Source organism: Novosphingobium mangrovi, assembly GCF_022818885.1.
In the GTDB taxonomy this organism is placed as follows: domain Bacteria; phylum Pseudomonadota; class Alphaproteobacteria; order Sphingomonadales; family Sphingomonadaceae; genus Novosphingobium; species Novosphingobium mangrovi.
Window position 1 is genome coordinate 1 of the sequence record NZ_JALHAT010000040.1, and the last position, 57,388, is coordinate 57,388.

General features: G+C 66.7%; 50 protein-coding genes (1 of these 50 cut by a window edge). 30 read left to right on the forward strand and 20 right to left on the reverse strand.

The window, feature by feature from the left end; all coding sequences use genetic code 11:
* Positions 1–1,108: HD-GYP domain-containing protein (locus MTR65_RS16965; RefSeq protein ID WP_243802307.1), on the forward strand; the 1,108-nt coding region annotated here is incomplete at its 5' end.
* Here MTR65_RS16965 and MTR65_RS16970 read toward each other — a convergent pair.
* Positions 1,027–2,808 (reverse strand): SLC13 family permease, encoded by a 1,782-nt coding sequence (locus MTR65_RS16970; protein WP_226638291.1) that lies wholly within the window; start codon positions 2,806–2,808, stop codon positions 1,027–1,029. The genes MTR65_RS16965 and MTR65_RS16970 overlap by 82 nt on opposite strands.
* A 15-nt stretch (positions 2,809–2,823) precedes the next feature.
* Positions 2,824–4,389 (reverse strand): carbon-nitrogen hydrolase family protein, encoded by a 1,566-nt coding sequence (locus tag MTR65_RS16975; protein ID WP_226638292.1) that lies wholly within the window; start codon positions 4,387–4,389, stop codon positions 2,824–2,826.
* 266 nt (positions 4,390–4,655) lie between these two features.
* Here MTR65_RS16975 and MTR65_RS16980 point away from each other — a divergent pair, with 266 nt between their 5' ends.
* Entirely contained in the window at positions 4,656–4,928 is a 273-nt protein-coding gene (locus tag MTR65_RS16980; protein ID WP_226638293.1) for a hypothetical protein, read from the forward strand.
* Between the two features lie 511 nt (positions 4,929–5,439).
* Here MTR65_RS16980 and queF read toward each other — a convergent pair.
* Positions 5,440–5,913: a preQ(1) synthase gene (queF, locus tag MTR65_RS16985; protein ID WP_226638294.1), complete on the reverse strand. Its 474-nt coding sequence runs from the start codon at positions 5,911–5,913 to the stop codon at positions 5,440–5,442.
* Between the two features lie 130 nt (positions 5,914–6,043).
* Between queF and MTR65_RS16990 the strand changes: the two genes are divergently transcribed.
* From MTR65_RS16990 to MTR65_RS17000, 3 genes are read left to right on the forward strand one after another with little or no spacing between them, the layout of a single operon-like run.
* Positions 6,044–7,381, forward strand: a complete 1,338-nt coding sequence (locus tag MTR65_RS16990; protein WP_243802309.1) for a hypothetical protein — start codon at positions 6,044–6,046, stop codon at positions 7,379–7,381.
* Between the two features lie 50 nt (positions 7,382–7,431).
* Complete coding sequence (gene metC / locus MTR65_RS16995) at positions 7,432–8,658, forward strand: cystathionine beta-lyase (RefSeq protein ID WP_243802311.1); 1,227 nt, start codon at positions 7,432–7,434, stop codon at positions 8,656–8,658.
* A gap of 44 nt (positions 8,659–8,702) precedes the next feature.
* On the forward strand, positions 8,703–9,749 hold the full coding sequence (locus tag MTR65_RS17000) for a mechanosensitive ion channel family protein (protein ID WP_419145057.1): 1,047 nt from the start codon (positions 8,703–8,705) through the stop codon (positions 9,747–9,749).
* Between the two features lie 47 nt (positions 9,750–9,796).
* On the opposite strand, the gene MTR65_RS17005 is transcribed toward MTR65_RS17000, so the two are convergent.
* Both MTR65_RS17005 and MTR65_RS17010 read right to left on the reverse strand, forming a co-directional pair.
* Entirely contained in the window at positions 9,797–10,750 is a 954-nt protein-coding gene (locus MTR65_RS17005) for a GGDEF domain-containing protein (protein ID WP_243802313.1), read from the reverse strand.
* A gap of 17 nt (positions 10,751–10,767) precedes the next feature.
* Positions 10,768–11,451 (reverse strand): helix-turn-helix domain-containing protein, encoded by a 684-nt coding sequence (locus tag MTR65_RS17010; protein ID WP_226638298.1) that lies wholly within the window; start codon positions 11,449–11,451, stop codon positions 10,768–10,770.
* A 226-nt stretch (positions 11,452–11,677) separates the two neighbouring features.
* On the opposite strand from MTR65_RS17010, the gene MTR65_RS17015 reads away from it, so the two are divergent.
* The 6 genes from MTR65_RS17015 (at position 11,678) to MTR65_RS17040 (ending at position 18,653) form a co-directional block, all read left to right on the forward strand.
* Entirely contained in the window at positions 11,678–14,521 is a 2,844-nt protein-coding gene (locus MTR65_RS17015) for a bifunctional diguanylate cyclase/phosphodiesterase (protein WP_243802315.1), read from the forward strand.
* Between the two features lie 136 nt (positions 14,522–14,657).
* Complete coding sequence (cobA, locus tag MTR65_RS17020) at positions 14,658–15,458, forward strand: uroporphyrinogen-III C-methyltransferase (protein WP_243802317.1); 801 nt, start codon at positions 14,658–14,660, stop codon at positions 15,456–15,458.
* A complete protein-coding gene (locus tag MTR65_RS17025; RefSeq protein ID WP_243802319.1) occupies positions 15,455–15,751 on the forward strand; it encodes a DUF2849 domain-containing protein in 297 nt (98 codons plus the stop codon). The genes cobA and MTR65_RS17025 overlap by 4 nt, the downstream gene beginning before the upstream one ends.
* Positions 15,751–17,385 carry a nitrite/sulfite reductase gene (locus MTR65_RS17030; protein ID WP_243802321.1) on the forward strand — a complete coding sequence of 545 codons (1,635 nt, stop codon included), beginning with the start codon at positions 15,751–15,753 and terminating at the stop codon, positions 17,383–17,385. The genes MTR65_RS17025 and MTR65_RS17030 overlap by 1 nt, the downstream gene beginning before the upstream one ends.
* Positions 17,378–17,812 (forward strand): DUF934 domain-containing protein, encoded by a 435-nt coding sequence (locus MTR65_RS17035; protein WP_226638303.1) that lies wholly within the window; start codon positions 17,378–17,380, stop codon positions 17,810–17,812. The genes MTR65_RS17030 and MTR65_RS17035 overlap by 8 nt, the downstream gene beginning before the upstream one ends.
* Before the next feature lie 28 nt (positions 17,813–17,840).
* Entirely contained in the window at positions 17,841–18,653 is an 813-nt protein-coding gene (locus MTR65_RS17040) for a phosphoadenylyl-sulfate reductase (protein ID WP_243802323.1), read from the forward strand.
* Between the two features lie 94 nt (positions 18,654–18,747).
* Here the strand turns inward: MTR65_RS17040 and MTR65_RS17045 are convergent, their stop codons facing one another.
* Positions 18,748–19,041, reverse strand: a complete 294-nt coding sequence (locus MTR65_RS17045) for a hypothetical protein (RefSeq protein ID WP_226638305.1) — start codon at positions 19,039–19,041, stop codon at positions 18,748–18,750.
* Positions 19,042–19,384: 343 nt separating this feature from the next.
* On the opposite strand from MTR65_RS17045, the gene MTR65_RS17050 reads away from it, so the two are divergent.
* Positions 19,385–20,593: an MFS transporter gene (locus MTR65_RS17050; protein WP_226638306.1), complete on the forward strand. Its 1,209-nt coding sequence runs from the start codon at positions 19,385–19,387 to the stop codon at positions 20,591–20,593.
* Between the two features lie 83 nt (positions 20,594–20,676).
* On the opposite strand, the gene putA is transcribed toward MTR65_RS17050, so the two are convergent.
* Complete coding sequence (putA, locus tag MTR65_RS17055) at positions 20,677–24,315, reverse strand: bifunctional proline dehydrogenase/L-glutamate gamma-semialdehyde dehydrogenase PutA (RefSeq protein WP_243802325.1); 3,639 nt, start codon at positions 24,313–24,315, stop codon at positions 20,677–20,679.
* A gap of 98 nt (positions 24,316–24,413) precedes the next feature.
* Between putA and MTR65_RS17060 the strand changes: the two genes are divergently transcribed.
* The 6 genes from MTR65_RS17060 to asnB all read left to right on the forward strand — a co-directional run bounded on the left by MTR65_RS17060 (position 24,414) and on the right by asnB (position 30,545).
* Complete coding sequence (locus MTR65_RS17060; RefSeq protein ID WP_243802327.1) at positions 24,414–24,884, forward strand: Lrp/AsnC family transcriptional regulator; 471 nt, start codon at positions 24,414–24,416, stop codon at positions 24,882–24,884.
* Between the two features lie 410 nt (positions 24,885–25,294).
* Positions 25,295–25,888, forward strand: a complete 594-nt coding sequence (locus tag MTR65_RS17065) for a hypothetical protein (protein ID WP_243802329.1) — start codon at positions 25,295–25,297, stop codon at positions 25,886–25,888.
* The gene (locus tag MTR65_RS17070) at positions 25,878–27,302 is read left to right on the forward strand and encodes a sodium:solute symporter family protein (RefSeq protein ID WP_243802331.1); all 1,425 of its coding nucleotides are present in this window, start codon (positions 25,878–25,880) and stop codon (positions 27,300–27,302) included. The genes MTR65_RS17065 and MTR65_RS17070 overlap by 11 nt, the downstream gene beginning before the upstream one ends.
* Complete coding sequence (locus MTR65_RS20205) at positions 27,302–27,424, forward strand: hypothetical protein (RefSeq protein ID WP_268739514.1); 123 nt, start codon at positions 27,302–27,304, stop codon at positions 27,422–27,424. Before MTR65_RS17070 ends, MTR65_RS20205 begins: the two co-directional genes overlap by 1 nt.
* On the forward strand, positions 27,421–28,542 hold the full coding sequence (locus MTR65_RS17075) for an aspartate/ornithine carbamoyltransferase family protein (protein WP_243802333.1): 1,122 nt from the start codon (positions 27,421–27,423) through the stop codon (positions 28,540–28,542). Before MTR65_RS20205 ends, MTR65_RS17075 begins: the two co-directional genes overlap by 4 nt.
* Before the next feature lie 59 nt (positions 28,543–28,601).
* On the forward strand, positions 28,602–30,545 hold the full coding sequence (gene asnB / locus MTR65_RS17080) for an asparagine synthase (glutamine-hydrolyzing) (RefSeq protein WP_243802335.1): 1,944 nt from the start codon (positions 28,602–28,604) through the stop codon (positions 30,543–30,545).
* A gap of 6 nt (positions 30,546–30,551) precedes the next feature.
* On the opposite strand, the gene MTR65_RS17085 is transcribed toward asnB, so the two are convergent.
* The 10 genes from MTR65_RS17085 to fdhD form a co-directional block, all read right to left on the reverse strand.
* Positions 30,552–31,781 (reverse strand): MFS transporter, encoded by a 1,230-nt coding sequence (locus tag MTR65_RS17085; protein ID WP_243802337.1) that lies wholly within the window; start codon positions 31,779–31,781, stop codon positions 30,552–30,554.
* 111 nt (positions 31,782–31,892) lie between these two features.
* On the reverse strand, positions 31,893–33,176 hold the full coding sequence (locus MTR65_RS17090; protein WP_243802340.1) for a Zn-dependent hydrolase: 1,284 nt from the start codon (positions 33,174–33,176) through the stop codon (positions 31,893–31,895).
* A 130-nt stretch (positions 33,177–33,306) separates the two neighbouring features.
* Positions 33,307–33,714, reverse strand: a complete 408-nt coding sequence (locus MTR65_RS17095) for a TadE/TadG family type IV pilus assembly protein (RefSeq protein WP_226638315.1) — start codon at positions 33,712–33,714, stop codon at positions 33,307–33,309.
* Positions 33,711–34,199 (reverse strand): TadE/TadG family type IV pilus assembly protein, encoded by a 489-nt coding sequence (locus MTR65_RS17100; RefSeq protein ID WP_243802342.1) that lies wholly within the window; start codon positions 34,197–34,199, stop codon positions 33,711–33,713. Before MTR65_RS17100 ends, MTR65_RS17095 begins: the two co-directional genes overlap by 4 nt.
* Positions 34,196–35,455 (reverse strand): pilus assembly protein TadG-related protein, encoded by a 1,260-nt coding sequence (locus MTR65_RS17105; protein ID WP_243802344.1) that lies wholly within the window; start codon positions 35,453–35,455, stop codon positions 34,196–34,198. Before MTR65_RS17105 ends, MTR65_RS17100 begins: the two co-directional genes overlap by 4 nt.
* A gap of 230 nt (positions 35,456–35,685) precedes the next feature.
* Positions 35,686–37,356: a flotillin family protein gene (locus tag MTR65_RS17110; RefSeq protein ID WP_419145058.1), complete on the reverse strand. Its 1,671-nt coding sequence runs from the start codon at positions 37,354–37,356 to the stop codon at positions 35,686–35,688.
* Between the two features lie 436 nt (positions 37,357–37,792).
* Positions 37,793–38,407 (reverse strand): YqiJ family protein, encoded by a 615-nt coding sequence (locus MTR65_RS17115; RefSeq protein ID WP_243802349.1) that lies wholly within the window; start codon positions 38,405–38,407, stop codon positions 37,793–37,795.
* Entirely contained in the window at positions 38,407–39,117 is a 711-nt protein-coding gene (locus tag MTR65_RS17120) for a hypothetical protein (protein ID WP_243802351.1), read from the reverse strand. The genes MTR65_RS17115 and MTR65_RS17120 overlap by 1 nt, the downstream gene beginning before the upstream one ends.
* A 57-nt stretch (positions 39,118–39,174) precedes the next feature.
* On the reverse strand, positions 39,175–40,395 hold the full coding sequence (locus MTR65_RS17125) for a toxic anion resistance protein (protein WP_243802353.1): 1,221 nt from the start codon (positions 40,393–40,395) through the stop codon (positions 39,175–39,177).
* 95 nt (positions 40,396–40,490) lie between these two features.
* Positions 40,491–41,330, reverse strand: a complete 840-nt coding sequence (gene fdhD / locus MTR65_RS17130; protein ID WP_243802355.1) for a formate dehydrogenase accessory sulfurtransferase FdhD — start codon at positions 41,328–41,330, stop codon at positions 40,491–40,493.
* A gap of 276 nt (positions 41,331–41,606) precedes the next feature.
* Here fdhD and accD point away from each other — a divergent pair, with 276 nt between their 5' ends.
* Genes accD through MTR65_RS17150 form a run of 4 tightly spaced genes read left to right on the forward strand, consistent with a single transcriptional unit; the run spans position 41,607 to position 45,251 of the window.
* Positions 41,607–42,455 (forward strand): acetyl-CoA carboxylase, carboxyltransferase subunit beta, encoded by an 849-nt coding sequence (gene accD / locus MTR65_RS17135; protein WP_243802357.1) that lies wholly within the window; start codon positions 41,607–41,609, stop codon positions 42,453–42,455.
* Positions 42,452–42,916 (forward strand): acetyl-CoA carboxylase biotin carboxyl carrier protein, encoded by a 465-nt coding sequence (gene accB / locus MTR65_RS17140; protein WP_226638323.1) that lies wholly within the window; start codon positions 42,452–42,454, stop codon positions 42,914–42,916. The genes accD and accB overlap by 4 nt, the downstream gene beginning before the upstream one ends.
* A gap of 14 nt (positions 42,917–42,930) precedes the next feature.
* Entirely contained in the window at positions 42,931–44,280 is a 1,350-nt protein-coding gene (accC, locus tag MTR65_RS17145; protein ID WP_243802359.1) for an acetyl-CoA carboxylase biotin carboxylase subunit, read from the forward strand.
* A 20-nt stretch (positions 44,281–44,300) separates the two neighbouring features.
* The gene (locus tag MTR65_RS17150; RefSeq protein ID WP_226638325.1) at positions 44,301–45,251 is read left to right on the forward strand and encodes an acetyl-CoA carboxylase carboxyltransferase subunit alpha; all 951 of its coding nucleotides are present in this window, start codon (positions 44,301–44,303) and stop codon (positions 45,249–45,251) included.
* Between the two features lie 81 nt (positions 45,252–45,332).
* On the opposite strand, the gene MTR65_RS17155 is transcribed toward MTR65_RS17150, so the two are convergent.
* Positions 45,333–46,238 carry an ROK family protein gene (locus MTR65_RS17155; RefSeq protein WP_243802361.1) on the reverse strand — a complete coding sequence of 302 codons (906 nt, stop codon included), beginning with the start codon at positions 46,236–46,238 and terminating at the stop codon, positions 45,333–45,335.
* Positions 46,239–46,457: 219 nt separating this feature from the next.
* Here MTR65_RS17155 and MTR65_RS17160 point away from each other — a divergent pair, with 219 nt between their 5' ends.
* The 5 genes from MTR65_RS17160 to msrA all read left to right on the forward strand — a co-directional run bounded on the left by MTR65_RS17160 (position 46,458) and on the right by msrA (position 53,461).
* Positions 46,458–47,801, forward strand: coding sequence for an MFS transporter (locus MTR65_RS17160; protein WP_243802364.1), 1,344 nt, complete (start codon positions 46,458–46,460; stop codon positions 47,799–47,801).
* Between the two features lie 60 nt (positions 47,802–47,861).
* The gene (locus MTR65_RS17165) at positions 47,862–48,917 is read left to right on the forward strand and encodes a LacI family DNA-binding transcriptional regulator (protein ID WP_243802366.1); all 1,056 of its coding nucleotides are present in this window, start codon (positions 47,862–47,864) and stop codon (positions 48,915–48,917) included.
* Positions 48,918–49,137: 220 nt separating this feature from the next.
* Entirely contained in the window at positions 49,138–50,850 is a 1,713-nt protein-coding gene (locus tag MTR65_RS17170) for an Hsp70 family protein (protein WP_243802368.1), read from the forward strand.
* Positions 50,847–52,631 (forward strand): hypothetical protein, encoded by a 1,785-nt coding sequence (locus tag MTR65_RS17175; RefSeq protein ID WP_243802370.1) that lies wholly within the window; start codon positions 50,847–50,849, stop codon positions 52,629–52,631. The genes MTR65_RS17170 and MTR65_RS17175 overlap by 4 nt, the downstream gene beginning before the upstream one ends.
* Before the next feature lie 182 nt (positions 52,632–52,813).
* On the forward strand, positions 52,814–53,461 hold the full coding sequence (gene msrA, locus MTR65_RS17180; RefSeq protein ID WP_039394926.1) for a peptide-methionine (S)-S-oxide reductase MsrA: 648 nt from the start codon (positions 52,814–52,816) through the stop codon (positions 53,459–53,461).
* A 6-nt stretch (positions 53,462–53,467) separates the two neighbouring features.
* Here the strand turns inward: msrA and MTR65_RS17185 are convergent, their stop codons facing one another.
* Entirely contained in the window at positions 53,468–54,643 is a 1,176-nt protein-coding gene (locus MTR65_RS17185) for a BaiN/RdsA family NAD(P)/FAD-dependent oxidoreductase (RefSeq protein ID WP_243802372.1), read from the reverse strand.
* Positions 54,640–56,280: an NAD(P)/FAD-dependent oxidoreductase gene (locus MTR65_RS17190; protein WP_243802374.1), complete on the reverse strand. Its 1,641-nt coding sequence runs from the start codon at positions 56,278–56,280 to the stop codon at positions 54,640–54,642. Before MTR65_RS17190 ends, MTR65_RS17185 begins: the two co-directional genes overlap by 4 nt.
* 175 nt (positions 56,281–56,455) lie before the next feature.
* Here MTR65_RS17190 and hmuQ point away from each other — a divergent pair, with 175 nt between their 5' ends.
* From hmuQ to MTR65_RS17205, 3 genes are all read left to right on the forward strand, one after another.
* Entirely contained in the window at positions 56,456–56,785 is a 330-nt protein-coding gene (gene hmuQ, locus MTR65_RS17195; protein WP_243802376.1) for a heme-degrading protein HmuQ, read from the forward strand.
* Complete coding sequence (locus tag MTR65_RS17200; protein WP_243802378.1) at positions 56,782–57,195, forward strand: group II truncated hemoglobin; 414 nt, start codon at positions 56,782–56,784, stop codon at positions 57,193–57,195. Before hmuQ ends, MTR65_RS17200 begins: the two co-directional genes overlap by 4 nt.
* A 90-nt stretch (positions 57,196–57,285) precedes the next feature.
* Positions 57,286–57,388, forward strand: the 5' end (the start) of a protein-coding gene (locus MTR65_RS17205; protein ID WP_243802381.1) for a TetR/AcrR family transcriptional regulator. 1,115 nt of this gene lie beyond the right edge of the window; 103 of the gene's 1,218 nt are visible here — the first part of the coding sequence; it begins with the start codon at positions 57,286–57,288; its stop codon lies beyond the right edge, outside the window.

A 57,388-nucleotide genomic window follows, 5' to 3' on the forward strand; every position in this document is an offset into this window, starting at 1 on the left:
CGCCGCCTCGCCCGCTGCGCCCCCCCGGCCGACCGCGCGCACGGCCTCGGGGCCTGTCCCTCTCACCCGCGAATTCGGCTCGGCCCGGCGGCTTGCGGGCAAGGCGAACAAGATCATCTCACGCGTCTTTCTGGAGGCGCGGCTGGGCAAGGTACCGCGCGTGGCCGATGTCGCGCCGGTGGTGGAGGACATCTTCGCCTCGATCCAACGCAACCCCTATGCATTCTCGGGCCTGATGCGCTGCAAGGCCGAGAGCGAGGCGACCTACCACCACATGCTGTCCGTCAGCGCGCTGATGGTCTCGCTCGCCCGGCAGATGCGCCTGCCACCGGGGGAAATGCGCCTCGCGGGCCTTGCCGGGCTGCTCCTCGACGTCGGCCTCGCGCGGGTCGAGGCGGATCTGCCCGAGGTTGCGCAGGCGGTCCTTTCGCCTGCGCGAGGGGAGGAGCGCGAACTGCTGGGCCGCCATTGCCTGATCGGGCGCGAGATGCTCGTCTCGGCCGGCGACGTGCCCGAAGAAGTGCTGCAGGCGGTCATGCGCCATCACGAAAGGCTCGATGGCGAAGGCTACCCCCAGGCGCTCGACACCCGCGACCTCGACGTCTTCTCGCGCATGGCCGCGATCTGCGACAGCTATGACCTGATCGTCTCGGGCGCGGTCAGCGGGCGCGCGCTCGACCCCTCCGAAGCCATGGAAACGCTGATGGGCCTGTCGGGTTCGCTCGACACCGAGATCCTCGCCCGCTTCAAGGAAGCGCTCGGGGTCTATCCGGTAGGCTCGTTCGTGCAGCTGCGTTCAGGCCGCATCGCGCTCGTCGTCGACCAGTGCCCCGGCGATCCCGAGCTCCCCACGGTCACCGCGTTCTACTCACTGGAGACGAACAAGCACGTGCGGGCCAAAACCATCGCGCTGGCCGAGTGCTATGGCGAGGATGCCATCGTGGGCGTGGCGGACCTCGACGCGCTCGACCTGCCCAGCCCGGAGGACCTGCGTGAAGCGCTCCTCTCGGGCCGCAGCCGGACCGATCAGATCCCGTACCAGAAGACCAGTGTGGTCGAGAGCGCAGCCACCATGATGAGCACGAGCGGCACGCCTGAACGCAGGTAATCCTTGAAGGTATAATCGCCTTCGGTGAGGATCATCATGTTGGTCTGGTAGGCAACCGGCGTCGCGTAGCACAAGTTGCAGCCGAACAGCACGGCCAGCACCAGCGGCTCCTCGGGCATGCCCAACTGCTTGGCGATGTTGAACGCAATCGGGGTGCCGACAGCGGCCGCGGCCGTGTTCGAGGCGAAGTTGGTCATCAGGGTCACGAACACCATGATCGCGGCGAGCACGCCTGCGGGCGGCAGGTACTGCAAGCCGCTCGACAGGATCTGGCCGAGCCATTCCGCCGCGCCCGACACCAGGATGAAGCGCCCCAGCGCGATGGAACCGGCGACCAGAACGATGATCTTGGCCGAAAGCGCCCGGCCCACGCGCTCGAAGCGCACGCAGCCCGTCGCGAACATGAGGATCGCGCCCGCCAGCGCCGAAATCGCAATCGGCACGAGGCCGAAGCTGGCAAGCCCCACCGAGCCGAGCATGATCGCGACCGCGAGCAGCGCCTTGCCCGAACGGGTGATTTCTTCACCGCCCTCGATCTGGAGCAGGCCCTCGGTCTCGGCGAAGTGGCGCAGGTCCTCGGGCATGCCCATCATCAGGAGTACATCGCCCTCAGCCATCTCGGTATCGGGGGTGTGCGCGCGGGTGTCGCGCAGCGGCTGGTGGACGTGGTGGATGCCCAGCATCGCCACGCCCTCGAACCCTGCGGTACTGGGCGTGAGGCCGATCAGGCGGCAATCGGGCGCGAGGATCATCTCGGCCACCATCAGGTCCTCGCGCGAGCGGGTGGAATCGGCCTTGATCCGCTCGGTCAGCCAGCGCGGGGCGAGCGTCGCCGACAGCGTGCGCGCGGCCTCCTGCAGGCCCTGGTAGGTACCTTCGGCCAGAAGGCGACGCCCGACGTGGCTGCGGTTGCCCGGCGGCAGCCAGGCGCGCACGTCCTCGGGCAGGTTCCCGCGCGCTTCCTCGATGGTCTTGCCGCGCATCGGCGCATCGTCGGAGAGGCGTAGTTTGGCAAGGAAGCGCCGGCTTTCCACCGAGACCTGCTTGGTGTTGTCGGGCAGCAGGCGCGGCATGACCAGCCACAGATACGGCAGCGCCACCAGCACCGAGATCAGCACGATCGGGGTAAAGTGGAAGACCGAGAGCGTGCGCATGCCCAGGTCCTGGGCAATCGAGACGACGAGCAGGTTGGTCGAGGTGCCGATGGTCGTCGACATGCCGCCAATGAGGATCGCGGCGTTGACCGGCATCAGCGTCTTGGAGGCAGGCATGCCCCCGCGCGTCGCCATTTGCGCCAGGATCGGGATCATCAGCACGAGCACGGGCGTGTCGTTGATGAGCATCGACATGAACAGGCACACGACGAGCGTGAAGAGCAGGCCCAGGCTCTTGTTGAACTTCCACACCCGCGCCAGCGCGCGCGCCGCCGGATCGAGCGCGCCGGTCACCACCAGCCCCCGGCCCATGATCATCAGCGCGCAGATGGTGACCAGCGCGTAGTGCCCGAAGCCCTGAAACGCCAGTTCAAGCCCGGCGTACTTGGTCTCGCCGGGCATCGGCATGACGTAGAGCAGAAGGGCAATGGCCGCGATGGTCAGCAGCGAGACGATCTCGACCCGCAGCTTTCCATTGAAGAAGCCATAGAACATGGCCAGCGCGATGAACATCGCACTCGCTGCGTGAAAGCCGGGAAGGATCATGGACTTGGCCTTGCCTTACCCTTGCGCCTGTGTCCACTCCACACGGTAAAGGTCAAAGCGACGGTCGCGCAGGTTTCGCACCGCGCCCGACTGGCGCGCGGTCAGCAGCGAATCGAGCGAAAGGTCGGCAATCGCGATGGTCTCGGTGTTGGGCGCGGTGTCGGCCGCCACGCCATCGCGCGAAAACGGGAAGTCCGAGGGCGTCAGGATCGCGCTTTCGGCGTAGTGGACGTCCATGTTCTCCACGTTGGGCAGATTGCCCACGACGCCCGAGGTGACGACGTAGCACTGGTTCTCGACCGCGCGGGCCTGGCAGCAGTAACGCACGCGCAGGTACCCGCGCCGCTCGTCGGTGCAGAACGGCACGAAGAGCATCAGCGCGCCCTGGTTGACGAGGTGGCGGGCCAGTTCGGGGAACTCGCTGTCGTAGCAGACCATGACCCCGATCGGGCCGCAGTCGGTGGGGATCACGTTGGCGCCGTAGCCGCCCTTGATGTTCCACCACTTGGCCTCGGACGGGGTGGGGTGGAGCTTTTGCGATTCGTGCACCGAGCCATCGCGCAGGAAGGTATAGGCAATGTTGCGGATCTCGCTCTTGCCGTCCTCGGTCTCGACGCGGGTGGGGTGCGAACCGCCGATGATGTTGATGTTGTAGCTCACCGCCATGTTCTGCATGAACGTGACGAAGCGCTTGGTGTAGGTGGAGATCTTCTCGATCGCCTCGACCGGCTGGAGCTTCTTCTCCTCGACCGAGAGCAGCGCGAGGGTGAAGAGCTCGGGGAAGACCACGAAGTCGCTTTCGTAATCGGCGGCAACGTCGACCCAGTACTCCACCTGCTCCTCGAAATCGTCGCGCGAGGAGATCTTGCGCATCATGAACTGGACAGTGGCGACGCGCACCTGCGAGGGCACGCGCTCCTTGAGGCCGGGCACGGCCTTGCCGGTGTCGCGCGGGGCTAGCGGGTTGGTCCAGTACATCAGAACCGCGTTACCGCCGCTTTCCTTGTCCTTGGGCAGGTAGTCGCGCAGGATCCCGCGCGGCTCGTACCCGCCGTTCATCTGGAAATTGATAACCTGGTCCTTGGCCTGCTTGTCGATCACGGCCTGGAGGTAGTCGGACGGGTTGGGGAAGGTGCGCTTGCGGCGGTAGTAGCCGGGCATGCGGCCGGCAAAGGCGATGCCCTTCAGCTCGAAATTCTGGCACAGTTCCTTGCGCTTGCGGTACAGGCGCTGGCCGATGCGCAGGCGGCGATAGTCGGGGTCGACGCAGACCTCGAAGCCATAGAGCACGTCGCCGTCCGGGTCCGGGATGCGGCCGTATCCGCCGTTGGTGATCTCTTCCCAGGTGTGCGGCTTGAAGGCGAGCGCGGTGGTGATGATCATCGTGGCGCAGTGGCCGACGATCACGCCCTCGTACTCGGCCACGAACTGGCCCTCGGGAAAGTTGATGATCTGCCCGCGCAGTTCGGCCCGGGTGAAGGCGTCGGCCTTGCCGTAGACCTTGACGGACAGCGCCGCGATCGCGGGGGCGTCCCCGACCGTGGCCTCGCGGATGATGAGTTTGGCTTTGGTATGGTCCATGCGGGCCTTAATACGCGCCAAAGCCCCCCAGGTTCCAGTGTAGAGTTCACCATTCCCGAGAGATTGCACGCACTTGAGGGAAGCCCTGCACATCCATGTCACACGCTTCCGGCAAAACGGCTCGTCGCACACATGAGTCGGCTCACCGACCGAGAAAAAGCAGCGCGAATTCATCCCCTTGGCAAAAGTTCCCGAATTTTTCGCAGAATTCCGGGATACTTTTGGCGGGCGCCCCCGTTGTCTTGGGGAAGGAAGGAGACACACCGATGAGCGCCACCCTGATCGCCCTTGCCCTGTTTGGATGCAGTGACGATGGCACCGCGTGCCGCCGCCTCGAGGCGCAGGCCCCGGTCGCCACCTTCCAGACCCGGGCCGAATGCGACCGCCAACTCGAAGACGCGCTGGAGACCGACGCAGCTCTGCGCGCCGATGCGCCCACCGTCTACGCCCAGTGCCTCCCTTCCGCCCAGCTTGCCGCGCTGGGTACCGGAGAGGTCGACCTCACCCGTGTCGGCAAGGTGCAGTTCGCGCAGAATTGATTATGTGTGGACGCATTGATCGACAGATGCAGTGTCTGGAATGGTTGGGAAGCTGCCCCTCCGTTACACTCTGCCCTGCTTATTCCGAGCTATAACTTCGGGATCGTAAGGACCGACTTTCTTCCGCCGATTTCGCACATTGACTATTAAGAGGCCGATACCGGCAGGGACAATAACAAGCTGCGGGTTCTGCAAAATGCCCTCGCTTGGGACATAATAGGCCCACCAGAGGCAAGCCCCAATCACCAATCCAATGGCGCCCCCGACATTCATGTTCCATGGCTTCATTCGAGCAGCATTCCGCATCTGCTCTATGTCTGCAAGGAGGCGGAACCGGACATCAAAGATTATTTCTCACTCCGTACGAAACACCTTTGACCGCTGCGAGCGTCTCGCCTCCCGAGAGAAAGTGCGTACAAGCGCGATCTTTCAAAGGTTCTGGGAGCCCGAGGGCAATGGCCCTCGGAACTTCATCTTCTACTTTACAAGAACCAGGCACCCGAAGGCCGGATCACCCCCGCCCGCGATAGCCCTGCACGCCCTGGTCGGGGACCCAGAGGCCCTCGGGCGCCGCGCCGGACTGCCAGAACACGTCAATGGGGATGCCCCCGCGCGGGTACCAGTAGCCGCCAATGCGCAGCCAGTGGGGCTTCATCTCGTCGAACAGGCGCTGGCCGATCCCCACCGTCACGTCCTCGTGGAAGCCGTTGTGGTTGCGGAACGAGCCGAGGAAGAGCTTGAGGCTCTTCGATTCGACGATGGTCTCACCCGGCGCGTAGTCTATGACGAGATGCGCGAAGTCGGGCTGGCCGGTCACCGGGCACAGCGAGGTGAACTCGGGCGCGGCAAAACGGACAAGATAGAGGGACTTGGCCCGCGGATTGGGCACATAGTCGAGAACCGCCTCCTCAGGGGAAGCGGGAAGCGCGCTCTGCTGGCCCAGATGCACGGGCGCCAGCGACGGGGAAGAGGATGTATCGCTCATGCTCCTGCGCATGGACCGGGAGGCCGTGCGAGGCAAGAGGTCTCGCAAACGCAACCGTCCAGCGCGCCGCCCCCGGCCAAGGCGCAGGCATTAAGACACGGTTCACCGCGCGCGGCGTTGGGAGAGAGGCATGAGGGGAATCAATCAGGTCACCACCGCCAGCGCCTTTGCGCTGCTTACGCTGTCGCTCGCACCGTCCGCATCCGCGCAGGAGCGCGCGCCCTGGAGCCTGCCCGCTGGCCCGGCCAGCCAGAGCGCGCCCGACGTGGCCGGCCCGGTCGATCCGGAAGACCCGACCACGCTGCCAGGCGGCGTGCAACCGCTGCCGCCGCTGCCCATCCCGACGCAGTCGCCCGCGCCCGCCCCATCGCCATCCCCCACACCGACGCCTGCGGCAGATCCTTCGGCCACGCCCACACCCGACGCACGTCCGACAGCCCGGCAAGCCCCCTCCCCCACTCCCTCCGAGCGGGCTCGCCCCGAGCCGAGCCGCCCAGCGCAGGAGAGTGCGCCGACCCCCGCCATGCCCCGCGCGACACCGACACCGACACCGGAGGACGCCGAGGCCCGCGAAACCGCCAGCCCGGTCGCTCCATCCCCCGCGCCGGAGCCTGCATCGGCTACGCCCGCGCGCCCGGAAGACACAACCGAGGCATGGCCCTTATGGTGGTGGGCCCTTCCCGCGGGCCTGCTAGCGCTGCTTCTTCTTGGCGGCTTCGCGCTGGCGCGGCGCAAGAGCGAGGGCCGCAAGGTTGCGCCCCAGCCCGCTCCGCGTCCCACGCCCCGGCCGACGCCGCGTCCCGCAGCCGCTCCGACGCCATCCCCCGACGTGGCCCCGCCTGCTCCGACTCCGGCTCCTACTCCGACTCCGGTACCCGCCCCGCCCCCGGCTTCCAACCGCCCGCAGGCGCACGGCGAGATTGCCTTCGAGGCCGTCTCGCTGCGCCTCTCGCTCGTCTATGCCTCGCTGCGCTTCCGCCTCTCGCTGCGCGCGCTGACAGAGATCCCGCCTGCCAACCTCCACGCCGACCTCACCTCCGCGCATGGCTCGGCCAGCCGCGAGGAGCAGCTCGCGCCCGCACTCGAAAGCCTGCCCGTGATCGCCTCCCTCCCGGGTCTGCGCGAAGGCGAGGACATCGTGCGTGAGGGCGAACTGCAGCTTCCGCTGAGCGCGATCCGCGCGGTCAATGAAGGCAGTGCGCGCTTCTTCGTGCCGCTCGTGCGCCTCGCACTCGTGGCCGACATGGCCCACCCCGAAGCGAGCGCGGCCCAGCCCGAACTCGGGTTGGGGCTCGTCTTCACGGTCGGCCAGCCGGGCCGCGCGGGCGCCGATTCCCCGACATCCGCCCTCGCGCCCATCCGCATCGACACCGGCCCACGCGACATGGCCGTGCTCGACGTGCGCGAAATCGCGGCCGGGCGGCGCAAGCATCTCTTGCCTCTCGATTTCGCGGGCGCGCCCGGTTAGGCTGCGCGCTCATCCCCCTCACACGAAGCCTCCCCAAGCGAGGCGCGGAGTTGAACTTGAGCGACAGCACGGATCTGAAGACCACGCGCACGGCCACCCGGGTCGTGGGTGCGGGACGGCGCAAGGAATGGACAGGCGCCGTCGTCAACCCGCCAGTCTGGCGCGCCTCGACCCATCTTTACGAGGACACCGCCGCGCTCGCACGTGGCAGCCAGTACAACGAGGACGGGCGCTTCTTCTACGGCCGTCGCGGCAGCCCGACGCAGTGGGCCTTGTGCGAGGCGCTGACCCAGCTCGAACCGGGGGCTGCGGGCACGGTCATCTACCCCTCGGGCGTCGCGGCGATCTCGGGCGTGCTGCTCACGCTGCTGAAACCCGGCGATGTTCTGCTCATCAGCGACAACGCCTACGATCCCTCCCGCTCGATGGGCACCGGGCTCCTCGCCGATTTCGGGGTGGAGACGCGCTTTTTCGATCCGCTCGACATCGAGGCCTACACCGCAGCCTTCTGCGCGAAGACCCGCGCCGTCCTGCTGGAAGCGCCGGGCAGCCTCTCCATGGAGATGTGCGACCTGCCGCAACTGGCCCGCATCGCGCGCGAAAAGGGCGCGATCTCGGTGCTCGACAACACCTGGGCGAGCCCGCTCGGCTTTGCGGCGCTGGAGAAGGGCATCGACATCTCGCTGATGGCGCTCACCAAGCACGTGGGCGGGCACTCGGACCTGATGATGGGCTCTGCAAGCGCGGGCCCCGAACTCTACGAAGCGCTGCGCAAGCGCGCGCAGCAGCTGGGCAATGTCGTCTCGCCCGACGACGCCGCGCTGGCCCTGCGCGGCCTTCGCACGCTCAGCCTGCGCCTGCGCCAGGAAGCGGCCAGCGCCTTGAAGATCGCGCAGTTCCTGCAAGAGCGCGCGGAAGTGGCGCAGGTCCTGTGCCCGATGCTGCCCGGCGCGCCCGGCCACGATGTCTGGGCCCGCGATTTCACCGGCGGCTGCGGCCTCTTCAGCTTCGTCTTCCGGGGCGGCTCGATGGAGGACCGCAACCGCTTCGTCGATGCGCTCCAGCTGTTCGGGATCGGCTTTTCCTGGGGCGGCTACGAAAGCCTGGCGCTCCCGATCCAGCCCAAGAGTGCGCGCTCGGTCATGCCCTGGCCGCCGGTCAGTGCCAACGACGCGGCCACCGACCGGCACGGCGTGCGCCTGGCCATCGGCCTGGAGGATCCCGACGATCTCATCGCCGACATCGAACAGGCGCTTGGCGCCTGGAAGGGCGCATGAACTTCACCGCCGCGCTGGCGGCCGCCGCGATGATGGCGAACGAGATGGCCGCGGGCGAGAGCCCCGATCCCGAGGCCACTGGCGACGTTCTCACCGCGCCCTCCCCGACACCCACCGTCACCCAATACGTCGAGCAGCCGCTGGCGGGCGCGGACGGCCTGCGCGATGCGGTGGCCTCGCACTCCAACACCATCGGCGGCTTCATCAACACGCTCGATGCCATCGCGATCGAGGTCGGCTCCACGCGCCTCTCGCTCTGGGATCTGGCCGTGGTGGCCATCGTCATGGCGCTGGTCATCTCGATTGCCTGGATGACGAGCAAGCTCTCGCACCGGGTGCTGAGCAGCGCGACGCGGCTCGACATGACGCAGCGCCTCCTGATCGAGAAGGGGCTGAGCCTGCTCATCTGGGGCATCGCCATCCTCGTCGGGATCGATGTCCTGGGGATCGACCTCACCGCGCTGACCGTGTTCTCGGGCGCGTTCGGCCTTGCCATCGGCTTTGGCCTCCAGAAGACCTTCGGCAACCTGATCGCGGGCATCATCCTGCTCATGGACAAGTCGATCAAGCCGGGCGATGTCATCGCAATCACCGACCAGGCGGGCAACTCCACCTTCGGGCAGATCCGCCGGATCGGCATCCGCGCAGTCTCGCTGACCACGCGCGACCAGAAGGAATACCTGATCCCGAACGAGAACCTGATGATCAATCAGGTCGAGAACTGGTCCTATTCCAGCCGCAACGTGCGCATCCAGGTGCCGGTCGGGATTTCCTACAATTCCGACATCGACCGCGCCGAGGCGCTGATGCTGGAAGCGGCCCGCTCGGTGAAGCGCGTCCTTGATGCCCCGCCGCCGACCGCGTGGCTGGAATCCTACGGCGACAGCTCGGTGAACTTCATCATCCACTGCTGGATCACCGACCCCGAGGAAGGCATCGGCAACGTGCGTTCCGAGGTCCTCAAGACGCTGTGGCACAAGTTCCAGGAGGAAGGCATCGAGATCCCCTTCCCCCAGCGCGACATCAACCTGCGCACCAACGAGGCGCTACGCGATCTGGTCGAGGCCCTGCGCGGCCGCGAGGGGCGCTGAGCCTCACGCCGCCGTCCTCGGGCCGTTGCGCTTCGCGCGCGGCCGGTTCAGTCGTCGTGGCGGCGGTTGTGCATCTGCCCGGTGGCGGACGGCGCGGCGACGAAACGCGGCCGATCGCGGCGCTCCATCTCCAGCCGGTTGCGGCCCTTGGCCTTGGCGGTGAAGAGCGCCATCTCGGCGCGCTCCATCGTCGAATCGAGGTCCTCGGAGATTTGCGCGACGCCCGCGCTGGCGGTGATCGCGAATTCGCATTCGCCCACCTTCTGGCGGCGTTCGGCCAGCGTCGTCACCACGCGCGAGCAGATCGCTTCGGCCTGTTCGGCGGTGGTGCGCGGGAGAAGCACGGCAAAGCGCTCCGAGCCGATCCGCGAGATGATGTCATCGCCGCGCAGCATCTCGCGCAGCAGGTCGGCGAAGACACGCAGCACCGCATCGCCGGTATGCTGGCCGTACTTCATGTTGATCGAGCGGAAGAAGTCGAGGCTGAAAAGGCCAAGGCACCCCTTCATCTCGCTGCCCAGCATGTGTTCCAGCATCGAGACGAACGCGGAGCGGTTGGTCAGGCGCGTCAGTGTATCGGTGTAGGTCGCGGCGAAGAGCTGGTCACGCAGTTCGCGCTGCTCGTCGATGCTGCGCATCAGGCTGATCGCGCCGTAGACCTCGCCGCTTTCGTCGCGCAGCGCCCGTGCCCGGAAGCGGTACCAGCTTTCGCGCTGGTCGGGGGTGTGCGCGGAAACCTCGATCCAGGCCCCGTCCTCACCACCTGCAACCGCGTTGCCGTGGGCGTGGGCGACCTGCGGCTTGCCCTCCTCGCCGACGAGATCGAGCAGGTGTACGCCGACATGGGCATTGGCGCCGACATCGAAGCCGAGCTGCGCGATCGCGGGGGAGGCATCGACGATGTACCCCTTGAGGTCGGTCTTGACGACGATGTCCCCGCTGCCATCGGCCAGAAGCCGGTAGAGCGCGACACCTTCCTGCAGATTGAGCTTCTCGATCACCGTCTGCGCCCGGTCGCCTAGAGTTCGATCATGATCCGCACCTTTTCAGGGGCGGTCTCGACAGCGCTGGCGATCTGCTCGCGGCAGCGCGCGATGAGTTCGGCAAGCCCCGGTGTGAAACGGTCGGGGCGCAGATCATCGACGGGAACGCCAAGGGCATCGGCAATCCCGCTCATGCGCTCCTCGATGGGACGCGCCCGGCCCTGCTCCCAGGCCCACACGGTGGGCTTGCTGACGCCCAGCTGGCTGGCGAGTTCACCCTGGGTGAGGCCACGCAGCTTGCGCAGGCGGTGGATCCGCTCGCCCAGACTCTCCCCGCCGACCGTGGTGTCGGGCGCGGGATGGGCCGGCAGAACGCCGGTCTGGAGCTGGACCGCACTACGCAGTTCCACCGCGCTGAGCGCGCTTTCGGGCACCGGTGCCAGAAAGGCGCAGCCGTAAAGTCGGCCGCTCGACCAGATCACGCGCGCGGGCAGCGCGCCCACTTCGGGCAGGGCAATCTCCAGCGTCTCGCCGATCTCGAGGTTCTCCTCGGTCTCGAGCAGCGCGCCGGTCTCGCTGAAATTGTGGATGGCGACCTGCGCCTCGCTTCCGGACGGCAGCTTACCACGGGTTTCCAGGAACAGGCGCCGACGCTGCGCGCGCGCCAGCCCCGATGGGTCCTCCACGGTATCGAAATGAGCGGCAATGGCCAAGGTCACGGTACTCCACTAAGGGGTGAAGCACTGGCGCATCGGGGTAAAGATTCCGTTAGCGCAGCCCTATAATTGAATGCCGGGCAGCTAACCTAGTGAACCCGCAAAGCGCATAAAGACATGCACCCTTGCGGCAAACGCGGAACGGAACCGTTATCTGCGCATTCAACGTTTACAATCCTGTAACCAGCACGCCCCTAGGTACGCTGAAAACGATTGGGGCGCATCTCACGTGTTAGCGATTCTTTCCTGCATCCAGGACCAGCATGAAGTGCGCTTCGTGATCGTGGCCGGATTGATCTGTATTCTCTCGGCTGCGACCACGGTCCTCGTGCTGCGTCACGCCCGCGCGGCGACGCGGCGCGAACGCCTCAACTGGATTGCCCTTGCCGGGGTTTCCTCGGGCTTCGGGATCTGGGCCACGCACTTCATTGCCATGCTCGGCTACGCGCCGGGGGTAATCATGGGCTACGACACGCTCCTGACGCTGCTCTCGCTTGTCCTGGTCGTGACCACGTCCACGCTGGCCTACGCCACCATGATGCGCACGGGTCGCCCCAACACGGCCTCGATCACGCTGGGCGCCATCCTGTGCGGGAGCGGCGTCAGCGCGATGCACTACTGCGGGATGCTGGGCCTGGAACTGCCCGCCCGCATCACCTGGGACGGCAACTATATCGTCGCCTCGATCCTGGCCTCGGTGCTCCCCCTTTTCCCCGCCTTTCACCTGGGCCTCAAGCGCCGCGGCAACGTCAGTTTCGCGGGCGCCGCGGCGCTTCTCGCGCTGTCCGTCGTCGCCCTCCACTTCATCGGCATGACCGGCCTTGCGGTGACCCCCGCCAACCTGCCTGTCCACACCAACTTCATCTCCCCACGCGCCATGGCCTTCGCGGTCAGCGTGATCTCGATGGGCCTGATCGGCCTGGCCATCACCGTGGTCATCCTCGTGCACAAGACCGAAGCCGTGATCCGCGCCAGCGAGCGCCAGTTCACCCTGCTGGTCAAGGGCATCTCGGACTACGCGCTCTACATCCTCGACCTTCAGGGCCGGGTCGCCAGCTGGAACGCAGGCGCAGAGCGTCTCAAGGGCTACACCCGCGAAGAGGCCCTGGGCCGCGAACTGGGCAGTTTCTACACCCCCGAAGACCGCGAGGCCGGCCTTCCCGAACGGGCGCTGGGGATTGCCGCGAGCACCGGCAAGTTCACCGGCGAGGGCTGGCGCATGCGCCGCGACGGAACGCGGTTCTGGGCCCAGGTCACGATCGAACTGCTCAAGGACGAGAAAGGCCGCTCGATCGGCTACGCCAAGATCACCCGCGACGTCACCCAGCACAAGGAAGCGCAGGACCGCATCAACGCGATCGGCATGCAGCGCGACGCCGCTCTTGACCATATGCACCAGGGCCTGTGCCTGTTCGACGCCGAGGAACGCCTCGCGCTCTTCAACACCCGCTTCCTGGAAATGTACGATCTTGGTCCGGATGACCTTCGGATCGGCATGACGCAGGACGAGGTGATCGAGGCCGGGCGCACCTCCGGCCTTGGCCAGTCGCTGGCGCCCGATCACCTCGAAACGACCGGCAACCTCGTCCAGATGAGCCTGCGCGACCCCAGCCTGTCACCGGTCATGGCTGAATATTCGGATAGCTTCATCGTTTCGATCGCCAGCCGCCGCCTGCCCGACGGAGGCTGGGTCTCGACCTTCGATGACATCACCAACCAGCGCAAGTCCGAGGCGCGCATCGAGCACATGGCGCTGCACGACGGGCTCACCGGGCTTCCCAACCGGACCCGCCTCAACCTGTGGCTGGAAGAATCGATCGCGACCGCCCGCCACCATGGGCGCAAGCTGGCCATCGCGGTGTTCGACCTCAATCGCTTCAAGGACATCAACGACAGCTTCGGCCACGCCTGGGGCGATATCGTCCTTGCCGAGATCGCCCGCAGGCTGAACGACACCCTGGCCGACGGCGAATTCGCCGCGCGGCTGGGCGGCGACGAGTTCGGCGCCGGCAAGATCTACACCACCGATACCCAGCTCACCGAGTTCCTGCGCCGCCTCGAACGCTGCTTTGCCGAGCCGATCGAGCACGAGGGCCAGACCCTCCATTTCGGTGCCAGCATCGGCGTTTCCACCTTCCCGGATGACGGGATCGACCGCGAGACACTGCTCAACAACGCGGATCTCGCGATGTACCGCGCCAAGGGCCAGATCGGCGAGAACGTGTGCTTCTACGAGCCGAGCATGGACGAGAGCGCGCGGGCGCGGCGCAAGCTCGCCAGTGACCTGCGCCAAGCCATCGAGCGCAACGAACTGGAGCTTCTCTACCAGCCGCAGTGCTTCATCGAAGGCGGCAAGCTTTCGGGCTACGAAGCGCTCCTGCGCTGGCATCACCCGACGCGCGGCCTGGTCTCGCCGGTGGAATTCATCCCTATTGCCGAGGAAGCCGGCCTTATCCTGCCCATCGGCGAATGGGTGCTGCGCCAGGCCTGCCTGGAAGCCAGGCGCTGGGACAACGACCTGCGCATCGCGGTCAACCTCTCGGGGATCCAGCTGGTCCAGCCCGACATCGCCCAGACGGTCACCCGCGTCCTGCTTGAAACCGGCCTGACGCCACGGCGCCTCGAGCTCGAGATCACCGAAACCTCGATCATCTCGGACAAGGCCAGGGCCCTGCACAACCTGCGCCAGATCAAGGCGCTGGGCGTTGCCATTGCCATGGACGACTTCGGCACCGGCTATTCCTCGCTAGACACCCTGCAATCCTTCCCGTTCGACAAGATCAAGATCGACAAGTCGTTCCTGCTCCAATCCGACAGCAACGCGCAGGCCCAGGCCATCATCCGCGCGGTGCTCGGACTTGGCCAGTCGCTGCAGATCCCGGTCCTCGCCGAAGGAGTGGAGACCGCGGGTCACCTCGACCTTCTGGTCAGCGAGGGCTGCCACGAGGCTCAGGGCTATTTCCTGGGCCGCCCCGGCCATGCGCCAAGCCGGCTCCTGGCCGAAAGCAGCCTTTCCACCGGCGAGAGCCCGCATGGCCCGCTCATCACCGCGACACCTCTCGCCGCCACCTGAGGACAGGACACCGCCCCTACCCCCAGGCTGCAAGCCCCCGAAAACGGCCCCTTTCACGGGGCACTAAAGATGCCTTTGGGCACACCCAAGGCATTCTGGCTGGCATCACCTTGGCAAGCTGGCCATGTCGGGGACCATGACCGTTCATTCCGCTCTTCCCGGCCACGCGGGGCCTGTCGGCACCGTCCACCTGGTCGGTGCCGGTCCCGGCGATCCCGACCTGCTCACCCTGCGCGCCGCGCGGCTGGTGATGGGGGCCGCGCTCATCGTCCACGATGGCCTTGTCGATCCGCGCATTCTCGAAATGGCGCGCCCCAATGCCCGCCTCGTTTCGGTGGCCAAGAGCCGTTCGCGCCACACCATGAAGCAGGAGGACATCAACGCCCTGCTCGTCGCCGAGGCTCTTGGCGGTCAGGACGTGGTGCGCCTCAAGGGCGGCGATCCCTTCGTGTTCGGCCGGGGCGGCGAAGAAGCCGAAGCCTGCCGCGCGGCCGGTGTTCCGGTACAGGTCGTGCCCGGCATCTCCTCCGCGCTTGGCGCTTCGGCGGCCAGCCAGATCCCGCTCACCCACCGCGACCACGCCTCGATCGTCAGCTTCGTGGCGGGCCAGTGCAAGGGCCTGTCCGAGCAGGACTGGTCGGGCCTTGCCGGCAAGGGCCGCACGCTGGTGATCTTCATGGGCCTCGCCACGGCCGCCCAGATCAGCGAGAAGCTGATGGGCGATGGCCTGGCGCCCGATGTTCCCGTCGCCGTCATCGAGAAGGCGACCCGTTCCGACATGCGCGTCCTGCGCGCCCCTCTTGCCGGACTTGCCGAACTGGTCGCCGACCACGCCGTCAAGAGCCCGGCTCTCATCGTTATCGGCGAGGTTGCCCGCATCGAGGGCGGCCTTGCCGACCATACCATTCGCGCCATGGCGCTGGAGGCAGAGCAGTGAAGATCGTGACCGCAAATGACCTCAAGAGCGGGGCCGTCATCTGGTGGACCGGCGTGGGCTGGTCGCTCGATGTCGACGAAGCCGCCGATGTGGGTGAAGATGGCGCCAGGGTCATCGCCCGCGAGGAAGGCGCGCAGAATGCCGTCTCGGCCTACGTGATCGACGCCGAGAAGGACGACCAGGGTGTGCGCCCCGCGCACATCAAGGAACGCATCCGCGCCTTCGGCCCGACGGTCCGCCTGGACCTGACGGTCAAGCCCGCCGACGCCAACGCCGTGAACTGGGTGATCTGATGTACAAGTACGACGAATATGACCAGCAGATGGTCGACACGCGCGTCGCGGAATTCCGCGACCAGGTGCGCCGCCGCCTTGCCGGTGAGTTGACCGAGGACCAGTTCAAGCCGCTGCGCCTGCAGAACGGCCTGTACCTCCAGCTCCACGCCTACATGCTGCGCGTCGCGGTGCCCTATGGCACGATGAACTCGGCGCAGATGAAGGTCCTGGGCGACATCGCGGACAAGTACGACCGCGGCTATGGCCACTTCACCACGCGCACCAACATCCAGTACAACTGGATCAAGCTGGAAGACACGCCCGACGCGCTGGCCGATCTCGCCAAGGTCGAGATGCACGCCATCCAGACCAGCGGCAACTGCATCCGCAACATCTCCTCGGACCAGTACGCGGGCGCTTCGGCCGACGAAGTCGTCGATCCGCGTCCCTACGCCGAGCTGCTGCGCCAGTGGTCGAGCTTCCACCCCGAATTCCTGGTCCTGCCGCGCAAGTTCAAGATCGCGGTCATCGCCAGCGAGATCGATCGCGCCGCGATGCGCCTGCACGACATCGGCATCAACCTCGTCAGGAACGAGGCGGGCGACGTCGGCGCCGAGTTCTACGTGGGTGGCGGCATGGGCCGCACGCCGTTCGTGGCCAAGAAGATCAAGGACTTCGTGCCCATCGACCAGATGGTCACCTACGCCGAGGCCTGCGTGCGCGTCTACAACCGCTACGGCCGCCGCGACAACAAGTACAAGGCGCGCATCAAGATCCTCGTCCACGAGCTGGGCCTTGAGGCCTACTCGAAGGAAGTGGACGCCGAGTTCGCGCACCTGCTTACCCAGCCGATCGAGCCGCCGCTCGCCGAGCTGGAGCGCATCCAGGCGATGTTCGTCGACCCCGCCTTCGAGACCGGCCTGTCGGACGATCTGGACCTTTCCGATCCCGACTTCCGCCTCTGGGTGGAGCGCAACACCTTCGCCCACAAGGCGCCGGGCTATGTCATCGCGAACGTCTCGCTCAAGCCCATCGGCGGCATTCCCGGCGATGCGACGAGCGACCAGATCCGTCTGATGGCGGAGCTCGCCAAGGACTACAGCTTCGATGAACTGCGCGTCACCCACGCCCAGAACATCGTCTTCCCGCACGTCAAGAAGAGCGATCTCTACGCGCTGTGGCAGAAGCTGGAGAAGGCTGACCTCTCGACGCCCAACCTCGACACCGTGGGCGACATCATCGCCTGCCCGGGCCTCGACTACTGCAGCCTTGCCAACGCACGCTCGATTCCCGTCGCGCAGAAGATCTCCGAGCGCTTCGGAAGCGCCGAGCGTCAGGCCGAGATCGGCGAACTCAAGCTCAAGATCTCGGGCTGCATCAACGCCTGCGGGCACCACCACGCCGGCCACATCGGCATCCTCGGCGTCGACAAGAAGGGCAAGGAGAACTACCAGCTCCTGCTCGGCGGATCGGAAGGGGCGGACACCTCGCTCGCCAAGATCACCGGCCCCGGCTTCGACGAGGACGGGGTGGTCGACGCCACCGAAAAGGCCATCGACGTCTACCTTGCCAACAAGCAGGGCGATGAGCGCTTCCTCGACACCTACCGCCGTATCGGCATGGCCCCGTTCAAGGAGGCAATCTATGGTTGATGTACAGTTCCGCTTCCGCGACGACGAAGCGGTCAACGATCCCGCCGTGACGGTCAGCGCCTTCACCGAGCAGTCCAACGCCACCGCCGTGCGCATCGAGCCCAGCGACGATGCCCGCGACCTTCTGCCCTCGCTCGACCGGCTCGCGCTGGTCGAGGTGGCCTTTCCGGCCTGGACCGACGGGCGCGGCTATTCCTCGGCGCGTATCCTGCGCGAGGCGGGCTACACAGGCGAACTGCGCGCCACCGGCGATCTGGTGATCGACATGCTGCACCACATGCGCCGCTGCGGGTTCGATGCCTTCGCACCCGAAAAGCCGCTCAACACCAGCGATGCCGAAGCCGCCTTCGCACGCTGGGAGAATGTCTACCAGGCAACGGTCGTCGATGGCCGTGCGCCGATCTGGGCCAAGCGCCACCCGGCGTAAGGTCCCCGCTGTCAGGAGGGAGCACCCGATGACCGAACAGAACGACACCCAAGGCCGCATCCGCGACCGCATCGAGACCGGCCCTCGCTTCGTCGAGGCCGACGCGGTGCGCCTCAACCGCCTCTTCCGCGGCACCGACACGAGCGAAATGCTCGAGACGCTGCTCAAGGAAGGCATGGCGGGCGACGTGGCGCAGGTGTCGAGTTTCGGCGCGGAAAGCGCGGTGCTCCTCCACCTCGTCAGCCGGATCGATCCGAACCTGCCGGTGCTCTTCCTGGAAACGGGCAAGCACTTCCCCGAGACGCTCGCCTACCGCGATGATCTGGTGGAACGCCTCGGCCTCAAGAACCTCGTCAACCTGACGCCCGACGAAGAGGAACTGGCCAGGAAGGACGAGAGTGGCCTTCGCTGGTCCTACGATCCCGATGGCTGCTGCGAGATCCGCAAGGTCAAGCCGCTGGCCAAGGCGCTCGCCGGGTTCGATGCGACGATCACGGGCCGCAAGGCCTTCCAGTCGTCCACCCGCAAGACCCTGCCCCGCTTCGAGATCGACACGACCGACGAGCAGGGCCGCCTCAAGATCAACCCGCTGATCGACTGGAGCCCGGAACGGCTCGAGGCCTACATCCAGGAGTTCGACCTGCCGCCCCATCCGCTGGTGGCGCGGGGCTATCCCTCGATCGGCTGCATGCCCTGCACCAGCAAGGTCGCGCCGGGTGAAGACCCGCGCTCGGGCCGCTGGAGGGGCTGGGACAAGACCGAGTGCGGCATCCACAAGCCCGGCGAGGACGGCAACGGCCCCGCCAGCGATCTGCCGCCCGGCTTCGACCCGGTGTTCTGAGGAACAGCCGCGCCGACACGGCGAGGCCAAAGCTATGCAAAAAAGGGGCGCGCCCGGCCTGGGCTCGCCCCTTTTTTCGTGCCTCCGGGCCCTGTCAGCCGATGCGGATGGTCTTCTTGACCTGGTTGATCTCGCCCCAGTCGGCGACTTCGACCTGCAGCGTGTCGATCACCTCGCCGCTTTCGGACTGAAGCGTGACCTCACCGCTGACCGGCCCGCTCTCGCCGTCCTTGCGGGTGAGGATCGCCGAGACCGTATGCTCGCCCGGCGTGAGGTTGGCGGCGGCCTCCTCCTCGCCCAGATCGAGGATCTGACCATCGACCATCAAGAGAAGATTCTGTGCATTTGCCGAACGCGCCGGCCGTACACTGATGCGCACGTCACCCATGGAAATATCCCCTAGTACAGTTCGCCGGGGCAACTTGCCCGGCAGCAGGCCTTCCTTAGCGAGCACTTGGTCCCGCCGCCAGAAGTCCCGCGCGCCCACTTGGGCGGTCTAACGGACAATTTCACATATCCTCGTTGGCAAAAGGGACTGACCTCGACGCCTCTTTTGCCATCCCCCGTGTTGGCGCAAACCGAGGGGGATACCCGCCAGGCCCGCCTCCGGGGGACACATCACACTTGCACGCGCCACGTCGAGACTTGCGCCATTTGCACCATCTGCACGCACAAACCGCAAGGTTTCCCCCTCCAGCCCGGCCCCGCTTTGCCCTATATTGCGGCGCAACATGACCGTACAGACCCTGCCCCCCTCCCAGCCGGTTCACCCGGCTCTCGTCATTCTCGCGCTTGCCGTGGGTGCCTTTGCCATCGGCACCACCGAGTTCGCCGCAATGAGCCTCCTCCCCTATTTCGCGCGCGACCTTGGCCTGACCGACCCGCAGGCGGGCCACGCCATCAGCATGTACGCGCTGGGCGTGGTCGTCGGCGCGCCGATCTTCTCGGTGCTGGGCGCGCGCCTGTCGCGCCGCACCATGCTGATCGGCCTCATGGCGATCTTCGCGGTCGGCAACGCGCTGAGCGCCATGGCCTCAAGCTATTCGACGCTGCTCCTCTTCCGCTTCCTCGCCGGGCTCCCCCACGGCGCCTTCTTCGGTGTCGCCGCGCTTGTCGCGGCCTCGCTCGTGCCCGCCAAGAAGCGCGCGCAGGCCGTCGCCAAGGTGTTCCTGGGCCTGACCATCGCCACCATCATCGGCGTGCCCGCGGCCAACCTGCTCGGCCAGATCGTGGGCTGGCGCTACGGCTTTGGCATCGTTGCGTTCCTGGCGATGGCGACGATGGCGCTCGTCGCGCTCTATGCCCCGCGCCACGGCGCCGATCCCGACGCCAGCCCGTTACGCGAACTGGGCGCCTTCAAGCGCCCGCAGGTGCTGCTCACGCTGCTGACCGGCGTGATCGGCTTTGGCGGCATGTTCTGCGTCTACACCTACCTCGCCTCGACCATGATCGAGGTGACGAAGACGCCCGAAACGCTCGTCCCGGTGGTCCTGGCCGTCTACGGCGTGGGGATGACGGCGGGCAACCTGTTCTGGGCCTGGCTCGCCGACCGCGACCAGGACCGCGCCGCGATCATCGCCTTCGTGTGGGTCGCGATTGCCCTCGCCCTGTTCCCGCTCGTGGTCGAGAACGTCTGGCTGCTCGCTATCGACGTCCTTCTCATCGGCTTTGGCGGCGGCCTTGGCACGATCCTCCAGACGCGCCTGATGGACGTGGCCGGCGACGCGCAGGCACTCGCCGCAGCTGCGCACCACAGCGCCTTCAACACCGCCAACGCGCTCGGCCCCTGGCTGGGCGGCCTTGCCATCACGGCAGGCCTGGGCCTGCCCTCCACCGGCTGGATCGGCGCGGTGCTCTCGCTCGGCGGGCTGGCCGTCTACCTCGTGACGCTCACGCTCTACCGCCGCGATCAGCGTCAGGCCGCGCTCGCCATGGCCTGAGCGGACGCTCATCGGACACCACAAGAAAGGGGCCGGAAAGCAACGCTTCCCGGCCCCTTTTTCATTCCTCGTGGCAAAGGCGATCAGTCGATCATCATCAGGCTGGCGTTGCCGCCTGCCGCCGTGGTGTTGATCGAGATCGAGACTTCCTCAAGCAGCCAGGCAAGCCCCGGCCCCGGACGGCCCGCGGCGTGGACGGGCACGATCGGCCCGGGACGCTCGGCCATGTCGGCGCAGGCTTTCAGCAGCGCGTCCTTTCCGCCTTCGACAAGGCAGGCGGCCAGCGGCTCATCGGGTTCGGGCTTGAAGGAGGCCGCGATGCTGTCGGGCAGGCCTTCGGGAAGGTCCATGCCCTCGACGCTTGCGGTGTTCCCGGTGGCCAGCACCAGCGCCATCATGCGCACGAGCCCCGAGCGGGTCTTGGGCCGCAGCAGGATGCGCCCGCGCGGATGGAGCGCGTATTCGTTGCGCTCGCCCACAGGGCCGGGCAGCTCCATCTGCACACCAAGGCGGCTTGCGGTATGGATCGCGCGGGCCTGAGCGGCACCTTCGAACCACTCCTTCTTGGCGAGCCAGCCGACGAACTCGTCGACGAGCGGCATGCGCACGCCCGAGGGCGGCAGGACCAGCGGCGCCTGGCGCACGAGGCGCCCAAGATACAGCGGCCCGCCCGCCTTGGGGCCGGTGCCCGACATCCCGCGCCCACCGAAAGGCTGGACGCCGACGATGGCGCCGACCTGGTTGCGATTCACGTAGCGGTTGCCCGTGCGGATGCGCGAGAGGACATGCGCCACGGTCCCGTCCATGCGGGTGTGCAGGCCGAAAGTCAGGCCATAGCCCGTCGCGTTGATCGAATCGATCAGCGCATCGAGGTTCTTGCGCTTGAAGCGCAGGACATGAAGTACCGGCCCGAAGACCTCCTGCTCCACGTCCTCGACGCTGTCGATCTCGATGATCGTGGGCGCAACGTAGGTGCCCTTGGCGCAGTCCTCGCCCAGATCGACCTGGTGGATCGTGTGGCCGCGCGAGCGCATCGTCTCGATGTGCTCGTTGATCTTGTCGCGCGCCTCCTGCGTGATGACAGGGCCCACATCGACCGAAAGACGATCCGGGTTGCCGACTTCGAGCTCGGCCAAGGCGCCCTTCAGCATATTCAGCGTGTTGCTGGCGATCTCGTCCTGCAGGCACAGGATACGCAGCGCCGAACAGCGCTGACCCGCACTGTCGAAGGCCGAGACGATGACATCGCCCACCACCTGCTCGGCAAGCGAGGTGGAATCGACGATCATCGCATTCTGACCGCCGGTTTCCGCGATCAGCGGGATCGGGTGGCCCTCATCCGAAAGACGGGTCGAAAGCTGCTTCTGGATGAGGCGCGCCACTTCGGTGGAGCCGGTGAACATCACGCCCGCCACTTCCGGCTGCTCGATCAGCGCGGCACCGATGGAGCCGTCGCCGGGCAGAAGCTGGAGCGCGTCGCCCGGAATCCCCGCCTGGTGCAGGATGCGCACGGCTTCGGCCGCGATCAGCGGAGTTTCCTCGGCGGGCTTCGCCAGCACGGTGTTGCCCGCGACCAGCGCGGCCGCCACCTGGCCTGTGAAGATCGCCATCGGGAAGTTCCAGGGGCTGATGCAGACCACCGGCCCCAGCGGAACCTGCGCGGCGCCGAACGTCTGGCGCGCCTGCAGCGCGTAGTAGTTGAGGAAGTCGATCGCCTCGCGCACTTCGGCAATGGCGTTGGCCGCCGACTTGCCCGCCTCGCGCATGGCAAGGCCCATGAGCACGGGCATCTCGTCCTGCATGGCCTGCGCGGCGCGCTCGAGGATGGCCGCGCGCTCGGAAACGGGGGTGTTGGCCCATTCGCTCGCCGCCGCGCGCTTCATCGCCGCCTCGGCCATTTCGGCCGGGGTCTCGATCACCGTGCCCACGACATCGCCGTGGTCGGCCGGATTGATGACGTCCTTGCCCTCACCCTCAGCGCCATCGGCCGCCGCCTGCCAGGGGTGGGAAACCGTTCCGGCGAGCTTGATGGAAAGATCGGCCAGCACCGCATCGTCGGCAAGGTCGAGCCCGGCCGAGTTCGCGCGGTCGGGATAGATCTCGCTCGGCAGGTCGATCTTGTCGTGCTTGCCCGCCGGATCGTCGAGTTCGAGAAGCGATTCCACCGGGTCCTCGACCAGCGTCGCGACATCCACCTTGGGATCGGCGATGCGATTGACGAATGAGGAGTTCGCCCCATTCTCGAGCAGGCGCCGCACGAGGTAGGCCAGCAGCGTCTCATGCGTGCCGACCGGCGCATAGATGCGGCAGGGACGCGCCAGGTTGTCCTTGGACACGACGTGCGAATAGAGCGCCTCGCCCATGCCGTGAAGGCACTGGAACTCGTACTGCTCGACCGTGAAGGTCTCCGGGTTCGCCATGTGGTAGATGGTCGAGAGCGTCTGCGCGTTGTGGGTCGCGAACTGCGGATAGATCTCGTCCGGCGCGGCCAGCAGCTTGCGGGCCGAGGCGATGTAGGCGACGTCGGTGTGGCGCTTGCGGGTGAAGACCGGGAAGTCGGACTGCCCGTCGACCTGCGCGCGCTTGATCTCCGCGTCCCAGTAGGCGCCCTTGACCAGACGCACCATGATGCGACGGTCGGCGCGCTTGGCCAGGTCGATCAGCCAGTCGATCACCTGCGGGCAGCGCTTGCCATAGGCCTGGACCACAAAGCCAAGGCCGTTCCAGCCGGCCAGGTCCTTGTCGAGCGCCAGCGTCTCGAGAAGGTCCATCGAAAGCTCGAGACGGTCCGCCTCCTCGGCATCGATGTTGAAACCGATGTCGTAGCCCTTGGCGAGAAGCGCCAGTTCCTTGACGCGCGGAAGCAGTTCATCGACCGCCCGGCCCGCCTTCATGCGCATGTAGCGCGGGTGGAGGGCGGAGAGCTTAATCGAGATACCGGGGCCCTTGTAGACGCCCTTCCCCTTGCCCGCCGCGCCGATGGCGTGGATCGCGTTCTCGTAATCCTCGTAGTAGTCCTTGGCGGCCTTGTCGGTGACTGCCGCCTCGCCCAGCATGTCGTAGCTATAGCGAAAGCCCTTGGCTTCCAGCTCCTTGGCGCGCTTGATCGCCTTGGCAATGGTCTGCCCGGTGACGAACTGCTCGCCCATCATGCGCATGGCAATGTCGACGCCGCGGCGCACGACCGGCTCACCGGCGCGGCCGATCAGACGGTTGAGCGCGCGGCCCAGCCCCTGGTCATCGACGCTGCCGTCGATCCCGCCATAGAGCTTGCCCGCCACGACCAGGCCCCAGGTCGCCGCGTTGACGAAGAGCGAGCGGTCCCCGCCCATGTGCTCGTGCCACTGGCCCTTGCCGATCTTGTCGCGGATCAGCGCGTCGCGCGTGTCGTCGTCGGGAATGCGCAGCAGCGCCTCGGCCAGACACATCAGCGCCACGCCCTCCAGGCTGGAGAGCGAGTACTCGTACATCAGCGCGTCCACACCGCCGAGCTTGGCCTGCTGCTTCTGCTTGGCGCGCAGCATCTCGACCAGATCGGCCGCGGTCTTGCGGATGGAATCGCGCATTTCACCGGGGAAGCTCGCGGCCTCGATCAAGGGGGCCATCGCTTCGCCCTCCTCGCGTCGGCAGGCTCCGGTGACCGCACGTCGCAAGGCGCTGGGCTCGCGCACGGGTGGGGCGAAGGAGGCGAAGGGCGTGTGCTTGGTTTGTGTCGCGGTCATGATCCCAGATTATCTTTTTTGCAGTTGGCAGTCTGCCTTTTCGGCGTCTATTTCCAAAGCGTCTGGGCTAAAGTTTAGTTTCATCTTGGGCGATTTGGATGGTCAGAAAAACGTTTGCAGGCGATCTGGATGAGGTAGATCGCCGAATTATTGCGGTATTGCGCGAAGATGGCCGCAAAACCGTCACCGATCTGGCGCGCGAGGTCGGTATCTCGAAAACGCCCTGCCAGATCCGCATGCGGCGCCTGATCGACAACGGTGTGATTCGCGGTTTTCAGGCGGTCGTCGATCCCGCGACCCTGGGCCTCGATCACATCGCTTTCGTCGAGATCGGCCTTGCCAGCACGCACGAGAAGGCGCTCACGGATTTCAACGAAGCGGTGCGCCGTATCCCCGAGGTGGAGGAGTGCCACATGATCGCGGGCAGCTTCGACTACCTGCTCAAGGTGCGCACGCTCGACATGCGTCGCTACCGCAAGGTCATGGGTGAGAAGATCACCAATCTCCCCCACGTGGCGACGACCTCCACCTTCGTGGTCATGGAAGCGGTAAAGGAAGTGCACGGCTAGCCTGGCCCTGTGTGCGAATCGGGTCCGCGTGCGCACGTCCCACCCGGCCTGACACGAGCCAAACCAGGTCCCGGCGGCGCAAAATGCCGGCCGGAAGGGCGCGCGCGTGTCTTGGCGGCGAACATGGCCCCTGCCCCGCCCCCATGCGGGAAACCCCTTCACATCACGCCCCCGTGCGCTCGCCAATGCTGCAGCCCAGCATGGATGAAACGCGCCGCAAGCTGCCACAGGCTAATGAATAATCGGATTGCCGTATGAGCGAACAGCCGCGCTGCAACGAATACTATTGAACATAGCACCAATCTCACAATTCCACGTATGACGCCGAGGTAACATAAATGTAATGGTACCATTACGGACGACTTAGGGTTCTTTTAAAAGACCGCATCTGCTAGGGGCGCGTTCCGCATTTGGGGGAACCAGCCAGAGAACCGACACCACGGTCGGCGGATGGGAAGAGAATTATCCTTGCAGGCAGGACCAGACCGCCGGGCCACCCAGGTGGTCCCCACCCGCGCCCGCACCGGCGCATCCTTGCACGCGCGGCCCGCGCGCTTCTGACGCTGATCGGCACGCTCGCGCTTGCCCTCTCGGGCACGTCGGCCACCTCGGCCGACGCGCAAGGCGAGGCGCAAGGCGAGGCGCAAGGCGAGGCGCCCGCCTTCACGCACGAAGAGGCGCTGTCCAGCGACAACGGCTATACCACGCTGGAATGGGACGCGGAGCGTCCGGTCGTGGTGCGCCAGGCCTCCACCCCGGCCATGAGCGCGGCGCGCACCATCTTCGAAGGGACCGGCACGCGCCTCTTCGTCAGCGGACTGGCAGATGGCGACTACTATTTCACCATCGCCGATGCCGCGCCGGGGGCCGCGCCCTCGCCCCCGCTGCACCTTGCGGTCATGCACCAGTCGCTCTCCCGCGCGCTCTGGCTGACGGCTCTGGGCGCGCTGGTCTTCGCCGCCACCGTCTTCGTCATTCTCCGCGGGGCCCGCCGTGAGCGTTGAACAGGCCCTTCTTCCGCCCTGGCTTGGCTGGGCGCTGCTGCTGGGTTTCTCGGTGCTGTGGATCGGCCTTGGCGTCTACTGGGGGCGGCGCAACAAGAGCTTCGAGGACCATGCCCTGGCCGGGCGCAACATCGGCCTTGCGCTGGGCTCGGCGACGGCCGCCGCAACCTGGATCACCTCGAACACGACCATGCTCGCCCCGCAGATGGCGCTACAGCTGGGCGTGTGGGGAATGCTCGCCTACTCGACTGCCTCGCTCGGCCTGTTCCTCTTTGCGCCGATGGCCGGGCGCATCCGCCAGCTCATGCCGACAGGCTACACCAGCGGCGACTTCTTCCGCCTGCGCTATGGACGCGTGGCCTGGGGCATCTTCCTCGCCTTCACCCTGTTCTATTCGCTGACCTGGCTCGTTTCGATGGCAATGGCGGGCGGTATCCTGCTCAACACGCTTTCAGGCATTCCCTATGGCTGGGGGATGAGCGTGATCCTGGCCGTGTGCGTCGCCTACACGATGCGCGGAGGTCTGGGCGCAGTCATCGGCACCGACTTCATCCAGAGCCTCATCATCGTGATCGGCATCGTCGTGGTCGGCTTCGCGGTCCTGGCCCATGTCGGGGTGGACGAGATCCACACCAACCTTTCGCGCGAGCGGCCCGAGCTTCTCAACGTCCTCTTCCCCGCCGCCCTCATGGCGATCTTCAACAACCTGCTCTTCGGCCTTGGCGAGGTGTTCCACAACAACGTGTGGTGGAGCCGCGCCTTCGCCTTCCGCGAGGGCGTGGCGGGCAAGGCCTTCGCGCTGGGCGGGCTGATCTGGTTTCCCATTCCCTTTGCCGCGGGCTTCATCGCGCTGGCCTCGGGTGCGCTCGACGTGCCTGTCCCCAGCGCCGACATGGTCGGCCCGCTGGTCGTGGCCAAGGTCCTGGGCCTTGGCGGCGCGGTGGGCATCTTCGTCATCGTCTTCTGCTCGCTCGCCTCCTCGATCGACAGCCTGCTGGCCGCCACCTCGGACCTGCTGACCGAAGACGTCTACCGCCGCCTGCTGCGCCCCTCGGCCAGCCCGGAGACGCTCAAGGCCACCGCGCAGTGGATCACGCTGGGCCTGGGCCTCTTCACCTGGCTGGTCTGCCTGCCGCGCATCGGCACGCTCGCCTCGGTGCTGTTCTTCGCAGGGCCGCTGGTCGGCGCGATGATCTGGCCCATCGTGACCGGCCTCTACTGGCGCCGCGCCAGCACAACAGGCGCGGTGGGCGGCATGCTGCTGGGCGCCGGCGTCGGCCTCGTCAGCTACTTCGCCATCGGTTTCTACGTCGCCTCGCTCGTCGCCACGGCCGTCTCGATGGTCTGGGTGCTCACCTGCGCGCTTCTGTCCCGCTCCCGTTTCGACTGGAGCCAACTGCGAGAGGCCTCCTGATGACCTTCTCAAGTTCCTTCCTTGCCCTGCTGGTCTACGGATCGCTGGGCTGGTGCACGTTTACCGCGCTCGGCCTCGCCGCCCTGCTCATCCGCGACATCCGACGTGGAGAGACCTGGTGACCCGCGGCGTGTCCCCCGCCTCGCACGTCTGCCACGCGCCGGTCATCGTCAAGCGGCCGGGCAAGATCGGCAATTGCCCCAACCCGGCCGACTACATCGCCAACGCGCCGCAGATCCGCCGCGCCGTGCTCGACCGGCTGCGCGGGCAGTCGGTCCTTTCCGCTGCGCTGTTCGACAAGGACCTCCTGACCGAACTGGCGAAGTTCGCCGCCTATCTCCAGCTCAAGCGCTTCGAGGTGGGAACGGCAATGAGCGACAAGATCATGGCCGCCGCCTTCTTCGAGCCCTCCACCCGCACGCGCCTCTCGTTCGAGAGCGCGATGCTGCACCTGGGCGGCAAGACGATCAGCGTGGCCGATGGCAAGACGACCGGCGTCGCCAAGGGCGAATCCATGCGCGACATCGGGCAGATGTTCAATTCCTACGCCGATGTCGTGGTGGTGCGCCACACTGAGCAGGCCGCCCTCTCCGAAATGTGCGAGTACCTGCGCGTGCCGCTCATCAACGGGGGCAACGGTTCGGACGAGCACCCCACCCAGGCGCTGGCCGACTGGTACGCACTGCTGAAATGGCGCCCCGAGATCACCTTTGGCCGCCTGCCCGAGGAATTCCGCCTCAACATCGGCATCATCGGCACGCCGGGCAACATGCGCACGGTGAAGAGCTTCCTGATGCTCGCCCTGCTCTTCCACGAGAACATCAACCGCATCACCATCTTCTCCGAGATGGCCGATCCCTTGGGCGAGGAACTGCGCGAGCTGACCAAGAACAGCCCGATCACCATCGGCTTCTCGCAAAGCCTGACGCAAAACCTCGAATACCTCGACGTGATCTACATGAACGCCATTGCCTATATCGGCGATGGCTACCGCTTCTTCGCCGACGCCTTCTCGCTCTCGTCCGAGAGCCGGATCAAGCCCGACACGGTGATCCTCCACCCACTGGCTCGCGGGGTCGAACTCGACGTCAGCCTCGATGACACCCCCCACAACCTCTACTTCAACCAGGCCGACGGCGCGGTGTGGATCCGCCAGGCGCTGCTCCTCGCGATCTTCGGGCGGGTGGCCGATGTCGTGCCCCCCGACATGCTCGACAACGAGCCCCTCCCCAACACCTGACTGCCCGGGCGCCTGAGCGCCCCGCCCCAGCCAACACCCCAGCCAAGGAAACTCCCGATATGTGCGGCATTGCCGGTCTCTGGACCCCAGCGGGCTATGACCAAGACACGCCCCGCCACGCCGAAGCGATGGCCGACCAGCTGGAACATCGCGGGCCTGACGGGCGCGGCTTCCATTTCGATGCCGCAAACGGCCTTGCCATGGCGCACACGCGGCTCTCGATCATCGGCCTTGCCGCCGGGGAGCAGCCGCTCCATGGCCGCAGCGACGATGGCACGGGCGGGCTCGCCGCCACGGTCAACGGCGAGTTCTACGATTACAAGCGCCTGCGCGGCCTGTTGCGCACCGACGGCTTTCAGTTCTCGACCAGGTCCGACAGCGAGATTGCGCTGAAACTCTACGCCAAACATGGCCTCGATTTTGTCGAGCACCTGCGCGGCGAATTTGCCTTTGCCCTGTTCGACGAGGAGAGGCAGCGCCTGATCCTGGTGCGCGACCGCTTCGGCATCCGCCCCCTCTTCGTCCACCACGGGCCGCGCGGGGTCGTCTGGGGCAGCGAGATCAAGGCCCTGCTTGCCCACCCGGACGTGCCCCGCGATGTCTGCCCCAAGGCCCAGCTACACCAGATGATGCAGGTCATGGTGCCGGGCATGACGCTTTATCAGGGTATCCAGGCGGTAAAACCGGGCACCATGCTCATCATCGAGAAGGCAGGCGATGGCGTGTCGGTGCGCGAGGAGCGCTACTGGGACGCCGATTTCCCGCGTGAGGGCGAGCACGACGTCAAGAGCGATGAAGACCACATCGAGGCGGTGCGCGCCGCCCTGGTCGAATCGATCACCTTCCGGCTCGAGGCCGACGTTCCGGTTGCCTGCTACCTTTCAGGCGGGATCGACAGCTGCTCGATCCTGGGCATGGCTGCCGCGATCCAGCAGTCCCCGGTCAAGGCCTTCACCATCTCCTTCGACGATGCCCGCTACGACGAGGCCCATATCGCGACCGAGATGGCGCAGATGGCGGGCGCCGACCAGGACATCCTGAAGCTCAAGGCCGAGGACCTCTACGGCGCCAACTTCGAGGACGCGATCCGTTATTCCGAGCGGACCTTCTACAACACGCTGGGCGTCGCCAAGATGCTGATGAGCAAGCACGTGCGCGAGGTCGGCTACAAGGTCGTCATCACCGGCGAGGGTTCGGACGAGCTGTTCGGCGGCTATGCCCAGTTCAAGGCCGACCTGTTCCTGCACGATCCCGAATACGCGGCCACTCCGGCTGCGCAGGAGATGCGGGAGAGGAACGCGCTGTTCTCGGGCTCGGTGCTCGCCGAGGAGACGATCAGCCACCCCGCCTTCGAGGAGGTCATGGGCTTCACCCCCAGCTGGATCCAGCCCTGGATGCTCACTCTCGAGCGGGTCAAGCCGCTGCTCTCCGAGGAGTTCAAGGCAAAGCTGGGGGACTATGACCCCATCGCCGCCATCGCCCACAGCCTCGATCCGGCCATGCTGGAAGGCCGCCATGTCCTCGACAAGGTGCAGTATTCCTGGATCAAGACGATGCTGGAGGGGCAGATCCTCAACTGGGGCGGGGACCGCGTGGACATGGCCAACAGCCTTGAAAGCCGCCCGGCCTTCCTCGACCACCACGTGGCCGAACTTGCCATGCGCATCCCCCCGCAGGTGCGCGTGCGCGGCGGCGTCGAGAAGTGGGTCGTGCGCGAGGCGATGAAGCATGTCCTCCCGCGCGTCCTCTACGAGCGCGAGAAATTCGCCTTCATGGCGCCGCCCGCCCACACCGATGCGAAGAAGGCCGCCGAAATCGACAAGCTGATCGCGCGCTGGCTATCGCCCGAGCGCCTGGCCGCCAAGGGCCTGTTCGATCCTGAAAAGCTGGGCGCGGCCATCGCGGACTACCGTGCCTCGGACGACCACGCGCAGAACACGCGCATGGACATCATCCTCAACCACGCCATCGGCCTGCACGCGGTGGAAGAGTTGCTGGCCTGAGCGGCCTCAGCCCTCCAGCACCTCGGCGCCGACCGGATCGCGGTAGGCGCCGAGCGTTGCGATCAGCGCGACAACGACGACAAGCGCAATGGCCGAGGCGAGCAGCGCGAAGTGGTAGCTGCCGGTTACATCGACCGACCAGCCAAACGCGGCCGGGCCGAACGCAGCGCCAAAGCTGAACATGCCCAGCACCACGCCATAGGTCGCGCCGTAATTGCGAAGGTGCGCATAGCGCCCGGTGAAGTAGGCGAGCATGTCGACCTCGGCGCCCGCGGCCAGGCCCAGCATGAGCGCGGCGGCCGTCACCGGCCCGCCAAAGGCGAGCAGCAAGGCGGCCACCACCGGCGAGAGCAGGAACAGCGCGGCCACGAACGGCGCGTGGAAACGGTCGAAGAGGTAGCCCACGATCACGCGGGCAAAGATCACGGCAATGCCGATCTTGGCCGCGACCTGCGCAGCCTCGGCAGCCGGCATGCCCCGGTCCACCACCATCGGCACCAGATGGACGATGAGCCCGGCGACGAAGAAGCCCAGGAGCACGGCGATACCCACGATGGTCAGCGTCTGGCGGTTGACCTCGAACCGGCCGCGCACCCTGGGCTCGGCGCTGGCTGCCGGAGCCGGAGCCAGAGCCTTTTTCTCGCGCGGCATGAGGAGGCTCACCGGAAGGCCGACGACAAGGATCGTGGCACCCATGGCGAGCGCCGCGGTGCGCCAGCCGCTCGAGGCAAAGATCGGCCCCAGCAACGCAGGCGCGAGGAATGCGGCGAGCCCCGATCCCATCAGCATGAGCCCGAGCGCGAGCCCCCGCCCCGCATCGAACCTGGCCGAAACCGCCCGCGCCCAGATCGCGGGCGTCGTGCCGCATCCGGCAAGGCTGACCAGAAGCCACAGCCCCCACCACATCGCCACCGAATCCCCGGCGCGCGAGAGGAGCACGAAGCCGATGGGCGCCGCGATGTAGCTGGCGATCGCGATCATGCGCACGCCGTAGCGGTCGGCGAGGCGCCCGACGATCGGCGCGGAGAGGAAGATGCCCAATTGCTCGAAGGTTGCCGCGCCCGAAGCCGCCGCACGGCTCCAGCCGAACTCTTCCTGCACCGGCGTGACAAAGAGGCCCAGGGCATAGAAACCGATGCCCATCATGCCCACGCCAATGGCAAGCCCTGCGGCCACCACGGTCAGCCAGCCTTCTGCAAATTCGCGCCGCACGGCGCCGGAAAGGGAACCACTCATCCCGGCACCTTGTCGCAGCGCAGCATCAAGGGCAAGCGCTCCCTGCCCGCGCTGCTCGCTGGGCGGTCAGGGGCCGGTTGGTCGGGAGACCAGCGCCCCCCCCCCCCGGCGTCAGACCCGCTCGGCCTGTCCGGCCTCTTCCAGCGCGCCTTCGTTGCAGGCAAGCTCGCACACGCATTCGTAGAGAAGCCGCGTTCCGCGCTCGCAATCGACCCAGTGCGTCCATTCGTCAGGCGCGTGGCTCACGCCCTTTACCGAAGGCACGAAGAACAGCCCCGCGCGCGAATGTTCGCAGAAGAACTGCACGTCGTGGCCGGCGCCCGAAGGCATGATCTTGTAGCTGTAGCCCAGCTCCTTCGTCTTGCCCTCGATCAGCGAAATGAGCCCGGTGTCGCAATAGGCCGGGGCCAGCCAGGACATCTGCTCGTATTCGAAATGCAGCTTGTTGCGCCGCGCGATGGCGGCCAGCACCCGCTCGCAGGCGCTGGCCAGCGCCTTCATCTTGTCATGGTCGAGGTCGCGCCCGACAATGGTGAAGTCCACCTCGCCCGGCACCGTATGCGGAAAGCCGGGCTTGCAGTTGACGTGGCCGATGGTGATGCGGCTCTTGCCGGTGCCCTCTTCCTCAATGATACGCGGGATCTCGTGGGCAAAGTCGGCCATGCCCATCAGCGCGTCGGCGCGCATGTTCATCGGCGCGGTCCCGGCGTGGTCGGCCTTGCCGATAAGGCGCACCATCCACTTGAAAACGCCCGAAATACCCTCGACGATGCCGATGGTGGTCTTCTCGGTATCAAGGACGGGCCCCTGCTCGACATGGAGTTCCAGATAGGCCCGGATCGTCTCGGGCGGGCGGTAGGCGTGCATCGCGCGGGAGGGATCGAGCCCGGCCTCGCGCATGGCATCGACCAGTTTCACGCCGCGCTCGTCCGCCGCGGCATCGAGCCACTCGCGGGTGAGGTGCCCGGTCATCGCCTGGGCCCCCAGCATGCCTCCGAAGCGCCCCTCCTCCTCGGCGGTCGCGATGACCTCCACCGGGTAGAGCGGCTCGATCCCGTTCGCCTTCATCGTGCGCACCACCTCGAGCCCGGCGACGACGCCCAGAACCCCGTCGAACATGCCGCTCGCGGGCACGGAATCGGTGTGGGAGGCGATGATCACGGCGGGAACGTCCTCACCCCGCCCGGCCGGATCGAACCGGCCAATGACATTGCCCGCGCCGTCCATGCGGTGGCTCATGCCCAGCTCTGCAAAGCGCGCGCGCAGCCATTCGCGCACGGCCATGTCCTCGGGGCTGAAGCCCTGGCGGTAGACGCCCCCATCGGCCTCATTGAAGCCGAAACGCGAAATAGCGGTGATGTCCCGCTCGATCCTCTCGATGCTGACGCTGGGCACGTGCGTCTCCCTTGTCCGGTATGTGCGGCGCGGATTGCCCACGCTCTGTTGGCGGGGAGACTAGACGCCACCACGGGGACGGGGCAAGCCGGGGAAACTGCAGCGCAAGGGACGAAGCCCTGCGGGTGCCTCAGCTCTGAACGTAGGAGAGAACCGTCTCGTTCAGCGAAATGGGATCGAGCTGCATGAACGGCACGACGGGTTCGAGCTGGTACTCGATAGCGATCTTGTCGAACTGCGCGCCGTCGCTGATCCCGCGCTCCAGAGCAATGCGCACGATGCCATCCTCGTTGAGGCCTGCCATTTCCTTGCGCACCTTGTCGGAGACCTGGCGCTCGGTCGCGTCGGGGTGGACGTTGGCGTAGCGCACGCCCTCGCCCGCGGCATGGCGGATCGCGCCGGTTGCCTGAAGCACGAGCGCAAACTGCAGGATGCCGATCATGAGCGCGGCCGCCACCGGCATGGCGAGGGCAAACTCGATGACCGAGGCGCCTTCACGGTTCGCGGCGAGGCGCTTCAAGCGGTGCAGGATCTTCACTGAATGCGCTCCAAACTGGTGCCTTCAAGGGTAATCGTCGAGCCCAGGACCTGCGACCCGAACAAGCTCGCCAGCTTGGACCAGTCGAACTGCATCTCCACCGTCTTCTCGATCGAGACCTGAACGTAGCGCGCCGATTCCTCGCCCGCCGCGCAGTAGGCATCGAACTGGTCCTTGCGCACCCCGTCACATTCGAGGAACAGCTCGGCCGTCACCTGCCCGGCCTCGACGTCCGCTGCGGCCATTGCCTCTGTGACGATATAGCTTGTGTCCGCACTCTGCGGACGCTTGGCCAGTACGAAGTCGGTGGTGCGCTGCGCGGCCAGTTCGACATCAATGCGCGCAACGACAAAGCGCGAGACCTCGACCATGCCCGCCAGCACCATGAGCAGCAGCGGGAGGACCAGCGCCAGTTCGATCACGCTCGCCCCGCGCCGGTCATGGCGCAGCGCGGCCAGAGCCTGGCGCAGATGGGCACGCCTCATTCGACCACCTTCACAACCGGGGCGGTGAGATCAAGGTTGGCATAGTCCACGGTGCAGTTGTTGTTGAGCGAGGACGTACCGGCGAAGGTCACATGGTTCGCGACAAGCAACAGACACTCGGCCGATTGGCCCGAGTTGCCGGTAAAGCGCACATCGCCATTGGGCATGTAGATGACGCCGGTCAGATCCAGCTCGCTGCCGCCTGCAAAGTTGCTCTCGCTGCTGGAGCCGATCTGATCCTGAAAGAACAGGACGTTCTTCCAGGTCGGGCTCTGCGCGGCGCTGGGCGCGGTCAGGTCCATCGTCGCGCCGCCCGTGATCTTGACGAAGGCCGCGTTGCCCGGGCCGCCCCCGGTCAGCACGAACGTCACACCGTCGCCGGTTACCGTTGCCGAACTCGCGACATCGAGGCTGCCGCCGTCGATGATGTAGGTGCCAGGCGAAAGGGTCGTGTTGCCCTTCAGCGTCATGCCGTTGCAGTAGCGCCCCGGCGAAAGGGTCACGACGTCCTTGGGATTGTTGGAATACTTGGTGCGAGTGCAGCCTTCCGGCTCGCTGGGAGCCTGGAGTTCGCGGCCTGCCAGCGGGTCCTGGATCGGCAGACCATAGGGTTGGAGCACCGCATCTTCGGGAATGTTGCGCGAGCTGGCATCGATGCCGCCCACGGCGTGGAAGGTCGGCGCGTTGATCCAGCTGGTCCCGGTCAGGTCGATTGCAGCCTGGATGCCCGAGTTCGCGCCGACACCGCAGCCCAGGTTGACGTCGGCGGTGCCCACCGCGCGCACGCCCATGCCGGTCGGGGCCAATGCGATTACGCAGTATTCGCCCTCATCGGTGCGCGTGGCGACCGCGCGTGCCCGAATGGTCGGCGCCACATCGAGGAAGACGCTGGAAAACGGCAGTTTCTGACTGGTCGTCGCGATGACCTCCACCGCGCCGGTATCGCCGGTATAGGCACCTGAGAACGGCGGACTGCTGACCCGCTCGATGAGGACGTTGAGCGTGTTGTCGGCGTTGCGTCCGATTTCCTTGCGGGCCCCCGGCTCTGCGCCTTCGGCCTGCAGCATGCTGAGCGCGCCCGCACGCGCACCGGCATCGACGGCCTGCTGCAGCTGACGCTTCCACAGGTACCACTGCGCGGTATCGACCGCGAGACCTGCCGCGCCGATCAGGGTCACGAAGCCGATGCCGGTGAAAGTAAGAATACTTCCCGAGCGATCGGAGCGCAGACGGGTCAGGAATGCCGGGTAAGGCATGGCGGTTCGCAGCTTTCGACTTGTTGCAATCGAAATCACCCAAGCGCCTGCAAAGATAAGATCTTCAAAACTTAATTGGTTAATTTTGCAGAAACCACCCCATTGCGTCGGCGCAGCGTCCCAATTTCCATCTTTTAACCCCGATGAGCCCTAACGCGACAAAGTCCGACCGGGTTCCCACCCGGCCGGACTTTTCAAGAAAGGCAGACGATTCGCCCCTCTGCGGTAGATCAGCCGATTGTCGTGGGACGATAGGCCCCCTCGGACGATCCCGCCGGCTCCGCGCCGTCGTTGTCGGCCCCTTCCGGAGCGGCCGGGACCGGCATCACGCCTGCGCCCTGGACCATGTTCGACAGCGTCGAGCCATCAAGGCCCAGTTCCTTCATCAAGCCGTCGATCATCGGCGCCTGCGCGCGGTAGGCAAGTGCGGCGCTGACCGCGTCGCTGGCGAGGTTGCCCGATCCGCCGACCGGAGCCCCGGCTCCGCCCACAGCGCCTGCGCCACCCTTCTGGGTGAGACCGTCGACCTGGACGATCTTGATCGAGTCGATCGCTTCGAGCGGCTTGGCGCTCTCCCGCACGACCTCGGGCAAGACCTTCAGAAGCGCCATCTTCATCTGGAGCGAGATCTGCTCCGAGGAGAGGATGTTCGCCGCCTCGTTGATCGCCCGCTGGCCCGCCGCCTCGACCTCCATGCGCACGCGCGCAGCTTCGGCCTTGAGCTTCTCGGCTTCCGCCTCACCCTCGGCCTCACGGCGCACCGCTTCGGCCCGGTTGAACGCGGCTTCCTTCTCGGCCTCGGCCTCCACCTTGATGGCGATGGCCTGGCGTTCGGCTTCCTTGGCCGCCTCGATCAGCTCGATCCTCTTGAGACGCTCGGCCACTTCGGTCTCGCGGCTGGTCGTGACCTGCTCCTCGGCGGCGACCGCCTTGGCGCGGGCCTCGTCGGCCTGGCTCTTGGCCTGGCTTTCCTCGCGGCTCTTGTTCTGGATCGCGATCTGCTGCTCCTGGCGGGCGAGTTCGACGGCCTGGGCCTGCGCGATCTGTGCCTCCTGGATGGTGCGGTCGGCCTCGATCTGGCGACCATCGACCTGCTGCTTGGCCTCGATCCGGGCCTCGTCCGATTCCCGAGTACGCTTGGCCTGCTCGCGGGCGATTTCCGCCATCTGCTCGGCACGGCGCATTTCCACCTCGCGCTCTTGCTCCAGGCGCGCAAACTCGTTGTCGCGCTGGATGGTGAGCGACTGGCGGTCGGCCTCCAGGTTCTTGGTCTCCATCTGGACACGGGTGTCCTGCTCGATGTCGTTGCGCGTCTTCTTGCGCAGCTCGATCTGCTCGGTCAGCTTGGTGAGACCTTCGGCGTCAAACGCGTTGTTGGCGTTGAAGTGCTCGATGGAGGTCTGGTCAAGACCGGTCAGCGAGACCGATTCCAGCTCCAGGCCGTTCATCGCAAGGTCCGAGGAGGACACCTGCTGCACCTTCTGCACGAAGTCGGCGCGCTGCTCGTGCAGCTGGTTCATCGACATGCCCGCCGCGACCGAACGCAGCGCGTCGACGAACTTGCCCTCGACCAGGTCCTTCAAGGCTTCGGGGTGCATGGTGCGCGCGCCCAGCGTCTGGGCGGCCATGGCAATGGCGCCGGCATCCGGGCGGACACGCACGTAGAACTCGGCCTTCACGTCGATGCGCAGGCGGTCGAGCGTAATGAGCGCATCCCCGTTCTTGCGTTCCACGGCCAGACGCACGGTGTTCATATTGACCGGCATCGTCTCGTGGAAGACCGGCAGCACCAAGGCGCCGCCGTTCATCACGACACGCTCGCCCCCCACGCCCGTGCGCACGAACGCGATTTCCTTGCTCGCCCGCTTGTACAGGCGCGCCATCACGATGCCGATCGCCATAAGCGCCACGACAACCGCACCGACCAACACGGCGATGCTGTAAAGCCCCGTCATTTCACTCTCTCCTTGAGCGGGATGCAGCGGATGGCCCAATGCCCCGCTCTTGAACTCATCCCAACTCAACCGCGCACGCGAAGACGCGGCTGAGCTCAAATGACTTCAATTTCGCATGCCTGCCAAGGCTATGTGGATAAAACGTGGACCCTGGAAAGTTGCGCAAGGAGCGCGAGGTCCGGTTCTTCAAGTGGCGTCGGCATCAAGCCCCTTCAAAGGCGATGCGCATAGTCCGAACTCCTGAAAACAACGCTGCGGACAGCCCTTCGCCCCGCTCTGACAATTCATTGTTTCCGTTGGCACTTACATAGCGAAATCGCGATATGTTGCCTAGAAAAACCGGATTGTTGCGAGTCGATTGCAGGTAGAGCCCTGCCGGCGCTCACCCCAGCCTGGGCAAGTAGTGGTCGCCGCGGGCGATGGCCTTGAACAGGTCGCCCTCGCGCCGCACGATAAGAACACGCTCGCCGGTGACGAAGGTCTGTCCCGCGTTGTCCGGTTCGAGCATGACGTGGTGGACCTGCCCGAAATGGTCGAGGACCTTCGCCCGCGCGGGCGAGCCGGGCCTTGCCGTGCCGACCACAATCTCCCCTTCGCGCCCTACCAGCGCGGATCGGTCGATGGCCGAGGTCTCGTCGCGGGGCAGCAGGCGCGCCAGCGGCCGCGAGAGCCCGCCTGTCACCGGCAGCGCAGCGATGCCCGTTGCAGGGCCAACCAGCCAGGGCGTCCAGGCCGCTCCGGTCAGACCCGACAGAAGTTCCTGCGCGCACAGGCCCAGGATGCCAAAGACACTGAGGAGAACGGTCAGCCAGACCATGAAGGGCACGCGCCCGAGGCCAACCAGCGAGAGGAGGCCGGAATCAAGGTCGATATCCGCGTCCGCGTCTCCTTCGAGCGCATCGGCAAGGCCGAAGACCTGCACGAGCGCGAGGACAAGGACGACACCCAGCGCGGCCGAGAACGGCAGGTTCTCCCCCGCCGTCAGGAAGTCCAGCATCAGCCGGGATCCCTTGCGTCGATGTACTTGGTTTCGAGGAACCGGTTGCGCGTGGCCAGCGCGTCGACGTCGTTGCGCGAGAGGTCCTCGCTCATCGCCTCGATCTCATCGGAGATGACGCAGAGCCCATCGACCAGCTGTTCGTTGGGCGACAGGCCCGAGGTGCCGGGCTTGGCGCGCAGCGAGGGTGGAATACGGGTGTAGCTGTCGACCAGGCTGGGCAGGTGCTCGGAGAGGAGCTTGCGCACCTCGCGCGCGGCGGGCCCTGTCTCCTCCATGGTGGCGAGCTGGGGCGCGAGCTGCTCCAGATGCACGCCGATCATGTCGATGGCATCGACCGCCGCGTTGGGGAGCGCGCGGCGCTTGCCCTCCAGCCAGATCTCGGTCGAGCCCGCCAGTTCAGCGAGTTCGGTCTCGTGCAGATCGCCCGCCCGCGTGCGCGGCGCCGACGGGTAGATCGAGAGCAGGCAGAAGACGACGAAAGCGAGCAGCGTCACCAGAACCGTGGTCGCGAAGGTCAGGCCGCCCAGGATCAGCGCGGTCGTCAGCGCGGCCACGAAGATCGCGCCCACGGCCAGCACCGCGCGGCGCAGGCGGCGCAGGCGAAAGGCCCAGCGCTCCTTCTTCGCGGTGTAGAGGCGCGCGGCGCGCTGGCGGCGCGCAGCCCGGACGATCTCCTTTGAAACCCGGCGCGCGGGCACCTGTGCCATGTCTCTCGTTCTCTCCTGCTGTCGTTACGTGGAGGGCCCCTGCGGGACCGCCCGGCCTTACTTCTCGTCGAGCGCTTCCAGAAGGTTCTGCGCGGCCTTGGCATCGCCTTCGGCCAGCCCCTCGCTCTGCCCCTGCGCGCGGGCGATATAGGCCTTGGAGCGGTCGATCTCGCCTTCGAGCGAGGTCACCGTCTGCTTCATGGAATCGAGCGCCTTGACCTTGAAGGTGTCGATCGAGTCCATCGTGTCGTAGATGTTCTGGAAGGCGCGGCTCAGCGTCTCGAGCGGAATGGTCGCGCTCGCGGCCTGCTCGTGGATGCGCGCGGTGTTGTCCTTCATCATCTGGCCGGTGCCCTCGATGATGTTGGCGGTCGTGGTGTTGAGCGCGGTGATCTGGTCGAGCACGAGCTTCTGGTTGGCCATCGCCTGCGCCACCGTCACCGCAGTGCGCAGCGCGCCCACCGTCGTGGTCGAGGCGCGGTCGACCCCCTTGATGAGCTCGACGTTGTTCTTCTTCACAAGGTCGAGCGCCAGGTAGCCCTGGACCGAGACCGCCATCTGCGTGAGCAGGTCCTGCGTGCGCTGGCGCACGTAGAACAGCGCGCTCTCGCGCACGGCCTTGGCCTTGGCGGGATCGCTGTGGTCGAGATCGGCAGCCTTTTCCTCCAGCGCGGTGTCCAGCGCCTTGGACATCCAGATCATCTGTTCCAGCTTGCCGAGCGAGGCCCACAGGTTCTGGCGTTCAACGTCGATGGCCGCGTTGTCCATCAGGAGCTCGTCCTTGCCGTTCTGCAGACGGGTGAGGATCGCCGAGATATGGCCCTGCGCGCTCTGGTAGCCGTCGAAATAGTCGCGCAGCTTCGATCCGAAGGGAATGATCCCGAAGATCTTGCGCTTGGAGAGCAGGTCGCCCTTCGTGGAAGGATCGAGGTCCTCGACCGTCTTTCTCAGTTCGGCAAGGTCCGCGCCCACGCCGCTGTCGCGGTCCATCGCGCGGATCGGCCGGTCGAGGAAGCGGTTGGAATGCCCGGCTGCCTCGGAGATTTCCTTGCGGCCCATGTTGGTGATCTGGTCGACGCGGCGGCCGAAATCGGGCGAACTGGCGTCCTGCGAGACAAGATCGGAGACGAATTCGTCCACGCGCACCTGCAGCTTGGACTTCTGCTCCTCGTTCACCGGCACGAGCCCGGCGGCCTTTTCAGCCTGCACGGTGGGCACCGGATCGGGCGGCGTCAGCTTGAGTTCGTCAGCCACAGCCGTGTCGGTCGTGCTCGCCATTCGTGAAAGTCCTTGTCCTGCATCTTACCCGGTACTGGACAGACAAGGTAGGTTTGGGCGCCCGTCTCTACAAGAAAAACCGAAAGCTGAGCGCCCTAGTCGTCGATGAAGGGGCCATGGCCGTCGACCTGCGTCATCAACATGGAATCGCCGCGTGCCACGACGCACAAGGTCAGTCCCGCCGCCTCGGCACGCCGCACCGCGAGATCGGTCGGCGCCGAGATCGTGACGAGGAGCCCGCAGCCCGCGCGCACCGTCTTCTCAACGAGTTCATAGGAGCAGCGCGAGGTCATGACGATAAAGCCTGCGCCCGCATCGCACCCCTCGCGCGCCAGCGCTCCCACCAGCTTGTCGAGCGCATTGTGGCGCCCGACATCCTCGCGCACGAGCAGCACCTCGCCCTCGCTCGTACAGAAGGCCGCCGCGTGGGTCGCGCGGGTGGCCTGCCCCAGCACCTGCCGTCCGCGCATTGCCTCCAGCGCCGCGCCGACAGCGGCGCGCGAGAGGCGCAAGGTCGGCTCCAGCACGGGGAGCGGGCGCAGCGCGGTCTCGATCCCGTCCATCCCGCAGATACCGCAGGAGCTGTCCCCGATGCGGCGCCGCGCGCGCTCCATGACCGGGGCGAGGCACTCGGACGGAAGGCTCACCCGCGCGACCATGCCCTGCCCCCATGCGCCCTTGTCGACACGCGATAGCGCGATCTCGCCCACCTGTTCGGCCCGGGCCAGCCCCTCAGCCATGAGGAAGCCGGTCACGAAGTCCACAAGGTCCAAGGGCGAGGCCATCATGACGGCAAAGGCGATGCCATTGATCTCGATCGCGACAGGGCATTCGATGGCCAGAAGATGCTCTCTGGCGCCTTCCGAAATCGGCTCTTGTGTGTAATCTGCACGCAAAAAGAGCGCCTCAAGCGTGGCCGGGACGCCCTCGCTCATGGCCACAGGCTCCCTGCCGCAGCGATCAGAAAATGGCCGAAATGCATGGTTTCATCGCAATCTGCATACGCGTTTTCCACGGGCGAATCCCGCTCGGCGAGGCCCATCGTGCCAATTTGGCTTGCTTGGCGCTGTGGACTTACCCTAAACGGGCGCGCCAGATAAAGGGTCGATGGGCATGCCCCGCGGATTAAGATATGGCATTACCCGCATTCGCGGCGGCGTTTCCCACCCGACCGGACAGAGATTTTTCGCAAGAGATTGGTTGAACCCTACATGAGTTGGCTGAGCAAGGTCCGCAATTCGCTTTCGAGCCTGAACAAGCGTGACACCCCCGACAACCTCTGGATCAAGTGCCCGAGCTGCGGCGAGATGCTCTTCACCCAGGAGTTCGAGGCCAACCTCTCGGTGTGCCCGCGCTGCGAGCACCACGGGCGCATCACCGCCAAGGCCCGCTTCGAGCAGATCCTCGACGCGGGCTTCACGGTGCTGCCCACGCCCGAGGTGGAAGAGAACCCGCTGAACTTCCGCGACACCAAGAAGTACTCGGACCGCCTCAAGGCCGCTCGCGCGGCCAATCCCTATCCCGACGCGCTGACCAACGCCTCCGGCACGATCGAGGGCCACAAGGCCGTGCTCGGCGTCCAGGACTTCAAGTTCATGGGCGGCTCGATGGGCATGGCCGTGGGCGAGGCTTTCGTCGCGGGCGTTGAGAAGGCGATTGCGCAGAAGTGCGGCTACATCATCTGCACGGCCGCTGGCGGTGCGCGCATGCAGGAGGGTATCCTCTCGCTCATGCAGATGCCCAAGACCACGGTCGCCACGCGCCGTCTTGCGGCTGCGGGCCTCCCCTACATCGTCATCCTGACCGACCCCACCACCGGCGGCGTGACCGCGAGCTACGCGATGCTCGGCGACGTCCAGATCGCCGAGCCCGGCGCCCTCATCGGCTTTGCCGGCCAGCGCGTCATCCAGGACACGATCCGCGAAAAACTTCCCGACGGCTTCCAGCGCGCGGAATACCTCCACGACCACGGCATGGTCGACATGGTGGTGCACCGCAAGGACCTCAAAGGCACGCTGGCACAGCTCCTCGGATACCTTGAACGAAAGGAAGCCCAGTGAATATCGACAGCGCCCTTGTCCGCGAGCTTGCAGAGCTCCTTGCGGAAACCGGCCTCTCGGAAATCGAGGTGGAGGACGGTGAACGCAAGATCCGCGTCAGCCGCCAGATGATCCAGCAGATGAGCGCGACGCTCCCCCCGGTGGGCTATCCCGCCGAGGCCCCGGCCGCTCCTGCTGCAGCTGCGCCGGCCGCAGCCGCCGCGCCCGCACCGGCGCCCGAAGCCCCCGTGGATGCGGTCAAGTCGCCGATGGTCGGCACTGCCTACATGTCGGCCGAGCCGGGCGCTGCGCCCTTCATCTCGGTCGGCCAGTCGGTCAAGGAAGGCGACGTCCTGCTCATCGTCGAGGCGATGAAGGTCATGAACCAGATCACCGCGCCCAAGTCGGGCACGATCAAGGCGATCCTCGTCGACAACCAGCAGCCGGTCGAATTCGACCAGCCGCTCGTGGTGATCGGCTGAGGTAGAGCGTTTCCATGGCCATTAAACGCCTCCTGATTGCCAACCGCGGCGAGATTGCGCTTCGCATCCACCGCGCCGCCCAGGAAATGGGCATCGAGACCGTCGCGGTGCACTCCACCGCCGACGCCGATGCCATGCATGTCCGCCTTGCCGACCATGCCGTGTGCATCGGTCCACCGGCCGCCAAGGACAGCTACCTGAACGTCGCCGCGATCATCTCGGCCGCCGAGATCACCGATGCCGATGCGATCCACCCCGGCTACGGCTTCCTTTCGGAGAACGCCCGTTTCGCCGAGATCGTGGAAAGCCACGGCATCAAGTGGGTCGGCCCCAAGCCCGAGCACATCCGCACGATGGGCGACAAGGTCGAGGCCAAGCGCACCGCAGGGGCCCTCGGCCTGCCGCTGGTGCCCGGCTCGGACGGCGCGATCGAGGACTTCGACGAGGCGCGCAAGCTGGCCGCGGAGATCGGCTACCCGGTCATCATCAAGGCCGCTTCGGGCGGCGGTGGCCGCGGCATGAAGGTCGTGAACTCGGCCGAGGAACTGCAGAGCCAGATGGGCCAGGCCCGCTCGGAAGCCGCCGCCGCCTTCGGCGATGCGACCGTGTACATGGAAAAGTACCTCGGCAACCCGCGCCACATCGAATTTCAGGTCTTCGGCGATGGCGAAGGCAATGCGGTCCACCTGGGCGAGCGCGACTGCTCGCTCCAGCGCCGCCACCAGAAGGTCCTCGAGGAAGCCCCCTCGCCCGTCATCACCCCCGAGGAGCGCGACCGCATGGGCGCGATCGTCTCCAAGGCGATGGCCGACATGGGCTACCGCGGCGCGGGCACGATCGAGTTCCTGTGGGAAAAGGGCGAGTTCTACTTCATCGAGATGAACACCCGTCTCCAGGTGGAACACCCCGTGACCGAGGCGATCACCGGCGTCGACCTGGTGCGCGAGCAGATCCGCATTGCCGATGGCCAGGCGCTCTCCTTCACGCAGGACGCGATCGAGTTCAAGGGCCACGCCATCGAGTGCCGCATCAACGCGGAAGATCCCTGGAACTTCACGCCCTCGCCCGGCAAGGTCTCGAACTACCACGCCGCAGGCGGCATGAACGTGCGCGTCGATAGCGGGCTCTACGCCGGCTATTCGATCCCGCCCTACTACGATTCGATGATCGGCAAGCTGATCGTGTCGGGTCGCAGCCGCGCGGGCGCCATCATGCGCCTCAAGCGCGCGCTGGGCGAAATGGTGATCGAAGGTCCCAAGACCTCGATCCCGCTGCACCAGGCCCTGGTGGAGGACCCCGAGTTCAACGAGGGCGAATACACCATCAAGTGGCTCGAGGAGTGGCTGGCCAAGCGCGCCGGCTAAGCGAAAGCATGACCAAACCGATGAAATCCTACCTGGACTTCGAGAAGCCGATTGCCGAACTGGACACCCGCGTGGCCGAGCTGCGCGCGACCCAGGACGGCAGCAGCGACATCGACATCGAGGCCGAGATCGCCAAGCTCGCGGCCAAGAGCGAGGCCATGCTCGCCTCCACCTACGGCAAGCTGACGCCTTGGCAGAAGACCCAGGTCGCCCGCCACCCGCTGCGCCCGCACTTCGTCGACTACGTGGAGATGGCCTTCACCGACTTCGTGCCGCTGGGCGGGGACCGCCTCTATGGTGAGGATTGCGCGATCCTGGGCGGCTTTGCCCGCCTCAATGGCCAGCGCGTCATGCTCATCGGGCACGAAAAGGGCAACGACACGGCGAGCCGCGTCAAGCACAACTTCGGCATGGCCAAGCCCGAAGGCTATCGCAAGGCGATCCGCCTGATGGAGATGGCCTCCAAGTTCGGTCTGCCGGTCGTCACGCTTGTCGACACTGCGGGCGCCTTCCCCGGCATCGAGGCCGAGGAACGCGGCCAGGCCGAAGCCATCGCCCGCTCGACCGAGGCCTGCCTCGCGCTCGGCGTGCCGATGGTCGCCGCCATCGTCGGCGAAGGCGGCTCGGGCGGTGCGGTCGCCATTGCCGCAGCCAACAAGGTGCTCATGCTCGAGCATTCGGTCTACTCGGTGATCTCGCCCGAGGGTGCCTCCTCGATCCTGTGGCGCACGCCCGAAAAGGCCGCGGACGCCGCCACCGCGATGAAGGTGACGGCGCAGGACCTCCTCGAACTCAAGGTCATCGACGGCATCGTCGAGGAACCGCTGGGCGGCGCCCATCGCGATCCGGCCCAGACCGCGAAGGCTCTGGCCAGCGCTATCGAGAAGGAACTCGCCAAGCTGTCCAAGCTCGGCGCCGAGGCGCTCGTGCGCCAGCGCGAGGAACGCTTCCTCGCCATCGGCTCGCTTTGATCAAGCCCGCGCGGCGCCTGAGCGTTCCAGGCTGCTGGTGCACCAGCATCACTGCAGCTTGGTAGAGAGCGCGGACCTGACCTAAACCGCGTGCCCGGGCCGCTGCGCAAGCGCCCGGGCCGCGATTTCGAGGGCCCCCGTCGGCCCCGCATCGTCTCCCAGCGCCGGCAGCACGATCCGCTGCGCCAGAACGGCGGGCGTCGCATCCTCCAGATAGCCACCCAGCAGATGCGGCACATGGTCGATCGCGCGGGTCAGCAGATGCCGCTGGCGATGGGAGACCCCTCCCCCCACGATGATCCGCTGCGGCGCCAGTGTCAGCAGCAGGTGGACGAGCAGTTCGGCAAGATCCTGCGCGATCACCTCCCAGCGCGGATCGTGCGCAGGCACCTCGCCCGGATGGCAGCCCAGGCGCGCGGCGAGCGCAGGGCCGCTCAGCAGCCCCTCGACACAGTCCCCGTGAAAGCGGCAAGCGCCTGCAAAACTGTCCCCGCGCGCCCGGCGCAGGCGCAGGTGCCCCAGTTCCGGGTGCAGGCTGCCGTGGAGCTGATGGCCTTCGACCAGCACACCGCCCCCGATCCCTGTACCGATGGTCACGTAGACAAGGCTGGTACAGCCCTTGCCCGCGCCATGCCGGTATTCGCCAAGCGCCGCGCCGTTCACATCGGTGTCGAGCCCGACCGGGCAGCCCAGTTCCTTCGCAAAGGACCCACGCACATCCGCCCCTCTCCACCCCGGCTTGGGGGTTGCCAGCATGCGTCCGTAGTCGGTGGCGCGCGCATCGAGGCGGATCGGGCCGAAGCTCGCAATCCCCAGAGCATCGAGCGCCCGCGCGTCCTGCCAACCGGACAGAACCTCGAGCGCCTCGTCCAGAGTGGCTTGGGGATCGCGGGTCCCGAACTCGACACGCTCGTCGATCCGCCCCGACTGCCCCAGCACCACGACCGTCTTGGTCCCGCCCAGCTCGATTCCCGCCAACCTGTGCACGCGCCTTTTCCTTCCTGAACCGCCTCCGCCGCCCCGTGCGATTGGCTCGTAATCGGAGCCAAACACGTAGCTCTACGGAGCCTCGCCCGCACCAGACCTTGGTAGGCAATAACGATTGTAGCCATCGCACAGGCTGGGAGGGGACGCAAAATGCGGGCATGGCCACCACACGGGCCAGGCAGATGGTTTCAAGGTCCGGCGCGGCCCGATGGCCGTGCGATGGCCGACACCGCGAGCGGGGCCCAGGGAAAGACCCGGCTTTCGCTTGCCCGTATCGTCGAACTGAACCTGGGCTTCTTCGGCCTGCAACTGAGTTTCGGCCTGCTGGTCGCCAACACCTCGCCCATTTTCCGCAGCCTTGGCGCCGAGGAAGGCGAACTGCCGCTCCTGTGGATCGCGGGCCCCGTGACCGGAATGCTCGTCCAGCCCCTCGTCGGCGCGCTCAGCGACCGGACCACCTCGCGTTTCGGGCGGCGCACGCCCTTTCTGGCGGCAGGCAGCGTGCTCGCTGCGGCCAGCCTGCTCGCCATGCCGCTGGCCCCCGCACTCTGGGTCGCGGTCGCCCTGCTCTGGGTGCTCGACACGGCCAACAACCTGGTGCTCGAACCCTACCGCGCAACCGTGGCCGACCGCCTGCCGCCCGACCAGCTGCCGCGTGGCTTCCTGGTCCAGAGCGCCTTTACCGGCGCCGCGCAAACGCTGGCCTACCTCCTGCCCTGGGCGCTCGCCGCGCTCATCGACCACCGTCTCGTCGATGCCAACGGCGTGCCGCTGACCGTGCGCATCGCCTTTGGTGCGGGCGCGGTGATAACGCTCTCCACGATCCTCTACTCTCTGCTGCGCGTGCCTGAACCCAGCCTCTCCCCCAGCGAACGTGAGGCGCTGGTCCGTCTGCCCCGCCGCCCGCTCCTTGCCGAAATCTGGACGGCGCTGCGCACCATGCCCGCGCCCATGCGCCGCCTGGCGCTTCCCATGCTGTGCCAATGGTACGCGATGTTCGTGTTCTGGCAGTTCTGGCTCGATACCATCGCGCGCCGCCTCATGGGCACCCACGACCCGGCGTCCGACGCCTACCGCGAGGCGATCCTGCTCACCCAGCAACTGGGCACGCTCTACAACGCCATCGCCTTTGCCGCCGCGCTCGCCCTGATCCCCCTCCTGCGGCGCTGGCCGATCCGCCCCGTCCATGCGAGCTGCCTTGCCCTGAGCGGCCTCTCCATGCTCCTTCTGGCCCGGGCGGGATCGGTGACCTCGCTGGCTCTGGCCATGGTCGGCATCGGGATCGGCTGGGCCGCCCTCATGGGCAACAACCACGCCCTGCTTGCACGCTGTCTGCCAGCGCACCGGATCGGCATCTACATGGGCCTGTTCAACCTCTTCATCGTGGTCCCCATGCTCGCCGAGACCGTGACCATGCCGCTGCTCTACCGCCACCTGCTGGGCAGCGAACCATCGCAAGCGATTGTAATAGCTGGATTCATCATGATGGCCGGAGGCGTAACCATTTTTCTATCGGGGAACCCCAGCGTTTCCGCCTTTTTGCGACAGAATCGCAAGAAATAGCGTCGCGTATCTATCCGACTGACCAATAGGGTGCTACAAATGCCCACGATGGTGGAAAAAATGAGGAACGAGGCCGAGGCGGATTCTTCCGAACTCGCCCTCACCGAAGAGATCGAGGTGCGCACTCTCGCCGACCTCGCTCGCCTGGCGGGCGTTTCGGCGGGCACGGTGTCGCGGGCGCTGGCCGGCAAGGCGCTGGTCAATGCCGAGACCCGTGAGCGGATCCAGGCGCTGGCCCGCAAGCACGGGTTCCGGCCCAATCAGATGGCCAGCAAGCTGCGCTCGCGCCGCACCGGTGTGATCGGGGTGGTCATTCCCCTGGGGCACGACAAACGCCAGCATATTTCCGACCCCTTCTTCCTCACTCTGCTGGGCGCTCTTGCGGACGAACTGACCGAGAGCGGCTATGACCTCATGCTCAGCCGCGCGATCCCCGACCAGACAAGCGACTGGCTGGAGCGCATGACCGGTTCGGGCATGGTCGATGGGGTCATCGTGATCGGCCAGTCCAACCAGTTCGAGACGATCGAGCGGGTGGCCCGCCACTACCCGGCGATGGTCGTCTGGGGGCATCACCGCGAAGGGCAGATCCACTGCTCGGTGGGCAGTGACAACTTCGAGGGAGGGCGCCTCGCCGCCGAGCACCTGATCAAGAGCGGCGCGCGTCGCCTGGCGTTCCTGGGCAGCACGGTCGGCATCGAGATCGCCAAGCGCTTCGAGGGCACGCTGGCCGCTGCGCGCGCGGCAGGCCTCACCGTCACCCACCTCCCGGTCCACATGGCCCACGAACAGGTCTTTGAAGAGGTCTCTTCCGCGCTCGGTTATGGTAGCGGTATCGAATTCGACGGCATCGTCGCCGCTTCGGACCTCATCGCGATGTCGGCGCTGCGCGTCCTGTTCGAGAACGGGCACCAGGTTCCTTCCGAAGTGCAGGTGATCGGCTTCGACGACCTCCCGCTCGCCGCGCAGACCTTCCCGCCGCTTTCCACCCTGCGCCAGGAGATCCAGACCGGCGCGCACCTGATGGTCGAAAAGCTCAAGGCACGGATCGCGGGTCAACCGGCGCCGAGCGAGGTCATGGCCCCCACGCTCATCCTTCGGGATTCTACGCGTTAGTTTGGCAAGCAAGTCTTGAGGCGCCATTTTCGGGCCACGCTCACCGTTCGGCGTGTCTTCCCGGCATCGCTTCGCGGCAATCTCGCCCGCAAGGGCAGACCATGCCTTCCGGTGCCGGGCGCCCCACGCTAGACAGCCTCGAGCAAGCGCCGCCCCGGATGGGCTCGACGGCGCACGGACCCCATGAGCAGGAATTGCCAAGACCCATGTTCGATGTCGCATGCTGATCGGGATTGACCTCGGGACGACCAACAGCGCAGCGGCGATCTGGCAGGAGGGAGCCGCCCGGCTGATCCCGGCGGGCGCCGATGGCGCGCTCCTGACCCCGTCGGCTGTAAGCTGTGACGCTGCGGGCGCGACCTGGGTCGGCACGCCCGCGCGCGATCGCCGCGCGGCCCATCCCGCCGACACCGCCACCAGCTTCAAGCGTGCCATGGGCACGAACACCCTGTTCCACCTTGCCGGCCGCGAATTCCGGGCCGAGGACCTCTCCGCGCTGGTCCTGCGCGCGCTTGTCGAGGATATCGCCGCCGAGACCGGCACCCGCCCCACCGAGGCGGTCATCACCGTGCCCGCCTACTTCAACGATCGCCAGCGCAAGGCCACGCGCCAGGCGGGCGAGCTGGCCGGGCTCACCGTGCGCCGTCTCATCAACGAGCCGACCGCCGCCGCGCTCGCCTTCGGCCTCCAGGACAAGGGCGACCGCGAGCCGTTTCTCGTCTTTGACCTGGGCGGAGGCACTTTCGACGTTTCCATTGTCGAGATGTTCGAGGGCATCGTGGAAGTGCGCGCCTCGGCGGGCGACAACCGCCTTGGCGGCGATGACTTCGACCGCGCGCTGATCGCGCTCACCGCCCCGCACCTCGATCCCGAAGGCCGCCTTGCCGGGCTTCCCGAGACACGGCGCGAGGCGCTCCTTGCCCGCGCCGCCGAGCGCTGCCGCAAGGCCCTTTCCAGCGCCGCTAAGGCCGATTTCACCGTCACGCTCGATGGCGAGACGCAGCTCTCCGTCACAGTCGGACAGGACGAATTCGAAGCGGCCTGCGCGCCGCTCCTCGACCGGCTGCGCGATCCCATCGTGCGCGCGCTTCGTGACAGCGACATCGCCGCACACGACCTCTCCGAGATCGTGCTGGTGGGCGGGGCGACCCGCATGCCCGCCGTGCGCAAGGCGATCACCCGCCTCTTTGGCCGTTTCCCCAACGCCGCCGTCCACCCCGACCACGCAGTGGCGCTCGGCGCGGCGATCCAGGCGGGCCTGGCCGCCCGCGATGCCGCGCTCGATGAAGTGCGGATCACGGACGTATGCCCCTACACGCTGGGTGTCGAAGTGGCCGAGCCCAGCCCCAACGGGGGACTCCAGAAGGGCCTGTTCTCCCCCATCATCGAGCGTAACACGCCCGTACCCGTCAGCCGCGTGCAGTCCTACTCCACCCTGTCGGACGGGCAGAAGCAGATCGAGTTCGGCATCTACCAGGGCGAGGCGCGCGAGGTCGCGCGCAACATTCGCCTCGGCGAAATCCGCATTCCCGTGCCCGCCCGCCCGGCGGGTGAAGTCGATGTCGACGTGCGCTTTTCCTACGACAGTTCGGGTCTTCTCGAAGTGGACCTGCACATCCCGCTCGACGACAGCCGCCACAACCTCGTCATCCTGGATGAGGAAGACCGCGAGGGTCCCGAGAGCCTAGCCGCCCGGCGCGAGGCGCTGGCCGCGCTGAAGTTCCACCCGCGCGAGGACGCGGCCAACATGGCGCTGCTCGCGCGCGCCGAGCGCTGCTACGAAGACCATATCGGGCCGGTCCGCCAGAACCTGGGCCGCGCGATCACCCGGTTCACCGGTATCCTCGACACCCAGGAACCCCGCCTCATCGCCGAGGCCAGGGACCGCCTCAGCGCGCAGCTCGACGCCATCGAGGGCAGTTCTCCGCTATGAGCGAGACCTTCCCCTGGTCGGCGCTGGGCATCGCCCCGACCAGCGACCGCAAGGCGATCCGCAAGGCCTATGCCGCCGCCGTCAAGGCCATGGACATCGACGCCGAGGTTGAAGGCTACGCGCGCCTTCGCAGCGCGCGCGACCAGGCGCTGGCGCTGGCCAGGGAGGCGCCCGAGGACGCCGTTTCGCCGCCGGTCTTTCGCGACGTGCCCGAAAACGGTGGGGATCCGGTGCCGGGGGATGAGGCCGCTTCCTCGTCCAGCTCCGGGTTCTGGCCGCTGGCCGCCCCGCGCCTGCTGCGCCCGCTCAGCGAAGGCTCAGTGCGCGCCGCACCGCAGACACCCGAGCCTGCCCCAGGGCGCCCCAGCTTCGAGACGATCTTTCCCGATGCGCCGGCCGACACGCCGATTGCCGCCACGCTGGAGCTTGGCCCGCACCAGAGCCTCGCCGCGCCCACCCTTTCGGGTTACGGCGAAATCGAGGCCGCGCTCGGCCTGATCCCGGGACAGAGTGCCTGCGAGCGGCTCGAGGCGGTGCTCACCGAAAGCGATGCCCCCGAACTGGCCGAGCCCGAACGCATCGTCGCGCTGCGCGCCTTGCAGGCCGCGATCGGCGAAGCCCGTTCGGAAGGGATCGACCGGCAGGAGCAGGTCGAAGACTGGCTGGCGGGCCTTCTTGCCACCCACTGGCCACGTTCGGCTCCGCTGCTCGAAACGGCAACGCAGGCGTTCGGCTGGCACGAGGAGTGGCACCGCTTCGATGCGCGCCCCGCCGTGCGCTTCATCGGTGCGCGCCTTCGCGGAGCGCGATTCCGCGCCCGCGTGGAAGCCCCCGGGCACCGCTATCACGCGGCCTGGCGCGAACTGAACCGCAAGGGGCCCGCCGGCCCCTTCCGCTGGCTGCGCGCCTCGCGCGATGACGTGCAGTTCGTGCTCTCGGGCCTGCGCGCGAATTTCGCGCACCTGGAAGACGAGCTGGACCCGCGCCGGATCGCTTCGTGGAACCGTCCGGTGATCTGGCCGCGCGTGGTCCTGGGACTGTGCTGGCTCGCGCTTCTTGCCAACCTGCTGGGGCTGTCCTGGCCCTTCGGGTCCCCCGGCTACGAGTTGCCCGATGGCACACAGATCGAACTTGCCGAGGACGGTCCGGGCCCCACGCTCTTTGGCGAATACGTCGAGACCGCAGTTGCCGAGAGCCTGGGACAGGGCCATGACCTGGCCTGGCTCTGGGAGCGCGATGCCGAACTGGCCCGGCGCATCGTCGCGCAAGTGCGCGCCAGTCTGGACAGCGGGGGCGGCGCGGAAGGTGCCACCCGCGCGGCCGTCAACCTCGTGCGCGCGGCGACTCACGCCAAGGGCCACACCCTAAGCGGAGAGGCGCGCGAGGCGGCCATGCGCCTGCGCCTCGACCAGTTGCGCGCCGCCCGCGAGATGGCCCCGGCCACCTGTCTCGCCCTGCTCCACGAAGGGCAATTGCCCGAACAGGCATCTGCTTTTGCCGAGCCGCTGCGCGCGCGCGAACGGGCCGCGGCCGCGCGCCTTGCCGAAACCCCGCTCCTGGCCGAGAGCCGGGGCGAGGAGGATACCTCGGTGCCCATTCCAGGCGCTCTCATCGACGCGATCATCGCGCGCACCGGCCTTCCTGACACGGCCGTGCGCGAGGCCCTGCAGAACGAGGGCGAGGATGCGCCCCGCTGCGACGTTGCAATTGCGCTTCTGGCAGAAGCCCTTAACTGGGACGGCGATCCCGCTGCCCGCGAGGCGATCCTGCGCGCGCTCTGATCCTGCGCGCGCTCTGATCCGGCGCCGGAACACCTGTCGGGAACGCAGCGGGCCGTTTCCACGTTCCCTCCCCATAGCCGCGCCGCGCGGCCGCAAGCGGGAGAGTGGACGTGACACCATCGCCGAGACCGCCGGAACGGGAGCCTCCCCGCGCGGACCGCCCCTATGCGCTCTCACTCGCGCTGCCCGCGACATGCCTGCTCGCCCTTGCCGGAGCGGCCGTCTTCACCTTCCGCTCCAGCGCCACGGCGCAGGACCTGCCGCCCCCACCGCGTGAGGCAGGCCCGGTCCCCAGCGGCCTCCAGACCGCGGTCTTCGCCGGCGGCTGCTTCTGGGGCGTGGAAGCCGTGTTCGAACATGTAAAAGGCGTGCGCACAGTCACCTCGGGCTATGCGGGGGGCACCCGCGCGGACGCCAACTACCGCCGCGTCGCCAGTGAGAAGACCGGCCACGCCGAAGCCGTGCGCATCGTCTACGACCCCGAGGAAGTGCGCTATGGCCAGCTCCTCCACGTCTTCTTTGCCGTCGCCCACGATCCCACGCAGCTCAACCGCCAGACACCCGATGTCGGGCGCAGCTATCGCTCGGCGATCTTTCCCCAGACCCCGCTTCAGCGGCAAATGGCGCGCAGCTACATCGCCCAGCTCGACAGCGCGGGCACCTTCGGGCGCAAGATCGCCACCAAGCTCGAACAGGGGGCCTTCTACAAGGCCGAGGACGTCCACCAGGACTTTGCCCGCAAGAACCCGCGCAACGCCTATATCGTGCGCTGGGACAAGCCCAAGGTGGCCAGGCTCAAGCGCGAATTTCCGGCGCTCTACACGCGCTGAAGCCGCTCAGATCGCCTCTCCGGCCGCAAACCCGCTGGCCCAGGCCCACTGGAAATTGTAGCCCCCCAGCCACCCGGTGACATCGACCGCCTCGCCAATGGCGTAGAGCCCGGGCACCTTGCGCGCCTCCATCGTCTTGGAGGAAAGCCCGGCGGTGTCGATACCCCCTGCGGTCACTTCCGCCTTGGCAAAGCCTTCCGAGCCGTCCGGAACAAAGGGCCAGCGCGCAAGCTGCGCTTCGGCCGTGTCCAGAGCCTTGTCGGAGAGGTTGCCCAATTCTCCCGTCAACGCCAGCCGCTCGGCCAGTGCCTGGGCCAGGCGGTCGGGCAGCGCTTCACCCAGGACCTTGCGCAAGGCGACCCTGGGCCGCGCGCGCTTGGCGGCCTTGAGCCAGCCGCTCTCCTGCCCCGGCAGGAAGTCGATGTGAACCGTGTCCCCGCGCTGCCAGTAGCTGGAAATCTGGAGAATGGCCGGACCCGAAAGCCCCCGGTGCGTGAACAGGGCGGCCTCGCGAAAAGCAGTCTTGCCGCAGGTCACGACGACCTCGGTCGCCACGCCCGAAAGCTCGCGGAAGAGCGCCTCGTCGGCCGGAAGCGTCAGCGGCACCAGCGCGGGGCGCGGCTGGACCACCTTGAGCCCGAACTGGCGCGCCAGATCATAGGCAAAGCCCGTCGCCCCCATTTTCGGGATAGAGGGCCCGCCCGTCGCGATCACGAGCGAAGGAGCCTGTGCCTGGGCCGCACCGTATCGCACCGTGTAGCCCTCGTCGCTGCGCTCCACGCTGGCAACGGCATCCCCGCAGTGGACCGTGACATCGCCCCTGGCGCATTCCTCCAGCAGCATCTCGACGATCTGCTTCGCGCTGCCATCGCAGAACAGCTGGCCCAGCGTCTTTTCATGCCAGGCGATGCCGTGCGCCTCGACCAGGTCGAGGAAGTCGCGCGGGGTGAAGCGGCTCAGCGCCGACTTCGCAAAGTGCTTGTTGTTTGAGAGGTAACGCTCTGGAAGCGTGTCGATATTGGTGAAGTTGCAGCGCCCGCCGCCCGAAATCAGGATCTTCTTGCCCGGCTTCTCGGCATGGTCGAGGACGAGCACGCGTCGCCCGCGCAAGGCGGCCACGCGCGCGCAGAACAGGCCCGCTGCGCCTGCGCCCAGGATTATCGCATCGTAGGTATCGCTCACGGGGTTGCCGTCTCCGCCGCCCCGACCAGGTCGAGCGCCAGCGCCTCGGCGACACGGATACCATCGACCGCGGCCGAGAGGATGCCCCCTGCATAGCCCGCGCCCTCACCCGCCGGGTAGAGCCCGCGGGTATTGAGGCTGTTGAAGTCGCGCCCGCGCGTGATGCGCACGGGCGAGGAGGTGCGCGTCTCGACCCCGGTCAGGACGACGTCGGGGTGGTCGTAGCCCGGCACCTGCCGCCCGAAGACCGGCAGCGCCTCGCGGATCGCCTCGATCACGAAATCGGGAAGGCACTCGGCCAGATCGGTCAGGTGGACACCGGGCTGGTAGCTTGGGGTCACGACGCCGAACTCGCGCGAAGGTTTTCCTTCGAGGAAGTCGCCCAGCTTCTGGCCCGGTGCCTTGTAGTTCGAGCCCCCGGCCTTGAACGCCAGTTCTTCCAGACGCCGCTGGAGCGCCACGCCCGCCAGCACGTCGCCGGGAAAGTCGCGCTCGGGGCTGATGTCGACGACGAGGCCCGAATTGGCGTTGAATTCCGCGCGCGAGTACTGGCTCATGCCGTTGGTGACGACGCGCCCCTCTTCCGAGGTCGCGGCCACCACGCGCCCGCCCGGGCACATGCAGAACGAGTAGACGGTGCGCCCGTTCGAGCACTTGTGCGAGAGCGCATAGGCCGCCGCGCCCAGGATCTTGTTGCCCGCGTTGGGCCCATAGCGCGCGGTGTCGATCCAGCCTTGCGGATGCTCGATGCGCACACCGATCGCAAAGGGCTTGGCCTCGACGTGAACGCCCGCCTTGTAGAGCACCTCGAAGGTATCGCGCGCGGAGTGTCCGACAGCCAGGATGACGTGACTGGCGGGGAGGAACTCGCCAGTGGAGAGATGCAGGCCACAGATCTTCTGGACGCCGTCCTGTCCCGTCTCCAGTTCGAAATCGTCGACCCGCGTGCTGAAACGGTATTCGCCGCCCAGCTTCTCGATCGTCTCGCGCATCGACATCACCATGGTGACGAGGCGGAAGGTGCCGATATGGGGGTGGGCCTCGGTGAGAATGTCCTCGGGCGCGCCCGCCTTCACGAATTCGGTCAGGACCTTGCGGCCCAGGTGGCGCGAATCCTTGATGCGCGAATAGAGCTTGCCGTCCGAGAAGGTGCCCGCGCCGCCCTCGCCGTACTGGACGTTGCTCTCGGGATCGAGGACGGACTTGCGCCACAACCCCCAGGTGTCCTTGGTGCGTTCGCGCACCGCCTTGCCGCGCTCGACGATGATCGGCTTGAAGCCCATCTGCGCGAGGATCAGCCCTGCCAGCAGGCCGCACGGGCCCGCCCCGATCACCACCGGGCGGGGCCCCGAATAGTCCGCCGGGGCCCTGGTCACGAACTTGTAGCTGGTGTCGGGCGTGGCGCGCACATGCGGATCATCGGCAAAGCGCTCGAGGATAGCCGCCTCGTCGGCCAGTTGCAGGTCCAGCGTGTAGATGAGCTTGATGGCGTTCTTGCGGCGCGCGTCGTTGCCGCGCCGCGCAATGGCGAGGCGCTGGAGTTCGCCCGCAGCCAGGCCAAGGCGCGCGATGACGGCTGCCTCGAGGTCCTCGCTCGCATGGTCGAGCGGCAGGGCAAGGTCGGAAAGTCGGATCATGGCCGCGCCATAGACGCCTTTGCGCGCGGGTGCCATCGCAAGATTGCCTATGTACCGGCCCGGGAAAGCAGGCGGGCGCCTCCTGCGGGGGGAGGAACCGGGGGAGGACATCGCGTCCCCTTTCGGGAGCCGTCGCCATGGGGTAAGGCCCGATCCCAGCCAAGGAGGTACGATCATGTTCATCGCGATGAACCGTTTCCAGGTGCTGCGGGGCGAGGAAGAGGCCTTTGAGGCGCTCTGGACAAACCGCAAGACCTATCTCGACGAAGTGCCCGGATTTGAGGGCTTTCACATGCTGCGCGGCGAAGCGGCCGACGATCACACGCTCTATGCCTCGCACACGGTGTGGCGCAGCCGCGCCGATTTCGAGGCGTGGACGAAGAGCGAGGCCTTCCGCGAGGCGCATTCGCAGGCCTCCGAGAGCAAGCCCAAGTACCTGGGCCCGCCGCGTTTCGAAGGCTTCGAGACCTTCCTCTCCGTGCCCGCCGGGGACGAAGGCGCATGAGCGAGGAGACCGCAGGCCAGGAGCAGCCGATCATCGAACGCGTCGGCGGCAAGGCGGTCATCGACCGGCTGGTCGTGCGCTTCTACGAGCGCATGGACACGCTGGAGGAGGCGCAGCCCTTGCGCGCGCTGCACCCGGCCGATCTCGGCCACACGACCCTCATGCTCCAGAACTACCTCACCGAATGGCTGGGAGGGCCGCCCCTCTATTCGAGCGAGAAGGGCCATCCCCGCATGCGCATGCGGCATATGAAGGTGCCGATCGGCAATTCCGCGCGCGACCAGTGGATGCTGTGCATGAACGGCGCGCTCGACGAATGTATCGCCGACCCGCCCGCCCGCGAGGCCATCCGCAACGCCATGGCCAAGCTCGCCGACTGGATGCGCAACACCGAGGACACCCCGGCCTGAGAACGCCTGAGAAGCTTTTGTTAACAGTTAGGGCTATCTGCAAATAAGACTTGCCAATTGCCGTACAAATTCGGCAGAAAATGATTTGCAATGGCAACCCTGGCACTCTCCCCCCACCCCACGCAGGACCGCCTGATCACGGCTGTCCTGAACCAATGGCAGATTGAAGGCTCCGCGGGCATCTCGGCCCGCC

Excerpts from the sequence above, each read along its gene's own strand:
- MTR65_RS17200 (WP_243802378.1), top strand. The coding sequence starts at position 56,782 with ATGAGCGAGGAGACCGCAGGCCAGGAGCAGCCGATCATCGAACGCGTC.
- accC (WP_243802359.1), top strand. The coding sequence starts at position 42,931 with ATGGCCATTAAACGCCTCCTGATTGCCAACCGCGGCGAGATTGCGCTT.
- asnB (WP_243802335.1), top strand. The coding sequence starts at position 28,602 with ATGTGCGGCATTGCCGGTCTCTGGACCCCAGCGGGCTATGACCAAGAC.
- accD (WP_243802357.1), top strand. The coding sequence starts at position 41,607 with ATGAGTTGGCTGAGCAAGGTCCGCAATTCGCTTTCGAGCCTGAACAAG.
- hmuQ (WP_243802376.1), top strand. The coding sequence starts at position 56,456 with ATGTTCATCGCGATGAACCGTTTCCAGGTGCTGCGGGGCGAGGAAGAG.
- MTR65_RS17030 (WP_243802321.1), top strand. The coding sequence starts at position 15,751 with ATGTACAAGTACGACGAATATGACCAGCAGATGGTCGACACGCGCGTC.
- MTR65_RS16975 (WP_226638292.1), bottom strand. The coding sequence starts at position 4,389 with ATGGACCATACCAAAGCCAAACTCATCATCCGCGAGGCCACGGTCGGG.
- queF (WP_226638294.1), bottom strand. The coding sequence starts at position 5,913 with ATGAGCGATACATCCTCTTCCCCGTCGCTGGCGCCCGTGCATCTGGGC.
- MTR65_RS17045 (WP_226638305.1), bottom strand. The coding sequence starts at position 19,041 with ATGGGTGACGTGCGCATCAGTGTACGGCCGGCGCGTTCGGCAAATGCA.
- MTR65_RS17150 (WP_226638325.1), top strand. The coding sequence starts at position 44,301 with ATGAAATCCTACCTGGACTTCGAGAAGCCGATTGCCGAACTGGACACC.
- MTR65_RS17170 (WP_243802368.1), top strand. The coding sequence starts at position 49,138 with ATGCTGATCGGGATTGACCTCGGGACGACCAACAGCGCAGCGGCGATC.
- MTR65_RS17100 (WP_243802342.1), bottom strand. The coding sequence starts at position 34,199 with ATGAGGCGTGCCCATCTGCGCCAGGCTCTGGCCGCGCTGCGCCATGAC.
- MTR65_RS17000 (WP_419145057.1), top strand. The coding sequence starts at position 8,703 with ATGGCCGCGGGCGAGAGCCCCGATCCCGAGGCCACTGGCGACGTTCTC.
- MTR65_RS17110 (WP_419145058.1), bottom strand. The coding sequence starts at position 37,356 with ATGGCGATCGGCATCGTGATGGCGCGCCTGTACAAGCGGGCGAGCAAG.
- MTR65_RS17085 (WP_243802337.1), bottom strand. The coding sequence starts at position 31,781 with ATGAGTGGTTCCCTTTCCGGCGCCGTGCGGCGCGAATTTGCAGAAGGC.
- MTR65_RS17190 (WP_243802374.1), bottom strand. The coding sequence starts at position 56,280 with ATGATCCGACTTTCCGACCTTGCCCTGCCGCTCGACCATGCGAGCGAG.
- MTR65_RS17175 (WP_243802370.1), top strand. The coding sequence starts at position 50,847 with ATGAGCGAGACCTTCCCCTGGTCGGCGCTGGGCATCGCCCCGACCAGC.
- MTR65_RS16980 (WP_226638293.1), top strand. The coding sequence starts at position 4,656 with ATGAGCGCCACCCTGATCGCCCTTGCCCTGTTTGGATGCAGTGACGAT.
- MTR65_RS17125 (WP_243802353.1), bottom strand. The coding sequence starts at position 40,395 with ATGGCGAGCACGACCGACACGGCTGTGGCTGACGAACTCAAGCTGACG.
- MTR65_RS17060 (WP_243802327.1), top strand. The coding sequence starts at position 24,414 with ATGGTCAGAAAAACGTTTGCAGGCGATCTGGATGAGGTAGATCGCCGA.
- MTR65_RS16990 (WP_243802309.1), top strand. The coding sequence starts at position 6,044 with ATGAGGGGAATCAATCAGGTCACCACCGCCAGCGCCTTTGCGCTGCTT.
- MTR65_RS17120 (WP_243802351.1), bottom strand. The coding sequence starts at position 39,117 with ATGGCACAGGTGCCCGCGCGCCGGGTTTCAAAGGAGATCGTCCGGGCT.
- MTR65_RS17160 (WP_243802364.1), top strand. The coding sequence starts at position 46,458 with ATGGCCGACACCGCGAGCGGGGCCCAGGGAAAGACCCGGCTTTCGCTT.
- MTR65_RS17035 (WP_226638303.1), top strand. The coding sequence starts at position 17,378 with ATGGTTGATGTACAGTTCCGCTTCCGCGACGACGAAGCGGTCAACGAT.
- MTR65_RS17115 (WP_243802349.1), bottom strand. The coding sequence starts at position 38,407 with ATGCTGGACTTCCTGACGGCGGGGGAGAACCTGCCGTTCTCGGCCGCG.
- MTR65_RS17165 (WP_243802366.1), top strand. The coding sequence starts at position 47,862 with ATGAGGAACGAGGCCGAGGCGGATTCTTCCGAACTCGCCCTCACCGAA.
- cobA (WP_243802317.1), top strand. The coding sequence starts at position 14,658 with ATGACCGTTCATTCCGCTCTTCCCGGCCACGCGGGGCCTGTCGGCACC.
- MTR65_RS17050 (WP_226638306.1), top strand. The coding sequence starts at position 19,385 with ATGACCGTACAGACCCTGCCCCCCTCCCAGCCGGTTCACCCGGCTCTC.
- MTR65_RS20205 (WP_268739514.1), top strand. The coding sequence starts at position 27,302 with ATGACCTTCTCAAGTTCCTTCCTTGCCCTGCTGGTCTACGGATCGCTG.
- fdhD (WP_243802355.1), bottom strand. The coding sequence starts at position 41,330 with ATGAGCGAGGGCGTCCCGGCCACGCTTGAGGCGCTCTTTTTGCGTGCA.
- MTR65_RS17105 (WP_243802344.1), bottom strand. The coding sequence starts at position 35,455 with ATGCCTTACCCGGCATTCCTGACCCGTCTGCGCTCCGATCGCTCGGGA.
- putA (WP_243802325.1), bottom strand. The coding sequence starts at position 24,315 with ATGACCGCGACACAAACCAAGCACACGCCCTTCGCCTCCTTCGCCCCA.
- MTR65_RS17040 (WP_243802323.1), top strand. The coding sequence starts at position 17,841 with ATGACCGAACAGAACGACACCCAAGGCCGCATCCGCGACCGCATCGAG.
- MTR65_RS16970 (WP_226638291.1), bottom strand. The coding sequence starts at position 2,808 with ATGATCCTTCCCGGCTTTCACGCAGCGAGTGCGATGTTCATCGCGCTG.